The organism is Maribacter sp. Asnod1-A12 (assembly GCF_045063735.1).
Taxonomy (GTDB): Bacteria; Bacteroidota; Bacteroidia; order Flavobacteriales; family Flavobacteriaceae; genus Maribacter.
This window is the reverse complement of sequence record NZ_JBEFNZ010000006.1, coordinates 516645-574315: the sequence shown is the minus strand read 5'-3', so window position 1 is coordinate 574315 and position 57671 is coordinate 516645. Positions and strand designations below refer to the sequence as shown.

Below are 57671 nucleotides of genomic sequence, written 5' to 3'. Positions count from 1 at the left end.
TACCTATAATTATTTTGGAGATATGGAAACTGGTCTAAGTGAATTAGACGAGAAAAGGTTGATGGATGCCTTAGATGCTACTTTGGGCGAAAAAGGATTTATGTTCGCTGAAGAACCAGACATGTTCATTAATATTAAGAGTACTGTCTTTAAAGCTCAAGCAGCGAACAACGTAGGTGTTGGTCTTGGTGGTGGTAACAGAGGTATTGGTGGCGGAGTGTCAATAGGTATTCCCGTTGGTGGACCAAAAATGACAAGAGAGCTTCAAATAGATTTTGTAGATTCTAACAAAGACATGCTTATTTGGCAAGCCATTAGCGAAAGTCCATTTCGAGAGGGCGATACGCCTCAAGAAAAATCAGAAAAGATTCAAGCTGTGGTTGATAAGGTCTTTAGCAAGTATCCACCACAATGATACTATTTTACCTTAATAACGTAAGTAGCAATTAGTTGATTTTTGATTGAAATATGAACGTCGTACAGCCCTTTCTTTTCAAAGTTTTGTACTAAGCTAATCTTACCTTCTTTCTTTATAATATTCGGATTCCCATTTTTTTGACTCCCACCTTTGTTCAGCAATAGCTGTGTATTTCCAGTAAATTCTTTTGGTACTTTTAGTGTAAAGGTTACCGATGCTCCTTTTTGAATATTATTATGCATTGCAACTGGGGCAATAGGAATTATCGGTGCTAAAAAAGCTTCTTTGTAAATGACTGGTCCCGCAATAAAAGCATCTAGATTTTCCTTTTTTATAGGTTGACTTCCTTCTTTTTGTATTGGAAAATGATTTTTTGAAAATAATTCAGCATCCGCAAGAAAATAGCCATCGAAATAGTCTTGCTGAAAAAACGGAGAGCCATTAACAACTATAGTTTCTCCGGCAGACCAAGTAGCATCGCACAGATACCACTTATCATTTATCTGAACCCTATTCCAAGAATGATTGGGTGCGCTATCCTCTTTTAAAAGTAAGTTAGGTGTACGTCCGTAGCCATCGATAATATCACAATTAAATCCTGCCAAATTTGCCATTTCCTTTACCAGATACGCATAACCCGTACAGGCAGTTTTTCGGTCTTCTAATAAACTTTTAAAGACTTTAGGTGTAATGCTTGAGTTCCAATCTAAAAAGGCTTCTCGGTCTTTGGCAAGTCTTTTTCTCTTTGAGCTTATTTTTAGATAGGAAGAATAATCATTGGCAATGTTAGAACTGACCCAAGTGTATATTGCCCTAAATTTTTCAACATCGGTTTTTAATGAGGCGGTTAAATTATGGGTTAGTACAGGTAGGTTTTTAAGGCTCGCATTCTTATAATAATGAGCAATGCTGTCCGCTTTTGTAAAATCAATTTCTTGAAAATCTGCACGTTGAGCAAAGCTCGTTATTGAAAATAAGAGCGTAAATAGTACAACAAGGTTTCTCATTATTTAAAAATATCCCCGATCTTCTGAAAAATATTTCTTTTGCTCGTATAAGCTCCGCCAATTACAACCTCGCCCATCAGCTCAACATCGTAGGTGTCGAATGTAATATTGATATCTATATCAGCACTACCGTTTGCTGCAACTTTGTACATTTTGGTTTCATATCCTATAAAACTAAGTACTAGAATGTCATTCTCTTCTAGTTGTTGAGGAAATTCAAATTTACCATCAAAATCTGTTTGTGTACCTACTGTAGTTCCTTTCAAAACTACGTTGACGCCAGGTAATGGCTCATTGTTTTCATCTACTATAGTGCCGGTTAAGGTGTATTTTTCTTGTACTACTTGTACTTTGCCTACAACACCTTCCAATGATGACACCATTTCAATAGGTGGCTCTAAACTTGCAGTTTCTTGACCTTTAACTTCAGTAGCGCATAGGGCTAGTAGAGAAAAACTCATCATTGCAATTCCTTTATGTAACATAGAATTATTCATAGTCTGTAAAGAGTTGGTTTCATATGTTTTTAATTGCGATGCCTTGAACATTCCGCAGGCTTTCTTATTGCCTTGGCTCAAATAATTTATAAGTTCATTATCAGAAAAATTGGTGAAATCAATAACCTCTTTTTCACAGCTTTGGCAAAAACCTCCCTTTTCGGTTTTACTAAAATTACTGAATTTTTCTTTGCAAGGTTCTTTTACGTCAATTGTTAATGTACTTTTCATATTATTTTGGTTTTATATCTATACCCCTAAAGTAAAATGGAACGGGGTCTTTTAAAATAGATAATGAGTGAAGCGTTACTTTCAATGAGTTAACATGGTATTCTTAAGTTTATTAATCGGTTTTAAAGGAGTAAACAACTCTATTTCAAATGTTAATGTTCTAAATTGATAGTGAAATAAAACTGCTTAAAATAAAATCCTGTTATTTTTGTAACAAAACTCAAAACGAGCGTCATATAGTCTGACACGTTAAAAACTAACTCACACAAAATGAAAAAGATTTATTTTCTAGCTGCCGGACTGGTAGCCTTAGCTTCTTGTAAAGAGGAAGCGAAACCTACTGCGGAAGTAGAAACAATACCTGGTATTGTTCTTACGAACATGGATACTACTCAAAACCCAAAGTCAGATTTTTATAATTATGTGAACGGAAACTGGATGAAGTTTACCGAAATTCCTGATGATAGAACTAGCTGGGGCGGTTTCAGTGTACTTCGTAAATCTACTGATGACGATGTTTTAAAAATATTAGCTACCGCAAAAGAAAGTGGAAATTACGCTGCAGATACGGATCAAGCCAAAGCATTGGCAATTTTTGATACTAAGTTAGATTCTGCTGCTAGAAACAAAGCGGGTATTACTCCCTTAACTTCGGCATTTGAAGCAATTGCTTCGGTAAAGAATTTAAAAGATTTACAAACCGTATTGGCAACCAATGCTGCTGTATCTTCTCCGTTCTTAAATATTGGTGCAGGTGCAGATTTAAATAACAGTAGTATGAATGCTGTTTATTTAGGTGCAAACGGATTAGGTTTGCCTGATCGTGATTTCTATTTAGAAGAAGATGAGAAGTCTATTGAAATACGTGAAGAGTACAAAAAACACGTATCTAAAATGTTGCAGAAATTAGGTGATTCTGAAGCTGATGCAACAAAAGCTGCCGAAAAAATTCTAGCGCTAGAAACGCAATTGGCAGAACCTCGTTTAAATAAAGTAGAGCGTAGAGATGCTAGAAACTACAATAACCCAAGAACAATTGCTGAGGTAGATAAAATGATGTATACTATTGACATGAAAAAACTTATCTCTGATTTAGGGATTACTAAAAAATTTGATACACTTTTGGTTACTCAATTAAGATATACCGAAGCATTGGACAAGTTCTTAAAAACAACACCGATTGAAGATATCAAAACTTTGGTAAGATGGGATACCTTTAATAGTGCTGCCGGAAAATTAACAACTGAAATTGAAACTGCAGATTGGGAATTTTATAGTAAATACCTTAGAGGAGCAAAAGAACAACGTGCTGCAGATGAGCGTGCATTGGCAACAGTAAACGGTACTGTTGGTGAGGCTTTAGGTCAATTGTATGTAGACGCTAAGTTTCCGCCAGAAGCAAAGGCTAAAGCTGAATTAATGATTGCGAATGTAATCGATGCTTTTAAAGAACGTATTTCTGTTTTGGATTGGATGAGCGATTCTACAAAAACCAAAGCAATTGAAAAGTTAGATAAATTCACCGTTAAGATTGCTTACCCGGATAAGTGGGAAGATTATTCTACTATGGAAGTTTCTGCAGACAAGTCTTACTTTGAGAATATGACTGCTGTTAATAAGTGGGGAGAGTTAAAGAACTACTCTGAAATTGGTGAGCCTGTTGATAAAACGGAATGGGGAATGTCTCCACAGACCGTAAATGCATATTTTAATCCGTTGAACAATGAGATTGTTTTTCCTGCTGCAATCTTACAACCTCCTTTCTATAACTATACTGCTGATGAAGCTGTAAATTATGGTGGAATTGGTGCTGTAATAGGTCATGAAATATCTCATGCTTTTGATGATAGCGGTTCTCGTTTCGATGCTGATGGAAACCTTAAAAACTGGTGGACAGATGCGGATTTAGCTGCTTTTACTGAAAGAGCTGATGCTTTAGCTGTACAGTATGATAGCGTAATGGTATTACCAGAAGTTTATGTAAACGGTAAATTCACTTTAGGTGAGAATATAGGTGACTTAGGTGGATTACTAGGTGCTTATGACGGACTTCAGAAATACTACGCTGAAAACGGTCGTCCTGAAGATATTGATGGTTTCACTGCTGAGCAACGTTTCTTTATGTCTTGGGCTACAGTTTGGAGAACGAAGAGTAGAGATGAGGCTTTAAGAACGCAGATCAAAACTGATCCACACTCTCCAGGTATGGTAAGAGCAACACAACCTTTGTTGAACATTCAAGAATTTTACGATGCCTTTGATATTAAAGAAGGTGATGCTATGTATTTAGCTCCTGAAAAGAGAGTTAGTATTTGGTAGATTATTTTTTAGTAAAAGACGAAAAGGGCGCTACATTGTAGCGCCCTTTTTTTGTGTTATTTCGTCCTTGCGAGGAGCTTTTTCGCGACGTGGCAATCTGTTAGTTATTAGTTATGGGTGAGTTTTTAGTCAGCTCATAAACAGATTACGTCACTACGTTCGTAATGACGATCAGCCTATTTTAAAACGTCTTTTCGAGGAGTATTTTCGCGACGTGGCAATCTGTTTGTTATTAATTGTGGGTGAGTTTTTAGTCAGCCCAAAAGCAGATTATTTCACTATGTTCGTAATGACATTAATTCCCCACCGAAACACGAACTCCTTCACTATGACTACTAAATTCTGGTGCATACATGCTTTGTATGGTGGTAATGCCATTACTGAAATCTCCGGCATTATTTACACGTACATCATATTCAAAGACATAAACACCTTTTGGTAAATAGTCAAAGAAGAAATTGGTACTAGCATCTTTAGTGCTTTCATAATAGCCTAAGCCGTCTTGCCATTTGTATCTTGAAATTACGTTTACAGGCTCAAAACCGGCAGCACGCATATCTTTCATGTGTATGAATTCCATATCTCGGTCTGATCTCAATTCAATTCTAACCTTAACCAAGTCGCCCACTTTTAACGTAGTATTATCAGTCACTTCAGAAATCACCTCACCAGAATCCGTATTCTTTTTCAAAAAGATTTTTTTCTTCAAATTCAACGGAGTCTCAGCACTTGTAATTTTATCCAAATCTTCAAAATATTGCCAGTACAATGCTCCCCAAGCAATTCCGTCGCCTTTTTTACTGATTTGTACTTCACCCATTTTTGGTTGAATCTCAGCAGTGTTCCAAGAGGTTTTAAAGTAGCCTGTTCCTGCTTCGACTTTTACATCTTCTAGTTTAGAAGTATCAATTTCTTCTCCGCCAATTAAAACTTCGACTGCGTCTGTAACCGATAACCACTCGCTACCTTGTAATAACAAAGCATAAACAGCTTCGGTAGTTGCCTTTGTAGTGCTCCATTGATTGGTCTGCTTATTTTCTAGTAACCATATTTTTAGATTGTCTACAGTTTCTATGTCGGCAGGGCGGATTTCAGAGAAAGCTTCAATTAGTAAAGCTTGTGTTTCTATAGGTGCTTGATACCAAAACCATGAGCTGGTATTGCTTTTCCAATACATACCCAATTCATCGCTAGTTATGCTATTTTCTTCTAAAGCGCGTAGAATTTTGGCAGATGTTTTCACATCGTCTTTTCGGTGTAAAACCAAGGCTAACATTCCTTGTGTATATAAACCTCTTTTTTTCCAATATTTCTGAGATTGCCTTAAATAATACGCGGTTATCTCATCTACTTTTTTAGAGGTTTTAATTTCTGGAAAAAAACTGCGCATATATAAATAATGCACCTGGTTTGCACTTAAATGATCATCGTTTATATTCGATGTGTATTTCTTCATTTGCTCGTACTCTTTCACAAACTCAGCATCTAAATATGAAATTGCTTCTTCAATCATATCTGATTGAGAGTTGAACGAAGTTGATAAATTTTGGTTGTTGAGCGTGGCTGAAGTGATTAAATGATTCAAATGCCCCATTCCCGAAATAATATGTTGGGTAATGTATCTATTATCTGGACCACCATTGAACCATGACCAAGCTCCACTTGAATTCTGATTTTGAGCCAGCTTGTTCATGGCTGATTGTTGCTCGTTTTTCATCTTATTCAAATTGAATAACAAACCGATTCTTTTCTTTTGCTCGGTTTCAGATTGTGCATCGCGTAACCATGGTGTTTCTTGAATTAACAGCGATTTTAATTCCTCGTTCTTTTCTAGGTTGCTTAATAACGCATCTGAATTTGCCCATTGATCAAACACTTCACGAATTCTTGGGTTACTGTTCGCAATATGACTAGCCAAGGTGTTTGCGTAATATCTTGAGAATGTCTGCTCGTTACAATCGTATGGGTACTCCATTAAGTAGGGTAATGCCTGTACTGCATACCAAGCTGGGTTAGATGTCATTTCTAAAGTCAGCTTATGGTGTTTCAGCGTAGTCGATGAGGTGTTCCTTAACTTGTCTAGGGTAAACGTCTTGGTCTGATTGCTACGAATCCACATAGGTAATGTTTCCGTTACCAAAGTTCTGTTTGATAATACAGGCAGCATGTTTTGTTCGCCATCAGAGAAATCACCTGCTTTTGCAATGATTTTATATTGAACGGATTGTAAATCTTCAGGAATATTCAATTTCCATGATACTTGGGTATTCCCCATAGCATTAACTTCAAAAGATGATGTATCTAGTGCATTGGAAACAGCTAACAATTGTTTTGAAATATCTATGCCAGTTACCGCATCTGTCAATTCTAATTTAGCCTGACCGGAAAGTAGCTTTTCAGTAAGGTTAGAAATTTTAGTGCTAATTATAATCTCATCACCCTCACGTAAAAACCGTGGTGCATTTGGGATTACCATCAATTCTTTTTGGGTTACCGTAGATTGGTTGGTTATCGTGCTTTTCAAATTTTTGGTATGTGCCAAGAGTTGTAAATTCCAACGGGTCAATGCTTCGGGAGTAGTGAAATTGAAACTTACATTTCCTTCTTTATCGGTCTGTAATTTCGGAAAGAAAAAAGCGGTCTCTTGAAGGTTTTTACGAATGCTAACCGAACCAAAATCTTCATTGTCTGTCTCTGGTTCTGTTGCAGTTTCGGTAATTTCAATACCTGCAGCTCTGCCTTCTAATTTACTTTCTATACTTGCATCAGAATCTTCAAGCATTACTGCTTCTTCTAATTCTGCACCATCAGCCATCATAGATTTTCTCAAGGGTGCTGAAGATCTTGTATACATAGAGGGCGATTCATAGAAATTTCCATATGTATGAAAATCTAACCCGAACGAATCGAAAGAATCAAAATTTAAACTTGGATAACTCATGTCTATATAATTCGAAAATGTATAGAAGCTGCTGGTGGAAAAACTGTAATGAGCGTTAGTTCTTCTTCGAGAATAATAATTAGGCTGGCTTATAGGGTTAAAGTTCCAGGAATGAGCTCTAAATTGATCTAGAGAAGCATCATACATGCTAGCCAATAGTTCTGCGCTGACTTTTTCACCTTTAGGACCTTTGATTTTGAAAGACCAAGTTTCATCAACACCAGGCGCTATTTTGTCTCTAAAGCTCATAGTTTCTATTTGCAAATCGCTAGAAGGGTAGGGAACAAGCAGGTTTACGGTATTTTCATCAAAATGATTGGCAAACGCATAGCTGTAGGTGATAGCAAAGCCACCCAAATCATCTTTGGTAACAGGTACTGTTATTGTTTTAGAATTGTCGTTTAGCGTTAGTACCTTTTCTTCAAAAATCTTCTGGTCTTTTTCAACAATTACTGTGACGTTCAGATTTTTTGCGCTAGAAAAAAAGGTGATTTGTGCCTTGTCACCAATTGTATACTGTTCCTTATCCGTTTTTACATAAAGTAATTGGTTATCGGCTAGGGTTTGCTCATCGTCCGTAATGGAAAAAACGGCAATATCCTTTACTGCTTGCCCAAATTTATCTTTTGAGAAGAGTTCCATTCTATATTTTCCAGACTCCCAATTTTTGATTTTCCCAAAACTGATTTCATTAGAATTTTCAGTGTCAAATTTAGATTGCCAAACCATTTTGCCTTTCTGCCAATTGGCAGAATTATCTTCGTCTTCAAAAGCGTCATGCGGATAAAGCTTCAGGAATTCATCTTTTGAAAAACTTTGATAATCTGGGGTAGACCACTGTCTGGGACGTATTACGTTTTCGGGTGCCTGTAATTTATATAATTTCACCTCGCCTGTTGCCGCTACAAATTCTCCGTTTAAATTTTTGCTGTTAATAATAAAGCCTGTATCCTTTAGGGTTTTGTCAATAGATTCTTGAACAACTAAATTCACGTTTAATGTGTGATACCCAACGGCAACATTTGTAACTGTACTTCTTGTTTCTCCATTAATATCGGTTACATCTGCTGTAACTTCATAATTAAAAGTAGGTAGGTTTTCTTTGGCAATACTATTATCAGGTATCGCCTTAAACTTTATCTCGTAATTACCTGCTGCATCGGTAACGGTTTCTCCTTGTTCAATTTCTTGAGAAGAGCCATTAAAATGAGGTCTGAACCAATAATACCATCTTGGTAAATTCACCACTCTTTTTACACGGTACACTACTTTTGCATCTGAGATGGAACTGCCTGCATAGGCTGTTGCTTTACCGGTTACGGTTATACTATCGTTTACTTTAAAGGTATCTGTTACAGGTTCAAAATTAGTTTCGAATTTTGGTCGTTTATATTCTTCAACTGAAATACTTACGTATCCATTTAAGTTGAATTCGTCCGATTTGGCACGAATAGAAAATTGCCCTGTGAGTCCGGAATTTGGTAGTATAAATTCACCCGAAATAGAACCATAATCATTAGTTGTCAATGAAAGTGTTCTAATTTCTTGTCCGTTTACATCGTTTAGTGTAACATCAATATTCGTTTTTTCCAATACTTTAGATATGCCTTTATCTTGGCTAATAGCAATACCTTTAAAATATACCGGCTGACCTGGTCTGTAAATACTTCTGTCCGTAAACAAAAAGCATGAATAGTTAATTCGTTCTTCATTTTGGGCATACCCTCTGTTTATGTAGTACTCACCAAAATATGCAGTTTCGCTATCCTTTTTAGCTGTTATAGAAACGTCGTTCCAACTTTCTTCATTTTTTTCGATAGCGATGCTACCATTTTTATCAGTGGTATAGGTTTTACGTTTTATCGGTTGATTATAATTTTTTCGATACCTTAAAATAACTTCGGCACCTACAATAGGTTTGCCATTATTACGATCGATTACTTGGTAGAACTGATGGGTTAAGTTTTGCGTTTCTATTACTGCCAAATTGGTTACTTGAACAGTAGTAAAGCTAAATGAATTTACTTTTTCATCGCCAGATTCTGCAACAATCACATAATTTCCATTTTCTAAAGCCGGCATGGAGATTTCAGTACTATGCGTTTGATAATCGTTCTCTGTTTTTAAAGATGTGGACCAGGTTTTAGCAAGAGGTAGATTTTTTATATAGTCTTTTTTCTTAGGGTCTTGATATAATTCTTCAAGTTCTTTTAATTGTTTCTGGGTAATTTGGTAAGCCTTTAAAGTCAGGCTCTCCATATTTTTATAACTAACCAGTAATCTACTTACCATATTGGTAGGTATATGCTTTTCTGAAGTCAGTTGAATATTGATATTTTGAATTTCAGATTTTAAGACTATGCATTTTTGCGCCCCTAAACTTTTAGGGAATCTCGCAATTACATCATCGCAAAGTGCAATGGCTTCTTTTAACTTCCATTGGTGTTCTTCATTTGTTTTAGGGGAATAGGTGAGTCCTGATTTTTGGTGCTGAAGTGCAATTTCAAAGGTGTATAAACTAGATAAAGGACTATTCTTTATATTTTTGGCTGAATTCTGCAAAACTTCAAGAAAAAGATTGTCTTTGTTATCGAATGTGGCGTTTTGGTGAATAAAACGTAATCGTTCAATATCAACCAATACTAACGGACTCATATCTGGGTTGCCAAAATGAAATGATACGAGTTGTTGGTATATTTCAAGTGCTCTAGATTGTAAGGATAGGTTTTGTCTATCATCAAAATTTAAGAAACTGGCAGTATATGCCTCGCATAAAATAGCTTCGTTGTCGATCTCAAAATAATCTGCGGGTTTGTTAATGCTATTTTCGCTGGTCGTGTAAAATTGTAAAGCGGTATGTGCAAGAACGTCAAACAACGTAGGTCTGTACTTTCTGTCTTCTTCCTTCTTATCTAAAATTTCATCAAAATCTGAAATAGGAAGTTGTTGTGTTATACTAGTATTTTCTAATGATGCGGTAAAATGAAAGTCTATCTCTTTGAAAAGGGTGTCAAGATCCCAAGTTCTAAAATCTACCGAATCAATCTTAACATCTGTCTTGGTTCTATTATTAAATTTATATCTGTTTTGCTGGTAGTATTGCCAATATAAGTTTGCTAAATGACTATGGAGAATGTTTTTTGTGGTATCATCTGCAGTTGCTATTTCAGATTTGAATTCATTAACGATCTTTAATTTAGAATCTTCTTCAAGCTTGTTGATAAAGCCCGATTTATAAAGAAGAGCTTTTATGATCTGCACCCCATTATTTTCATTTTTCGCCTTTTTAAATATGGCTTCCGTTTGCTTTAATGCAGATTTAGAAAGGTTCCCATCTTCAAAATTCTCAACCTGTTTCCAAAGTTGATCGTAAGAATTGTGCTCTTGGGCATTACCAAATTGTACTGACATAAATAGGATTAGAATTAAATATAGCTTTTTCATCATAGTAAAATTACAATACAAAACTGTGCCAAGGTAATTTTAAATGCAATGAAAAATGAGTGAAACATACTTTTGGGTTAGGCTTATAGTTTTGTTTTACTTTAATCTATCCATTTTTATAATGTATTTCTTTTTAATGTTATGGTGGGTTTATAGTATTGGTATTGAGTTGTTTATAAATTTGTTTCTTTATCTTAACATCTACATAATAATTATTTACAATGCAGTTAACCCCAACTTTACATTGATCTTCTTGTTTTGATACTTAAAACCAAACTGTATTAAAATGAAAAATGTATTACGACCTTTTTGTGTAGCAATTCTTGGAATTTCGATTTTATGTACCTCTTGTGCCGATGATGGTATGGATGGTGTAGACGGAGTCAATGGTGTTGACGGGGTAGACGGAGCTGATGGTACGGACGGGGAAGATGGTGCTGACGGTGCCGATGGTATGGATGCCGAATTTCCAATAACTATTGATCAACTTGGGTTCTCTAAAATAGGAACGTTTACCAATGGTAATGACGAAGCTTTTGCAGAAATATCTGCTTTTGATGCCGTTACCAACAAATTGTTCATAGTAAATCCTGAAGAGGATGAAATTTCGGTACTAGATTTAACAGATGCTACAAACCCTGTAAAAGGTGTTTCTATTGCTTTAACCGGTAGCCCTAATTCTGTTGCCGTTCATAATGGTATTTTAGCCGTTGCCGTTGAAAATAGCGATAAACAATTAAACGGTACTGTTGACACCTATGACACTGACTCGCAAATTTTAATCAAGTCTTATGTAGCAGGTGCGTTACCTGATATGGTTGCTTTCTCTCCTGATGGGGAATATATCGTTGCTGCTAATGAAGGAGAGCCAAATGATGATTATACGGTTGATCCAGAAGGTTCAATAACGGTTATTGAAGTGGCTACGGAAACTGCAACACAAATTTCTTTTGCCGGACAAATGAATCCTGGTAACGGATTTAGAGTGTTTGGTAATGATGGTGCTTCTACTTTTGTGCAAGATGTGGAGCCAGAATATGTTACTGTTTCTGATGATTCTAGCACCGCATATATTGGTTTGCAAGAAAATAATGGTATGGCAATAGTTGACCTTACGTCTAAAACTATCACCGGTCTGGTAGGTTTGGGAACAAAGAATCATAATGTATCTGGTAACGAAATAGATGCATCTAATGAAGACAGAATTGCGGGGAATCTAAAAAACTGGAATGTTTTAGGTTTTTATATGCCAGATGCAATAGATTACTTCACAGCTAACGGAAGCGGTTTTATTGTTTCTGCCAATGAAGGTGATTCAAGAGACTATGATGGGTATTCTGAAGAAGTGCGTGTTAAGGATCTGGATTTGAACCCTACTTTTTATCCTGACTTTGAGGAATTGCAAGAAGATGAAAATCTAGGTCGATTAAAAACAACAACTGCAAATGGAGACGAAGATAACGACGGATTCTATGAGCAAATTTATTCGTATGGTGCGCGCTCTTTTTCTATTTGGGATACTAACGGACAATTGGTGTATGATTCCGGTTCTGAGATAGCACGAAGAACACTGGCTTTGGCATCATCTATATTTAATCAAGATGAAGGCGAAGTAGATGGCAGGTCAGATGATAAAGGTGCTGAGCCAGAATCTGTAAAAACCTTAAAAGTAGGAGAAGAAACTTTATTGTTCGTTGGTCTAGAAAGAACAAGTGGAATTTTAGCTTATAATGTTACCAACCCATATAATCCCGTTTTTGTAACTTGGATTTATGATGCTACTGATATTTCACCTGAAGGTATTATTGTGGTTGATAAGGAAGATAGTCCTACGGGAAATTATTTAATGATCGCAACTCATGAAGTCTCTAGCACTATTGCTATTTATGAGATGAAGTAGATTTTAAATATGATTTCTGCATAAGTTGAAAACTAAAAACGCCAAATAGAATTATTTGGCGTTTTTAGTTTAAGGCAAATTACTTTGGTTTTATGTCGTCATCAGTTCCCAATTAAATTATTAAGAAGTCTCACTGTAATTATTGTATATTGGTTCTAATGTCATTGTCCATGTGGGTATGCGGACAACATTTTCTTAAGTTCTGAAATGGTGTGTTCTTTTTCTAGATGGAATCCTATATGGGGCAATGCCATAAATATGATTAAAATAGCTAAGGGAATCAATGCAATATATAGCGCACTATCTTGGGTGGTTACCATAAAAAATGTAACAAGAAATACACAGAAAATTACTGCAATGAACAGGTATAAAAATATAGTTACAAATGAATCTACCTTTAGATTGATCTTTACTTTGGTCCCTTGGGGTGCTTCTAGAAATATACCCGTTACCTGAGGTAAAAATGAATTTTTCTGGTATGTGAATTTTTTGCATTTAAAATGGTCAGGGAAGACGGTACCTACAAAATACTTGTTAGATTTTTTTATTGATCCAATTCTATAATTTCTGTTTTGTTGAATGTTTTCTCTCAAGTATTCTTCTAATTCTGCTATAGAAAGAGAGGTGGTCATTTCTAATTTTGCTGAGGGAATAAGTTTCATTATGATGGTTATAATTCTATGGTTTGTTTGAATAATGGCATTATAATGTTCGTCTTTTATTTACCCATTAATCGCTTTCCATTAATTGCGATATGTGTTTTCTTTTTGTTTAAAAAACAAAAAGAAGTAGTAACCTCAGTGCCGTCATCATAAATAAATTTGGCCACATAATCTGACAGATAATAGCTGCCCCCATTTTTTTTGTTAGATGATGTAGATCCCCTTACGTCACCGGTTGCATTCGCAAAACCTGTTTTGGAATGTGAAAAGCGACCATTAGGCTTAAAACACCAAGAGCTAGCATTACCAACAGTACTACCACCGCCATAACCACTGTAGCTGGAAGAGGTGATATTTCCATAGCAACCATTAAGTTTTAAGTCTTTAGAAGCGGGTTCGGTGAGCCAATCGCGAGCTTCTTCAAATTGCGTTTCTTCATATTCTTTTAATTCTAACTCATTATTGCGCATTCTCCATTGACCCCAGTTTTTAGGGTTTCTGCTTTTAGAAACGGCAACGCCATCTGAAAAAGTAAGTCCTATGTCATTGGTAAACGTTCCATCTTTAAAAAGTGCTACGACATTACTAGTAGTACCGACCATGCCGGTAGATTGCATTCCTGTTCCCAGTAGACCTCTAAGTTCCAGTAATCCGTGGGGAGCTTTGCCTGGTGATAATTCCTTAGTTGATGTTTTATTGGTCGTAGTTTGAGTAGGTGCAACAGTTATTTGTTTAGAGGCTTTGCTGTTTGTGATGGTTGCAGTAGATTGCTTAGTTACCATGTCGGCTTTTATATCTATTAAAAGGTCATCTAGCCTGGCGCCATATTTAAGCACAGTAATGAGGTCGCTAGACGTTATAAGTCTAAGAAAGAAATTACGACCATCGTCTAACTTGCCACCTTGGTAGGCAACTTGCATGGTAGTACCATTGTTATTAATGTAACTGTTAGTGATGCCATAATCTTCTTTTTCAGGTTTTACAATCCATTTTTTAAGAGGCGCACCTATTTCTTTTTGTTGGTCTTTTGCTGTTTCTAAAACCCAATTTTTTAAATCTTCATTGGGAGCTTCTATGGGACCATATGCGTACACGTTAAATATTTTATTACTCTTTAAATCGCTAGGGGTATATACCTTTATGTCTTCTTGATTACTTATATCCCATTTAGATTGGGCGGAAATTTCACTACAATAGATTAGTGAGATACAGTAGATAAATAGTTTTACAGTTTTCATGGTTAGTGGAAAATTTAAACAAGTTAATAGTGCTTAAAAATAGTTGAAAACTAATTGTTTAGGTTTATTTAAGGTTCAAATTTCATAAAATCATTCTTAGTCTTATATTATTACAGAGCTAACAGTTAAATCATGAACTTGGTTTTTTAGAATATTTGCTTAAAATAATATAGAAATGTAATTGTGATGACTCGTTATGCTATTGTAATCCCCTTTTAAGGCAAAAAAGCTATGGCGATTACCATTGTCGTTATTTCGTTATTTGGTATACAAATAATAGTATACTGGTAATAATCTACAATCGCTGAAGCATTGGTGCCTGTAGAGTCTTTGGTGTTAAATTCTGTTCATAAATTTAAACGATAAAACAGAGAAGTGATAGTAATTTTTTTCTATTTGAAGCACATAAGTTTTAAATATATGTATTAACCATGATGTATGAGATTATGTATAAAATCCTCATTTCAATCATTTTTGAAATGAGGATTTAGATGATTATGTAAGATTTATGACTTAATCTTGAAGTTGAAGATCATTTAGATTGGTACATAATCTAGCCTCTTTCTCTTCTATAATATCTGTTATAAACTCATCTATTTGTAACTTGGTAACATTAGGCATGCAGATAACATGAGTAATGTCATCTGTAGCTAATTGCCATTTCTTTTTAATAGTATCAGCAACTTTAGGAAGCACCACGGTAATCGCCCCAGAATTTGTCCACGCGTCAATACCTATTTTACGTAATTCTTCTTTGCAGTATTCTGCGGTTTCTAAACTATGATGGTATCTTTCTTCTAGACCCTTAACTCCCATTTTTTTGATGGCATACCATAAAAACAGGGGGCTATGACCATTTCTAGACCCTGTAATAGTAGTGTCTAAGGAGCCGATGTAAGAAATGCCCCTGGCTATTCTATCTCGCAATGAACGTTTTGCAATAATAACCCCTGATGGAAAGGGAGATCCAATAAATTTATGACCACTAATAGAAATACTATCTGCACCATCTTGAAAATCGAAAGGAATACGAGGTTCGATAAACGGACCGTATGAACCTGCCAAGGCTGCATCGCAATGAATATAATGGTTTTGAATCGCTAGTTTTTTTAATATGCTCTTTACTTTTGAAACATCATCTTTTGCTTCTGTCATTGTAGTACCAAAGGTTGTAAGAACAATAGCAGGCTTATCTCTGTTCAGTTGTAAGGTGTTCTCGAGATCTTCATAATCTAACTCCCCATTTTCTTGAGCTCTTATGGTAATAGAGGGCAAGTTTAATAAATGGATATTTTTTTTAACGCTATAATGTGTAGATTCCGAGAAATATACCATTGCTTTTGGGTGAGATTCACGTGCTAAATAAAGACCGTAAAGATTGCTCTCTGAACCACCATTTGTTACATATCCCCAAAAATCGTTTGGGTCAGCTCTATAGAGTTTTGCAAAGAAATCTACGACTTCTCTTTCCATTTCGTGTGTTTGAACCTTATACGTATTATCCTCGTACGGATCACCTACATTATTTATAGGGTGTTTTAAAAATTCGTATAATCTAGAATAATCAAAATCTTTTGCTACTGGGTAACCTATAACTCTATCCTTCTCTTGAATTAGTTTGGTTAACAGCTCGTCTATCTGTTGCTCGTTATTCATATGAATTGAAATTTATATCCGTATATTTATACTGTAAAATTACAATTATAAATAAATTATCACTTTATATGTTTGTAGTTTAGAATATTGAACTGTTATTTTTAAAATTTCAGTAAATAGTAACTGTTTAGGTGTGTTTTGAAAAGTATAATAGAAAAATAATCTAGTATGGATAGTATAGATCATAAGATATTGATGCAATTACAAGAAAACGCGAAGCAAAATACCAAAGAGATAGCTGCTAAAGTAGGTTTAAGTGTTACGCCCACTTATGAGAGAATTAGAAAATTAGAGCAACAAGAAATAATAAAATCATATGTAGCTCTTCTTGATAGATCTAAAATTGGAAAAGAGCTTATTGCTTATTGTCAAGTGACCTTAGTAAAGCAACAAAAGAAGCTGGCAGATAGTTTTAAAAAAGAAATATTACTGCTACCTGATATTATGGAGTGTCATCAAGTTTCAGGTAATTTTGATTATCTACTTAAAATTGCAGTAAACGATGTTGCTGGCTTTCATGAGTTTATCAATGATAAATTATCTATTATCGATGGTATTTCAACTATACATAGTTCTTTTGTTTTGAATTCAGTTAAAGATAGTACAGCTTTTAACTTATGAATATTATTCTAATTCATAGTAGTAGCAATTGATTTTAACTGAATGAAATGCGAAATAAAAATAAGAGGAACTACACAGGTTGGTAAAAAACAGAAGGGAAACTCTAACACGGCAATATTTGGTTGGTTAAAAGCAAGTCTTTGAATAGGCAAGGGAGCCGATAAAATAGCAAATATTACTATCGTGATTAAAAATAGAATTCCGACTAAGTTCCAAATAGTGTAAAAATGACGATTGAGTTTTTTCTTTCGAATAATTTGATAAGCTAAAATTATCAATGCAGAGATACCAATTAGAATATCAAAATTCCATCCTTCAAATGTCATAAGTTTTGGAATTTTACCATCTAAAAAAAGTTGATATAAAATAAGTTCTACCGGTATTCTTAAAATGTGAGTAGCTAACAGATATTTTTTTTCGATTTTACGATTGTCAACTTTTCTGTAACCCCAAATAATTATAGTAGTAGTTACTATAATGGGTATAATAAATAGTATAGGTTTATTTTTAAATACTTGTGTAATCGATAAGGCCCCAATTACTATTTGCCAAGTTGAAAAAGTAAAAACTAACCTTTTATTTTTTCCTGTACCATAATAGAATAAAAGCAATGACAAAAGGCTAATTAAAAGAAACAAAGCTTGTAACATAGTAAAAATTTATCTTCCAAATTGTTTTAAGTGATGATCGGTATGTTTGTAAACAAATTGACCGATTTCGTCGTTAGACATTTCACCAAAAAACGGATGTGTAAAGTTTTTATTTGAAAAATTTTGATAAGCATTTAAAAGCTCGATCCATTTTTTTTGTTCATTTTCAAAATCCCCTTTTCCTGTAATTTTAAATTCTGGGTGTGTAGGTTGGTTTTTCTTCATAGGGTTTTTATTTTTCAAAATTCCCTTTAAAGCCATTTTACCAAATAATTTACCCATAATTAGGCGTTTATATTGCTTTTTACCTTGAAAAAGCTCTTCGCTTAGGGTACAATGTTTTAGCATTTGGTACGTATCCATTTTGCCCCATTGTGCTTTATCCGTTTCTTTTAGATTAGAAATACGTTTGGTTAATGTATTTATCGTAATGTTATTGAATATCGTTTCCATAAGTTGTGTGTTTATAATTCTATAGGTATTAACTTTAAATTTCAACAGACCCGTGTATTTCTATTTCAAGACAGTTTTTTGCAATATTTTGTGCTTTGATTACGTACATGCTTTTGAAACCATGTTTCCGCTTAAGATTTCGTTATCCAATATTTGCCTATTGGTGTATATAACTACCTTCAAAACTTAACCGAAACGTACTTATTGATTTTGTTCTTGCGGCAACACTACCAAAATAGTTTTTGTACTAGCTTTACATTAGTGCAATCTGATTTGTAGTTGGCTACGTGTTACTTTCTGCTATTTTAAAAAGCAACGTGAGTTTTTTAGTACTTCCATGATTTTTGGCTTGTTGATTATTAAGACAAAGTTATGGTTGGGTTTGTATTATATAGTTGCCCTATGGCAAAAAGCGAACTTATAATGAGATTTCTTTACGAATACGACTCAATGAATATTTGGTGATACCTAAAAAGGTAGCAATATGTTGTAAAGAAGCATTTTGAACAATGTGTGGTTTCTCTTTCATCAAACGTAAATACCGTTCTTTGGCTTCGTCTGCAATTAGCGATACACTTTGGTTTTTTAGTGCGAAATATGAGCCTACTAACTTTTTACGACCTTGTTCTCTAAATGCTTCAATACTATGAAATAACTGTTGAAAGGTGTCAAAATCTAATTGCCAGCATATACAATCAGATAATGCTTGAATATTTTCTCGTGTCGGATTTCGTAAAAAGAAGGATGACCAATCTATGGCAATATCCCCTTTGCCATAAAAATTTGTTGTAATGTCATTACCGTTGGTATCGTTTACAAATGAACGGGCAAACCCTTCTTCTATAAACCAATATTGATTTTCGGTTTTTCCTTCTTCAAGAAAATATTCGTTCTTTAAAAAGTTGACTTTTTTGAATTTTGATAAGATTAGTTCTTGTTCGTTTTTGTTAAAGTCTTTGTTAGAAAAAACGGTTCTTAAAAAGTGTTCTTTTTTCATGTGAATTACAATGTTAATTCTAACTTGATTGAAGTGTGGTTAGTTATATGACACACTAAATTAACAAATAAAAACGGTAAATATTTTCTAAAATTTTTACAAACTAATAGTGTCGATTGTATGAATTTCTAATTAAATAGTTATAAACATTAAGTTAATGGTCAAGGAAGATCTATATAATATTTTTGTGTTAATGGTAGCTCTTGCCAAAAAGCAAGTTCAAAAGTCCAATATGGGTTGTCTTCATATAATGAATGGTAATCTCCCCAACTATATTGAAATGGATATTCTGTTGCTGTGCCTTTGTCATATATTTTACCAAAAAGGTAAGCGGTCGTTGTACCGCTTACCCTACCGGTATGTAGTTCAACATTGTCAATTGTTACTTCGGCACCTATTGGTATGGAAACAATTTCCTCTAGGTCTGAATCCATACCGAAACTACTGCCATCTTCTAAATGATACTTGTAATTTTCTTTTATAGGAATACCTGGATACATTAAAATGGAAGTTCGCTTTTTGGTACTTAATGTCTTGTTCGAAATCTCAGCGAATGGTTTTTGCTTTGTAACATCTTTAAATTTAGGTTTAGAGAATATATAAAAGAGTAAGAAAACAAAACCAATCCCTATCACTAAGAGTATTCCACAACCTATAATAATTTTTTTCATGGTATTAATTTTTATTTGCCCAAATCGGATGTCTCCAAAAGATTACTTTTAGAAATCATATAGGTTAATGGGTGTTTTAATGAATCTTTAATTTTTTAGATTAAGTACTATGAAATAAACCTACTCTTCGTTATGTATGGTATCTGTTATTTTATCAATATTTAAACTATTGGCCATAGCATTAAAGATTTCAAAATAGGTTTTTTGGTTGTTATATAAGGTTTCATGATCTCCCTGTTCCATCATTTTACCTTTCTCTAATACTATAACATTCTCAGCATCTATAATCTGCGAAATACTATGAGAGATTATAATTACTGTACGCCCTCTTTTGATGGCATCTAGGCTTTTTTTTATTTCTTGTGTTGCAATGGCATCTAAACTTGCTGTTGGTTCGTCTAGAAAGATGATCGGTGGGTTCTTTAAGAATAAACGGGCTATCGAAATACGTTGTTGTTGGCCACCCGATAAAAGATATGCTTTTGATTTGTAGCCATCTGGTAACGCAATGATTTGATCATGCACATACGCTTTCCTAGCCGCTGCAATAACTTCTTCTTTAGTGGCTCTTTCATTGCCGTAAAGAATATTTTCTTCAATACTCCCGTTAAAAATATGATTTTTTTGTAGTACTAGGCCTATATGGTCTCTTAGCCAATTTGTGTCATATTCTTGAATATCTATACCATCTAAGAGTATGGTTCCTGCGCTAGGTTCATAAAACTTATCTAATAAGTTGATAATTGTACTTTTTCCTGCACCACTAAGACCGACAAGTGCAGTAATTGTATTGGGTTTTATTTGCATTGAGATATCGAAAAGTGCTTTTGTACCATTAGGGTAAGCAAAATTTACATGCTGTACGTCAAAATGACCAACTACCTTTTCTGGAATGTAGGTTCCTGATAATTCCCTTTGCTCTTCAGCGTCTAGAATATTGAAAAAAGCTTCTGAATAAATCAAAGCATCATTTACTTCATCATAAATTCTGTGCAATTGTCTTATAGGTGCAGAAACGTTATTGAACAATAAAATATGAAACATAATCGCTCCAATGCTCATGCTACCATTGATTACAAAATAGGCAGTTAATATAATGATTATTACAACCCCTAATTGTTCGGTAAATGTTTTTATGCTATCAAAAAGAAAACTTAATTGTCTTGTTTTAAGTTGATTTTCAGTAATGTCTTTTAAAATTTCTTCATGTTTTCTAGCCTCTAAATCTTCTCGGGTAAAAGATTTAATCACCGTCATAGAATTGATTAAACCAATAACTCCATTATTACGTGTTTCTCTGAACTTTCTCATTTTGCGTCTGAAACCTTTTAGCTTTTTTGCCTGTAGACTACTGATGTAGAAATAAATAGGAATCATCGTTAAACTAACTAGACCTACATAAAAATTGGCTTGAAACATGAGAATCAATGCCAATAACGCATTTGCAAATAGGGGTAAAATGTCTATAAAGAAATTTTTAACTAACTGTGTTAAACTTGAAATACCTAGGTCAATTCTCGTTTGAAGTCTACCACTTTCATTGTCGGTGGCTGTGTAAAATGCCATTTTATAGGTCAAGATTTTTTTTACGACTGTTCTTGAAAAATCTCTAGACACAAAAATCTTTAATTTTTCACCATAGAATTTTTGACCATATTGAATAAGTCCATAAATAAACTCTTTTCCCAATAGTATGGCACTTATGGTTATGAGTAGTGAAAAGCCATCTTGTATTGTTTTATTATTATCTGTCAATACCGTAATTTCATCTACGGTATACCTTAAAACAAGTGCATTTACCTGAGCCATAAATGCACCTATGATAGTTAGAATAAAAGCAATGAATACCATAGTTTTATATGGCAATACATATGCTATTATTTTTTTAATTAATTGTAATATGGTCATTAAGAACGAATATAAATTTTATTTACCTACCAGTAACATGTTATTTAGTTTACTTGGTTGGAGTATGAAGTGTGTGATGTCTTTTCTCCAAATGTGATAAATTACTTTATTAGAAAATAGCCTCTCTCAAAAAATGTGCATCTTCTTTATTATTTATCAGGTTAAAACTTAAATGGTAAAAGGGAAATTTTAAAGATAGCACCTAGATTATATTTAATATTTATTTTTAATAATGTTTGCAAGTAATCGGTTATCAAAATAATAAAGATAAAGTCAAAATTGGTTTTTTTCCAAACGGGTAAATAACATCAATTTTGACTTTGAAAAATTGTTAAAGATTATTGGGTTTTTAAAAGTACGGAAACCTCGAGATAAAGGTGCTTATCTCTTTAATTTAGAGTTGTGTTTTTAACGATAATTTCTCTTTTTTTTCAAATTCGTATAAAGGCTTTAGAATTTGTAAATACCTTAAATTAAATTATAGGTTTTTTAGAGAAGTGTTTATAGCTTTTTTATATTTTCTTCATATTCAGCTATTTTAGCATCAAGTCGTCTATTTAAATAGATGTTTTTATCAGAGAGGGTACGAGAAATCAGTTTAGCTTCTTCACAGTATCTTTTAATTTTATCGACGCTCCAGTAACTAGGCGGGTTTTGTAAATTCGTAATACGGTCGGCTAATTTGACTAGTCCTACTTCTTTTTGTAGATTATTTATTCTGGTTAAGCTATCCATCATTTTCTCTTGTTTTGATGGTAGTTTTTCATCTTTAGTTAGGGCATCTACCGCTTCTGCTATTTTTTCTCCAAATTTATTTTTAATTTCTTCAAAATCAGTACGGGTATCCTCAATGGTATCATGTAGTATTGCTGTTTGAATAGCAAAATCAATATCGAATTTATTTTCAAAATTGTAAGCTATTAGAACTTCCATAGCAACGTTAGAAATATGTAAAAGATAATTGGAATTTGTTCCAGGAACTTTTTGCTTACTATGTTTCTCACCAGCAAATTTCATCGCTTCTTGATATAGTTCTTGTGTCATTTGTTATACATAGGTTTATGCGCTTTAATCTTTATGCTAAGTCCAATTTAACTAAAGAGATTTTAATAGTCCGCCATCAATTGGTATGTTGGTTCCGGTAATGTAAGCGGCGTTATCTGATGCTAAAAATGCAGCCAAATAACCATATTCTTTTGGGTCGCCAATACGTTTAACGGCTACCTTAGACTCCATTTCTTTTCTAACTTCACTTGGTTCGATACCTAATTGTTCTGCTTTTTTAGCGTTAAGTTGTGTAATTCGGTCTGTATCAAAATAACCTGTAAGAACACTATTTACCGTAATGTTATGTTTGCCTACATCTGTAGCTAAAGATTTCGCCCATGTTACTACGGCAGCTCTTATAGAGTTCGATAATGCTAGGTACGATAATGGCTCTTTAACCGATACTGATGCCACATTAATAACTCTTCCCCAGTTGTTCTTCATCATTGATTGTAACGCTAATTCTGTCGTAAAGACTACGGTTTTAAATAAAAGATCAAAAGCGCTTTGGTAATCATCTACTTTTTTTTCTAATGCACTACCGGCTTTAGGTCCTTGGGTATTGTTTATCAATATATCTACAGTATTGTTTTCAAAATAGGTGCTAATAACCTTTTTGTAATCTTTAAAAGTGTTGAAATCTACGGCAAGATATTGGTGCTGTTGACCTTGGTCTGTCGGTAAAGCATTAACGATATGGTGTAGTTTTTCTTCACTATGCGACATTAGTGTTACGCTGGCACCGCTTGCTGCTAGTTGTTGTGCAATTGCTTTTCCAATACCGCCGCTACTACCACCTATCAATGCTTTTTTATTTAATAAGGATATTTTCATTTCTTTAATTATGTTAGATTTGATAACTGATCCCGACCGAAGTTAGTCACCAGGCTACTGTTTATATTCTTCTCTTACCGGACTAAAGACATCTAATAATTTACAAGGAGTCAACGCCACACCACTATGTTTAATGTGTGGTGCAATCACCACAATGTCACCTGGGTAGTATATTTGAGTGTTACTATTTAAAGTAAACTGAAATTCACCTTCCATAACATGCATGATCTGTTCGTTCATATGTGCATGTTCTGGAACTTCGGATCCTTTTTCAACAGTCCAAAATGCCATGGTCATATGCTCGGTGTGAACGAGTTTGCCATGAAGGCCGGGCATGATTTCTTTTGAAGGAATTTTTGTAAGATTCAAGTGCATGGTATCTTTAATTTAAGAACTAAAGATACTAGAATCGTTATCAAATATAAAGTGGCTTTATCAGTAATTTAAGGTGGTATGTTATTTGCTTTCATAATCCCAACCAACCACAACGAATTCGCAGCGGCGGTTCCATTCATGATCTTCTTCTGAACAGTCATTTACTGTAGGGCAAACTACAATAGGTTTAGATTCTCCATAGCCTTTAGAGACAATTCTGCCAGATTCAATTCCGTTTTTAATCAAAAACTCTTTTGCAGAATCTGCACGTTTTTGAGATAGGCTTTTATTATAACCACCGTTACCTCTAATATCGGTATGAGTGCCAATTTCTATAATCATACCTGGGTTCTTTTTCATGATATCAATTACGGTCTGTAAACGCTCGCGAGATTCTCTTCTAAGATACCAAAGACTATAATCGAAATGTATTTCTTCGGTCTGTATTACGGTGCGTTCATTGTCTTGTACAAGTGCACTTTCTGTTTTAATGGCATCATCGATTTTCTTAGCTAAAGCTTTTTCGATTTTGGCTTTTTCAACTAATTTTTCTTTAACCAAACGTGATGCTTTTTCTGAAGATTGTCGGTCAGCAATAAGCTTTGCTTTTTTTTGTTCTTCTAGTTTTTTGATAGCTAAAGCTTCGGCACGTAATTTTTCGTTTTCTTGTTTTTTCTGTAAAGCTAATGCCTCCTTTTTTTGTTTTTCAAGGATGGAATATAAGCTCATGGAAGCATCGTGATCGGCATTTCTTTCTGAAGTACTGCGGATTGATTTAGAATTACCCTCGTAACCTGCTTTTTGGGCTTTTACCGTATACATTTGGGAACAGGTGATATCAAATTTGAATGCTCCGTTTTCTTTGGTTGTTGTTGTGGCAATGATTTCATCTTCCCCATTAATCAAGGTAATTGTAACCTGTGATAATGCTAGGGTAGTAGTACGATCAGTAATAATACCTGTGATAAACTGTGCGCAGTCTTCAATTTGAAGTGGTTTGGTTACCATAAAGCTATAGATGTCATCACTTCCTTTTCCCGTAGGTCGGTTCGATGCAAAGTAGCCAGATTGATTATCTGTATTCAATACATAAGAAAAATCGTCATGACCACTATTTACCGGTAGCCCTAGATTATCGGGTTTTTGAAAAGTACCATTCTCGTTTTTTGAAATGAACACATCTAAAAGTCCGAAACCGGGGTGCCCATTTGATGAGAAGTAGAGTGAATTATCCGTTGAAATAAAAGGAAATTGCTCCTTTTTATCCGTGTTTATGGCACTGCCCAAATTTACAGGTGCGCTAAATAAATTATCGCCTTGCAGATTTACTTCGTAAATATCAAAAGAACCATATCCGCCAGGTCTATCCGAAGAGAAATACATTTTTGTTCCATCGGCATTTAAAGCTGGGTGTTCATTAGAGAAATCATCGCTGTTAAAAGGTAGTTCGGTAATATTCTCCCATTCGCCATCTACCAAGCTAGCACTATAGATCTTTAAGTTCGAGACCTTTTTGTCATCCGTTTTACGCTTACCGTTATTGTAATTGTTACGAGTGAAATATAGAGTGTTTCCATCAGGTGAAATGCTAAAAGATCCCTCATGTAATTTTGTATTGATGTTGTTTGATATGCTCGTACTTAAGCTATCGCCCATTTGTACTTTGTCAATTAAATGAGTGTAGATATCCAAATAACGTTGGTTGTTCCAACGATAGGTTTTTGAAGTCGATTTTTTATGTGAGGCCGTGTACCAAATAGCATTGGCTATCTTCGTTGCCCCAAATTCTGATGTGGTGGTGTTCAGCGGACTATTTTCAATAGTAAAACGATCACCGATAGCTTTTACGTTGTCAAGATATGTTGCCTCTTTTTTTAGCTGCTCTAATTTTTCAACCTTATCTTCTTTGGTATAAAAATCATATAATACTTGATCAGCATCTTCATGCTTGCCAATAGCTTTTAAAGATTGGTTAAGCTTAAAATAATAAGATTCATCTACCGTATCGCCATAATTGGAAATCAAATAACGATACCAGCGTGCCGATGCATTTAGGTCAAAAGTATGGTAGTAGCTATCTGCCAAATTTTTAATGACCTGGCTGCTCTTATTACTTGGTAAAGTTTTTTCATAGAGCGCAATGGCATCTGTATAATATGCTTTTTCAAAAAGGTCGTTGGCACGTTCTAAATTTTGTTGTGACCAAGCCGTTTGGAAGACCCCTAATAATATGATGAGATATATGTGTAACTTTTTCATTTTTAGTAGAATCTAGGAGATTTGTCATAGCCTTTTTTCAGTCCCCAAAGGTCTAGGTTGAACAAGACGAAAATTTCATGCGAACCGGTATTGAAAGCACCGAGGTTAGATAGGGTATAGTCATACGCGTAACCAATACGTAAAGAAGGTATTACGGCAATATTGAACATGGCACTTACAGAGTCTTCTAAACGGTAAGATAGACCACCTTCAAAACGTTTATAAAATAATGCGTTGAATGAGAAATCTGCGGTTATGGGGGCACCCGACACCATTTTTGTTAAGATTGACGGTTTTAATTTTAAATTGGAATTGACATTAAAAACATAGCCCGCCATACCAAAAAGGTGAATAGCTTCTGAACCTATACGGGTTAATCCGTTCCTGTTTTCTAGGTGTTTAGAAGTCAGTATATTAGGGATGGATAGTCCTGCGTAAAATTTATCTCTATTGTAAAATGCACCAATACCGATATTAGGAAAGGTATTGTTCATATTCTCGTTGAAGGCAGGGTCATCTTGTACCTCTGGTAGTCTAAAACCATTAAAGTTGGTTTCGAATGTAGTTATGCCACCTTTTAGACCTAAGCTTATGTTACTCTGTTCATCTAGCTTTAGTATATAGGCGAAATCTACGTATATATTATTTTCCTTTAAAGAACCATCACCAATATCATCTGATATAATTGACGCGCCCATTTCTATTTTTTCCGATAACGGTGTATGTGCGAAAAAGGTCAATGTTTTTGGTGTACCTACGGCATTTTCCCATTGTGTTCTGTACAGCGTACCAAAATTTAACATACCTGGTTCGTTTGTAGTATATGCCGGGTTGACTACATTCATATTGTACATGTATTGTGTATACTGGGGATCTTGTTGGCCATGTAATTTTATAAGGAACAAAAGCATGGTGATGCAGATAGCCCAACGTGTATGTATTAATTTTTTATGCATTGGTTATCTATTTAAGTATAAACGACCTTGAATAGGTTCTGAATTGCCTTTGTTGTAGTTAATGATATAGAAATAGACCCCGTTAGGTGCTGTTGAAGAACCATTTCCACCATTCCACGCGGGTTTGGCTATATCACCTTTAAATAATGTGGTTCCATATCTATTTATAATTTCTAAAGTGAAATTGGGGAATATCATTTCTATATTCGGTATAAAAAATGTGTCATTTTTGCCATCGTCGTTGGGTGAAAACCCATCAGGAATAAAGAAATCATAATTTTTTGGGTCGCATTCGCTCAAATCTATAATAACAGGTACTCGTGTCGCTGATGAACACCTTGTAATAGGATTAACATTTTGTGCATAGTATATGGTGTCTTTTAACAAGGGCATATTACCCATTAAAGGGTTGCCACCAGTTTCGGTAGTAAACCATATTACTTCATTCTCAGATTCGTTTTCTAAACTCCGAAGTTCATTTACGGTAGGGTTATCTAAACCACATACGATTAAAATATCTGTTAATAACGAGGTTGGTGCTACTGTAATTATCGTGGGCGTGATTTCTAATCTTTCAGAGCTATTACAACCACTAGTATTGGTCGCGGCAAAATATGATTGTCCATCTGCCAAAAGTGTGGATGTGTCAAGTATACTGCCTCCACTACTAGAATCATACCAAGTGATAGAGCTGCCAGCGGTATTATCTAATTCGATATCAGATAAAGCCGGACTCGTTTCAGAACAGAATAACGGATTGATATTAATAGTCGTTGGAGCATCGGGATTACTGAAACTTACCGTTACCTGAATACGCGCTGTACCTTCACAATTGGTTAATGGGTCAGAATTACTAATGAAATAATCTTCCCCTTCTACCAACTCCGTTGAAATTGGAAGTATGTTCTCATCGGTCAACGTATCATAAAACAAAATATCGCCTTCTGCGGTAACTTCAATATCCATTAGTGTTGGTCCGCCAATAAAATCGCTTAAACAAAATGTTTGGTTTATTGCTGCCTGTGGTGCTTCTGGCACTCCGCCTCTAGAGAAATTTTCATTCTCTTCAAATTCAAAATCTATTCTACAAGGTGTAGTGTCATTTTGTATACTGCGCACACTTGCCGTATAATTACCCATGGGTAAAGCATCTACATCAATTTGATAGGCTGCAGTACCCCCTGTAAAATTGATAGTATTTGTTGTTAGTACCGTATTAGAGCCTAATTCGGTAACATCATAAGTTATAGTATAGGTTCCATTGGGCAAAATAGGAGCATCGATAAGTACATCTATTTGTATGGCATCACAATTATTGTCTACCAATAAATCTAATTTAATATCATCTGGTAATGGAGTTACCGTAAAAATATCTGCTAGAGGGCAATTGGTTGAAAATGTATTTGAAATGGAAGGTACGACTTGATATTCTCCATCTTCAGAAAAATTACTTCCCGGTATTGTAAATGAAGCATTGCCATTGGTAAATTCTAGTTCAAAAGAGTTTGAGGTATCAGTACTGGTATCTGGTTTAGTTAATATATATTGAGCGGGAAAAGTACCATTTGCCAAATTACCGTTTGTGTCAAGTATTTCTGTGATTTGCACGGTGGCATCGGTCTCTACGCAAATACTGGTCACTTCGGCTTTTGAACTTGCTACTAAAAATGTGGTAGGTGTAACAATAATTCTAGAGCAAACATCTCGAATAGGGGTAACACTGGTAATTCCGGTTATTTCAAGAGTAACCAATTCATTTAAGGGAACTAGCTGTGGGTCAATAATAAAATCTGCGATTCCGTCAGTTAATACGGTGCTAGCAACTCCGGCTGAACCATTGATAGAATAACTTATTAAAAAAGAACCATTATGTAAAAGGGTTTCATCATATATTAAATCTGCGACATATTCCTGACCAACACAAATATTATCAGCCGTAATTTCCCCATCTAAAATGGGTAAAATATCTATGGTTACCGTAACCTCTCTTCTTTCGCAAACGGGATGAGTAGGGAAAACAGTGTATGTAAAGGAAAAGGTATTATAACCAAAGTTGTCATATAGTTCTTGAATGTTAATTACCGAATCGTTTAAATCGCTCAATTGATTAGTGGTACTTTCTGACCATGTGCCATTTGGATCTTCGCCCGATAATTGCTCGTTTAAATCAAGATTTGTGTATAAAGAAAAATCATCGTCGGCACAAAAAGTAAGATTAGTGGCTACACCTGGGTTTGGTGGAGGGTGTACCTCAAGAACTACTGTAGCAGTTCTACTAGAACAACTATTTACATCGGGTACGGTATAAGTGAATGTATATATACCTGTTCCGGCAGCTTGTGCGTTAAAAAGGTTGTCTTCTAAGAAACCCGTAAAAGTACTAGGGTCTTCTTCCCATAGCCCATTGAAGTCTTGTACTTTTCCATCGACATTACTACCCAAAAATCCATGTAGGTTAACACTACTGTCATCTCCGCAAGCATTTGCACTACCATCAATATTATCCTCGCCTGGATAACCACCTAAGTTAATGGTTACCGTAGCTGTTTCATTACATGAAGTATTGGTATAAACGAATGAATGTGTTCCGTAATTATTGATTCGCCATAAATCTACTATTCCAGTACTTTGGTTAAGGGCATAGAAATTTTCAGGATTTGTAGTAGACCATGTTCCGCCTAAAGTGGGTGAACCACCTAATTGAGAAAATAAGTCATAATCTCGATTTGTAGGGTCTGTATCTTTAGCACAAATTTCAATGGTTACGTCATTACCTGCACATTGCGATGTTACAATATTTGAGAAACCGAGTAAAAAGAATACAACGGTTAAAAACCTTTGTTGTAATTTATTCATTAATAATGGGTTGGTTGTTGAATCTACTGTGATAAAAGTATCTGTAAGTATAAGCGTAAGAAATTATATGTTGTAAAAATGTTAAAATGTAGGGTGAATACTACTAAAATTGATGCTGAGTGTTAAAAAAGTAAGTGTTTTATCGATGAAATACTTGTTTTAACCTATAAAGGAGATGAGCTTAGATTGAAGGATTATGAGAATAATAATAGCACAATACGTATCTTTGCCACCTAAAATTTAGGAATGCAAATACATTTTATTGCAATAGGTGGAAGTGCGATGCACAATTTAGCGTTGGCATTAGAACATAAAGAATATGTTATTACAGGTAGTGATGATGTCATTTTTGAACCTTCTAAATCTAGATTAGCAGCAAAAGGACTATTGCCAAATAAATTTGGTTGGTTTCCTGAAAAAATAACAGCTGACTTAGATGCTATTGTACTGGGTATGCATGCAAAGGCAGATAATCCTGAATTGCTAAAAGCTCAAGAACTTGGAATAACGATTTACTCTTACCCTGAGTTTTTATATGAGCAATCAAAGAACAAAACGAGAGTGGTTATTGGTGGTAGTCATGGTAAAACAACCATTACATCAATGATACTACATGTACTTAATTTTCATGATATCGATGTCGATTATATGGTTGGTGCACAATTAGAGGGTTTTGATAGAATGGTTCACTTGACCGAGGATAATGATTTTATTGTTCTTGAGGGAGATGAATACTTATCTTCACCAATAGATCGTAGACCTAAATTTCATTTATATCAACCTAATATCGCTTTGCTAAGTGGTATTGCTTGGGATCACATCAACGTATTTCCGACTTTTGAAAATTATGTAGAGCAGTTTAAGATTTTTGTTGATAGTATCGTTAATGGTGGGTCGATCACTTATAATGAAGAAGACGCAACGGTAAAAGAGGTTGTTGAAGCTTCGGAAAATACAATTAGAAGATTGCCCTACACTACACCTGAATATACTGTTGAAGATGGTGAAACACTATTGGAAACCAATGAAGGACCAATGCCTATTGAAGTATTTGGAAAACATAACTTGAGCAATTTGGCAGGCGCAAAATGGATTTGTCAAAACATGGGGGTTGATGAAGATGATTTCTATGAAGCAATTGCCACCTTTAAAGGCGCTTCTAAACGATTAGAGAAAATAGCTGAGGGTTCAACAAGTATTGCATATAAAGATTTTGCGCATTCACCTAGTAAAGTCGCCGCAACTACAAAAGCGGTAAAAGAACAATATCCGGACAGAAAATTGATTGCCTGTTTAGAATTGCATACTTATAGTAGTTTTAATCCTGAGTTTTTAAAGGAATATAAAGGTGCATTGAATGCTGCCGATGAAGCGTTAATTTTCTTTTTACCAGAATCTGTCGCCATTAAAAAATTAGAAGCGGTAACTCCCGAACAAATTTCAAAAGCATTTCAAAGAGACGATTTAAACATTTTTACCGATGCAAAATCGTTTCATGAATATTTAGAAGCGCAACCTTATAAAAACAGTACTTTATTATTAATGAGCTCAGGAAATTACGGTGGGTTCGATTTGAAGAAATTTCATGAATTGTTAAAGTAAGGTGAGGTTGAAAGTTAGAAAATAGAGTAAAGAGTATTAAGTGTAAAGTATTAAGTACATAGTATTATGTATAGATTTTTACTTTTTTTGAACTTGAACTTGTATTTGTTTTTTCCAACAACCAACAACCAACAACCAACAACCAACAACCAGTTGTCAGACTCCAAATTGTTTTAAATGGTGGTCAAGGTGTTTGTATTGTACCTGCCCCCATTGTTCTTTGGTAAAGGTTCCGAAAGCAGGGTGGGGGTACCATTCTTGTCTATCTCGTACAGCATAAAATTCTTCGACTAAACTTATAAGTACTTCATGTTCGTTAGTGAAATTTTTGGCTTCTTTGGTTTTTAGCTGAGGTGCGGTAGGTAAGTTCTTTCTCCATGGTTTATCATTGTACAAAGATTTTTTAAAGAACGTTTTTACGAACCAATTTCCCTTAGAGGTATTGGGTTCGTTTTTTACTGCGAGTTTTAATGGGTATTGACAATGCCAACACATTTGCCCTACTGTCATTTTTCCCCAACCTCTTTTAGAAGTTTCTGAAAGTTGTTCGATTCTGGATTTGATTTCTTGATAGGCTTCTTCGTTGAGTAGTGATTTCATGGTTGGTTCTTTATTTGGAGCTTAAATTTACCATAAAATAATTTGTTCTGTATCTTTAGCACATGCATGATAAACCAACTTCGTTATCTATTAAAAATTGGTCAGATGACGATAAACCTAGAGAAAAGCTGGTACAAAAAGGTCGTTCTGTATTGTCTGATGCCGAATTGATAGCTATTTTAATAGGGTCTGGCAGTAGATCTGAAAGTGCGGTTGAACTATCGAAACGTATATTGGCATCTGTTGATAATAACCTGAATGAGTTAGGTAGACTTTCTATAAAGCAATTAATGACGTTTAAAGGCATAGGGGAAGCAAAAGCAGTAAGTATTGCTGCGGCTTTAGAGGTAGGTAGAAGAAGAAGGGGGGAAGATGCTGCCAAAGTAGATAAAATAGGTAGTAGTAAAGATGTTTATGAAATTTTACAACCTCTTTTAGGAGATTTGGAGCATGAAGAATTCTGGATTCTGTTTCTTAATAATTCTAACAAAGTATTGCACAAGGCGCAACTAAGCAAAGGTGGTATTACCGGTACTTTGGTAGATGTTCGAATTGTAATGAAACAAGCACTGGAATTAGGTGCTGTTGCTATCATCTTGGCTCATAATCACCCGTCTGGTACATTGAGGCCCAGTACAGCTGACAAACAGATTACCCAAAAAATAAAGATAGCAAGTGAAACTTTAGATATTAAAGTGTTAGACCATTTGATCATTACCCAAAAAAGTTACTATAGCTTTGCAGATGAAAAAATTCTATAAATGTTATTAATTTATACACATAAAATAACACCGCGCCTTACCTATATAATGAGGCATATCTTTGTAAATATATTGGGTATTGAGCTTGATTTTACGACTAAGGTAGAAGAATTTATAAAACACACCGGACCAAAAATTACATATACGAAACAACCGCTACAGAACGAATTTTTTGTTCGTAGTAACGAGTTGTTGTTTGAACAAGGTATCAATGATATACAATTGAATTTAGCTGAGTGGGATGGCGTTCCTTGTTTTTTTCAGACGGGTGAGAAGAGTATTTTGCCATTTGATATTTTTGCTGCTAGTTTTTTTATGCTCTCAAGATATGAAGAGTATTTACCGCATGTGAAGGATATTCATGGTAGATTTTCTCCAAAAGATAGTATTGCCTTTCAAAACGGATTTCTTCAAAAACCTGTCGTAGATATTTGGGCGTTTAAATTGCTGACGGCACTTAAAGAGCGCTTTGAAGATTTAGAGTATAAAAACAAATCTTACGACTTCGTTTCTGTTATAGATGTAGCCACTTCTCATTGTTATGCCAATCGAGGAATTGTACGTGGTATAGTAGGCATGTTGATGGATTTGGGGACTCTCAAGCTAAAGCGTGTATTTGAGCGTATTGCAGTAGGTTTAAATAAGCAGAAAGATCCCTATGATAATTATGCAGAGATAATTGCACTTCATAAAAAGTATGATGTAAAATGTAATTTCTTTTTTCAGTTTGCAGATTATTCCAAATATGATAAGAACGTTTCTACCAACAGTATAAAATTTAAGTCTCTTATAAAATATGTGGCAGATTATGTCCCTGTATCTTTGGCGGCTAGTTATAGTTCGTTTTCAGATCTTGATTTATTAAAAAAAGAGAAATCCAATTTAGAGGTAGTTATCAATAGACCGGTAAATAACTGCAAGATGAGGTATAATAGGGTAGATGTGCCACAAAGCTATCGTAACTTAATTGCAACAGAATTTACTGATGATTATACCATGGGTTATACTTTTGAATTAGGTTTTAGGGCAGGCACCTGTTCTACATTTCAGTTTTATGATATACCACTAGAGGTAAAGCAACCTATAAAAATTCATCCGTTTGCAATTCACGATATATCACTTTCTAAAATTAGACAAAATCAAGATTTGTTGCGTCAAGTACAATTGATAAGCGATGAAGTAAAAAAGGTAAACGGTACTTTAATCGCGATGTTTTCTAATGAAGTTTTAGGTAAAAAAGAAGGTAGAGATTGGATGTCTGTTTACACTCAAATTATAAAAGAACAAAATGCTTAAAGATAAAGTTACAGATGTGTTTTTTGATTTAGATCACACCCTTTGGGATTTTGATAAAAATTCGGCACTTACATTTAATAAAATTTTCAACGAACAAAAAATTGAAATAGAATTAACTGATTTTCTAAAGGTTTATGTACCTACAAATTTGAAATTTTGGAGATTATTTCGTGAAGAGAAAATCACAAAATCAGAATTACGGTATCAGCGCCTTAAATCTGTATTCGATACTATGGGGTACAATGCTTCAGATGATTTAATTCATTTGTTATCAGAAGAATATATTAATCATTTATCCTCGTTTAACACTCTTTTTCCAAATACCATTGAGGTGTTAGATTATTTACTTCCAAAATATAAACTTCACATTATTACCAACGGTTTTCAAGAAGTTCAAGATAAGAAACTTAGAAACTCAGGTATTTATAACTATTTTAATCAGATTATAGATTCTGAAACGGCAGGAGTTAAAAAACCTAACCCTATCATCTTTAATTTGGCATTGCAAAGAGCTGGTGCATTGCCAGAAAAATCAATAATGATCGGTGATAGCTTAGAAGCTGATATTATGGGTGCTAAATCTTTAGGTTTTCATACCATACATTTTAATGCTCATAAAGAAAAGAGTCATAGCCTTTCACCGATAATTTATGATCTGCAAGAAATAAAATCCTTTTTATAGAGTTACTACTACTATAGGTGTATGCCTATTGTTTATTAAACTTTTGAAGTGGTGATGAGAGGGCTTAATGTAATTTTACTGGTTTTAATAGGTTTATTGATGACGGTCTCTTGTTCTGATGAGCAGGATTTTGATCAGATAGATGATTTAACGATTACACCTAGTTATGAAACAAGTGTTTTTTATGTTAAGGCACAAGAAACCTTAATTAATAGAGTTGCAGGAATTAATTTTTTCACCCAAGACTTTAATTTTGATGCTTTTGAGGAGCCTTTTTTTACGAATAGGGTACTTTCGGGTGTATTGACCTATGAATTGGAAAATACAACCAGTAAACCTATAGAAATTAGGCTTGAATTTTTAGATGAGGTAGAAAATGTATTAGATATCGAGGTTTTTAATATGGATGCTGGTCCTACTGCTATTTTACAGCGCGACGTGGCATATGGGGCAACAGGTAAGAGTTTAGATATCATTAAAGCCACTTCTGAAATTAGGCTTACAGCAATAAATCTTGGAAACAATAGTAGTGAATCTACCCTAGAAGACCCCGCAATTGTACTTCGTTCAAGTGCAGAATTTACATTAGAAATTAAATGAGTTTAAATCGTAGCCTTTTTATAGTAGCTATGTTTTTTATTCTGCGTGTAACTGCTCAGAATAAACAAATTCTGTATGATTTTAATGAGATTCCTCAATCCCTTTCTATAAACCCTGGTGTAGATACAGATTTTAAATGGTTTGCTGGTGTTCCATTATTATCCGGTATATCAGGTTATGCAGGTTCTAACGCTATTTCTATTAATGATATTTTTGCCAATGACGGTATCGATATTAATATAAAATTTAGAGAAAAGGCTTTAGAAGTACTTACCCCAAGAGATGAATTTAGTTCTACCATTCAGTTAGAATATTTAGCAGGTGGATTTAGGGGAGAGAACCCGAATTTATTTTTTTCATTTGGAGGATATTTAGAGTTTGATAATATTACCTATTGGCCTCAAGATTATGCATCTTTAATTTTTGATGGTAATGCCAATCAATTAGATAGAAGTTATGATCTTTCTGATTTAAAAACTCGTGGTTCTTTGGTGAATGTTTTACATTTTGGAGTGAATAAAAAAGTATATCGCAACTTAACAATAGGGGCAAGAGGTAAAATTTATTCTGGTATTGCAGATTATAGTTCATCAAGGAATCAAGGTTCTTTTAGAAATTCTGAAGGTCAAAACAATAGTATTGCTACAACTATAAATGCAGATTTACTTTTGCATACTTCTGGACTTCAAGATTTAGATGAGGCTAATGGTTCTGATGCACTTACCAATGAAATTGTTAGTAGGGCATTTTTTGGTGGTGATCTAGGTTTAGGTGTTGACCTAGGGTTTACATATCATCTGTCTGAACGTACAACGGTTACCGGTAGTTTATTGGATGTAGGGTTTATCTATCATTCTGGAGATACTAAAAGTTATAGTCTCAAAGGGAGTACAACTGTCGAAGGTATTGAAATAGATGTATTAGATAATTTCGCGAGTCTTGATAGAGATTTCTGGCAAGATTTGGTAGATGAGGTAGAGGGTGCCGTACCGTTCGAAACAGATACTAAAAGTTATGTTTCTTTTAGACCGACAAAACTGTACGCATCAATTAGAAATGACTTTGGAGAGCCTGTAGGTAAAGGTGGGTCACAAAATTGTGATTGCAAAACCGGATCTTCCGGAGGTGGAGAATTACGTACTAAATATCGAAATTCTCTTGGTGGGCAACTTTATATGATCAATCGACCAAGAGGACCGCAAGTAGCGTTAACTGGTTTTTATACCCGTAGAATTGGTAATATATTGGCTTTAAAAGGAACGTTCACGGTAGATAAATTTAGCTATACCAATGTAGGTCTTGGGATGAATTTACAAGCCGGACCGATTAATTTTTATGTAATGGCAGATAACTTACTGTCTTATAATAACATTGCAGCTAGTAACTACGCGTCGTTTCAATTCGGGTTGAACATTATATCTTGGGGTCGCAAGAATTAGTGTATGTTCTTATCTGCTTTCTATTTTTTTGGCATGCTTTTTTCATATATTACAATGAATTTAAAATTTATATTATTTTGAAAACAGTTATCGCATTATTATTCACTTTTATAGGGCTCTCTTCATTCGCCCAAACTAACTTAAATGATTATAAGTATATTATTGTTCCTAAAAAGTTCGATGCATTTAAGAATATGAACCAACATCAAACAAGTACTTTAATAAAACACCTTTTTACAGGAAAAAGTTTTGTTGCGGTTTATGATGATCAGTTACCAGAAGATTTGAAAGTCAATAGATGTTTAGGGTTAATCGCAGATTTGCAAGATGATAGCAATCTATTTTCTACCAAAACAACAATTAATTTAATTGATTGCAATGATAAAGTGGTATTTAATTCAATGCAGGGTATAAGTAAAGAGAAGGAATATAAAGAAGCTTATAATGAAGCTATAAAAGAATCTATGCGCTCGTTTAATGGTATGAACTATAAGTATACCGCTAAAGATAAAAAAGATCAAACTGTTACCGTTAGTTTCAAAAATGACGTTAAAAAGTTAGATGAGTCTAAAGCTAGTAAAATATTGAAGGATGAAAAGGCAAACGAAAATGCAAAAAAAGTGCCTGCTATAATTTCTGAAGAAACTGAGAAAACTCAATATTATAAAGACAATACGCCTATTGCATCTAACGTCAAGAAAACAGAAAGCGAGAAATCTGCTTTAAAAAGATTAGAGGTTAATAGGTCAGTAGCAAAAAATATTTGGTATGCTCAAGCTACCGATAATGGGTATCAGTTAGTAGATAGTTCTCCTAAGGTAAGAATGAATTTGATGAAGAGTTCTACTGACAATGTATATATGGCTAGAACCGATACTAAAAATGGTATGGTCTATAAAAAAGATGGTAATTGGGTTTTTGAGTACTATGAAAATGATCGATTAGTTCAAGAAGAACTGAATATTAAATTCTAAAGATCATATTTCGTTTTCCATCTATTTTTAAGAAAATCGCTAAGGTTTTTTTCCCTTGCGTTGTTTCCAGGTTTGTAAAAAGTGGTTCCTGTAAGTTCATTGGGTAAAAATTCGGCGTCAACAAAGTTGTTCTGATAGTCATGGGCATATTTATATTCTTGACCGTAACCGAGGTCTTTCATTAATTTAGTTGGAGCATTTCGCAATGGTAATGGTACAGGGAGGTTTCCGGTTTGTTTTACTGCTTGCTGCGCTTTGCCGATCGCCATATAGCTAGCATTACTCTTTGCAGAGGTGGCCAGGTAAATTGCACATTGACTTAGTACAATTCGTGCTTCAGGATAACCAATCGTGGTAACCGCTTGAAAGGTTGTATTTGCCATGACTAAAGCTGTAGGGTTTGCCAGACCTATATCTTCAGAAGCAGAAATAAGCATTCTTCGAGCAATGAATTTTACGTCTTCACCACCTTCTATCATACGGGCTAGCCAATATACGGCTCCATTTGGGTCACTTCCTCTAATAGATTTTATAAAAGCCGATATAATATCATAATGTTGTTCGCCTGTTTTATCATATAACACAGTATTTTTTTGAACTTTAGACAATACCAATTCATTGGTGATAATAATATTATCTCCTTCTTCAGAATTAACTACAAGTTCAAAGATATTTAACAATTTTCTACCATCACCCCCTGAAAGACGTAGAAGGGCTTCAGTTTCCTTTAGTTCAATTTTTTTAGATTTTAACAATGTGTCTTTCTCCATTGCCCTTTTGATCAGGTTTTCAAGATCATCTTTTCCGAAAGCATTTAAAACATAAACTTGACAACGAGACAGTAGTGCGGGTATAACCTCAAAACTTGGATTTTCGGTTGTAGCACCAATTAATGTAACCCACCCTTTTTCGACCGCGGCCAAAAGAGAGTCTTGTTGAGATTTGCTGAACCTGTGGATCTCATCAATGAATAAAATAGGATTTTTAGCAGTGAACAAACCGCCTGCCTGTTTTGCTTTATCAATAACTTCGCGAATATCTTTGACACCACTGTTAATAGCACTTAATACATAAAAAGGTCTTTTGCTATGCTCTGCAATGATATTTGCTAAAGTAGTTTTTCCGGTGCCAGGTGGTCCCCAAAGAATTAATGACGGTATAATACCTTTTTTGATTTGATGCGTAAGCGAGCCCTTTTCACCTACCAAATGGTGCTGACTAATATACTCGTCTAATGTTTTAGGGCGTACGCGTTCTGCTAAAGGTTCATTCATTGCACAAAAGTATAATAAACTTAAATGAGAATAAAAAAGTAAGGTGCCAATTGATTGTTAAGTAGGGATTAGAGTGACAATATGACAAATTTGTAAACGTTGGTAGTATAATTGTAAACCATATAGAAAAAAGCTGATGTCAGAAATGGGACATTTTAAATTCTCAAATAAAGTATTTGCCATTCCACTTTTGGCAATGATTTTGATATGGGGAGTATATTGGGTGGAACTGGCACTTGGTATGAATTTCAATGAAATGGGGGTAATGCCAAGAACGATAATAGGTTTGCGTGGCATCGCATTAAGTCCGTTTATTCATGGTTCTATAGAGCATTTATACAATAACACCATCTCGTTAGCAATATTACTCGCTGCCTTATGGTACTTTTATAGGGATGTCGCATGGAAAGTGGTTTTGTATGGTATTTTTATATCAGGATTTATAACATGGTTAATTGGGCGTACATCATATCATATTGGTGCAAGCGGACTCATATATGTTTTGGCGAGTTTCATTTTTTTTAAAGGAATTTTTAGCTCATACTTCAGGTTAATAGCACTTTCTTTAATAGTTGTTTTTATTTACGGAAGTATGCTTTGGTATATATTTCCCGTAAAGGAAGGTATGTCTTGGGAAGGACATCTTGCCGGTTTTCTCACGGGATTGTTTCTTGCTAAAATGGTGAAAGTAAAAATTCCGCCAACCAAAAAATATGAGTGGGAAAAGTTAGATTTTAAAGAAGAAGATGATTTGTTTTTACAGCACTTTGATGAAAACGGAAACTTTAAGGAACTACCCCTTAAAGAAGAAGATAAAGAGAATGAAAGTTTTAATTTCAACTATATCTTCAAGAAACATTCTAAAAGTGATTCAGATATATAAACGATGATTACAAACGTTGGCGAACCGCTTCGTATAAGAATACTGCACAAGCAACAGAAACATTCAATGATTCAATTTCTCCAAGTAAAGGCAACTTAGCTCTATAATCTGAAGCTTTTAATATAGAAGGTGTAATACCACGATCTTCAGCACCCATAACAATGGCTATAGAATCTGTAAAAGGAACATCATAAACAGAATCATCTGTTTTTTCGGTAGCCGATACTATTTTAATATCAGATGCCTGTAAATAGAAAATAGCATCTTTTAAATGGTCAACCTTAGCAATAGGAACCCTATATGCTGCACCGGCAGAAGTTTTTATAGTATCTGCAGTTACTGGGGCGGCACCTTTCTTTTGAACGATAATGCCATCAACACCTGTGCATTCTGCTGTTCTAATAATAGCACCAAAATTTCGTACATCAGATAGTTGGTCCAGTAATAAAAATAAAGCGGGACCTTCTTTTTCGTTTGCCTTTTCCACTAAATCTTCAAGAGTATGAAATGCGATAGGGGAGATGTTGGCAACGGCACCTTGGTGGTTGCTTTTCGTTAGTCTATTTAACTTTTCAATAGGTACATAGACCATATTGATTTCATTTCGACGCAATAAACCTTCCAATTCTTTCATTAAATCTCCTTTAAGACCCTTTTGTAGAAATACCTTGTCTATCTCTTCATTTGAATTGACAGCTTCTATAATGGCTCTTAAGCCATAAATTTGAGTGGTTTTTTGCATGGGGCAAAGGTAAATAAAAAGCGCCCAACAATTGTTGGGCGCTTTTAAATATTAAGATTAATAATTTCAGCTATTTAAATAGTCGAACACAGTCATTAAATCTTCTTTCGATTTAATGTTTAAGTTTTTTTCTTTTAAAAAAATTTTTAATTCTTCCTTTTTAGATTCATCGACTAATTTTAAAAGCTTATTGTTTTTTTGCGGTATTTGGTCAATTCTATTTATACCCTTTTTTTGAAAGTAATACTCGGTAAATTTTGTAAATCTGCTAGGTACAGCTGCCACAAAAGAATTTTGGGCAGGTTGCCCTTCTGTATACTTTACTAGAGTTCTTTCGAATAGGTCATATTTGTTACCTTTTTGTATCAAAGTTAAATAGCCGTTAAGTGTAGCTTTTTTTTCTGTTACAAACGTTTTAAAGCTTAAAGGGTTTGCATTGATAAGCAAACTAATATCTTTGTCTTTGGTCAATGCTTGATATGCTTCTTCTTCTGAAGAAGTTTTTTTTATTTCAATCTCTTCATTCAGGGCATTGTATCTATAGTAAATGGAACCGACGACTTCATCATTATATTTTAAGATTGTTGGGGCAAAAGTGTTGGAAGTGTATGGTGAGCCTTGAAATTTATCTAAATCTATTTCACGCCTTTTTTGATAAGCCTCGTTAACGGGTCCTAAGAAGTTGGAAATTGCTGCACCTGCAGCTGCATTTTGACTAGCACCTGCTAGGTTTGAAGGCACCTGACCTGCATATTGCGATTGTAAATTGTTACAAGCTAATGCTGCTGCAGCAAGTATTAATAATTTTTTCATGGTGTGGTTATTTTAGTGCTAGAATTTAACTATTTTTTTTAAACCTCTTATATTCAGATAGTTTAATTTTTTGTTAATTCGAAAGTTCTCAGTTTGTCATCGTTAAAACCGGCAACTAGAAGGGTTCTGTCATTATATTTTACCGATTCAGTACTTTTTACATTACCTCTCAAATATAATCCTGTTCTTTCCATTGTTGAAGGTAAATAACCGTTTACTTTATTAGAAATTAACGCTAAACCCGAAATAGCATCAAGTCTCGGTGTTTCCACTTCTGTTTCGTAAATATTTCCGGATATAATACAATCCTCGTAACCATCTTTGTTTAAATCAAATACAGAAATAGCTAAAGTTGGAAATAATTGACATTCATTGGGCAATATTATTTTGTCAAAATGATTATTACCCTTGTTCAAAAGTAGTATAGAGTTAAACTCTGTTGCTTCTGTTGCGTATGATTCTTTTAACTTTTCACCGTAAATGTCTTCCATTGTTGCGTGAGCGAAATCGTTATAAGTGGTAAATTTTTCTTTAATGAATGGCATTTGTTGTGATGAACATTCCCTGCCTCTAACCGGAACATATGTTTCATGATATTTTTTACTTAATACAACGTCGTTAATACCATCGTTATCAAAGTCATTTGCAAAAATTTTAAAAGGCTTCTCAATTGTTGCAGTAAATTTTATGTTCTTACCGACATTCCCAACTATGTAATCTTTATTTCCATCGTTATTTACGTCCGTTTCTTTTATTTTAAACCACCATCCTTTAGAATTCAGCGCAAGTTCATCGGTTGTTATTAGTTCGAATTTTCCATTTTTATTTTGAAACATTCCAATTGGTGTCCATTCGCCGACTGCAATAAAATCTTGCCACCCATCATTATTGAAATCTGTAGTTATGATACTATTGACCAAACCAAAATGTTCTAGGTCTGGTGCTATTTTCTCAGTAACATTTATTAATGTGCCATTATCATTTTCATAAAGTATCGATGCGCTATATTTGGGGTAATTGTGCGGAATTATCCTATTTCCTACTAATATATCGTTATCACCATCTTTATCGAAATCGATTATTGTTACAGATTTACCGCTTTTAGGAAATGAGTTGAGAATAGGAGTCTCCAGTTTTTTAAAATCTCCTTTACCGTTATTTATATATAATCTATCTGCATAATAAGATGAGCTTTCTCCGTATTCATTTCCACCACTAACTACATAAAGATCTAAGTCGTTATCGTTGTCAAAATCAAAGAAAATAGATTCTGCGTCTTCCTTCTCTTTGTCAAGTATTAAGGCTTTTGGAGTGCGATTGACAAAACCATTTTCACTTTGTATATATAACGAACCTGCTTGACCAGATCCACCTCCTATAAATAAATCCTCTTTCCCATCTCCATTTATATCGCCTTTTGACATAAATGGACCGGTGTTAGATTGTTTGTAAGGGAGCAGTATTTCTTGTTCAAAATCGTCGTAGGCAGTTTCTTTATGTCTAAAATTTAAATGTAGTTTGTTATCACTGACATTTTGAAAGTACGAATTGTTTGTAATTGGTACGGAGTTATTTTTTAGTAGCGCATCTTTCTCAGAAAAAGTAAGAAATGAATTAGCTTTAACATTGTACATGTATGCTTTCTTGCCACTGGACCATTCTATTTTTACGGTATCTACTAGGGTTGATTTTCCAAGTCCAAAATGGGCTGCGTTTTCTTGAGACGACATGTATCCTCTTACCCTTTTAACTTCTTCATATTGATTTTTGCTGTCATAAGAGATTGTTACTTTAGCGAATGTCTCAGAAGTAGCTGAATTAGCTGTGACTTTTAAAAAATTACCTGAATTATTTTCTACTGTATTATTTTTATATAAAATTGCTTTTTGATCAATATTATTAATTACTAAATCTAAATCGCCATCATTATCAAAGTCACCTTGAGCAGCACCATTGCTAAATGTTAAATCTTCTAAACCCCATTCATTTGAAGTTTCTCTAAAGCTAAGATCACCTTGGTTTTCATACATTAAATTACGAAGACTTTCTGACGGCATTTGGTCATATAATTTTTGTTTTATGGAATTAGGTATATTTCCCTTGTATTTTATTTTGGTATTATAAACTTTATTTTGAAAATCATTGTCTAAGGCATATTTACGATAGCCGTTTGTTATAAAAACATCTTTAAATCCATCATTATTATAATCGGAGAGTAAGACAGACCAGCTCCAATCAGAACTTGCCATAGAAGATAATTGAGCTATGTTAGAGTAGTGGTCTTTTCCCATGTTAAGCTGTAAAGAGTTGTACATGTATTGGTATTGGAATGCCGCAGTGTTAGTTAAATAATTGAATTTATCTGTACTCATCGATGCCATTAACGTTTTGGCTCTATAATGGTCATTAGATGCCATATCTAAAACAAAAATATCTTGTAATTTATCATTGTTGATATCGGCAATATCTATACCCATACCATAAAATGAAATCTGTTGTGTTAATTCTTTTACTGAATTTGTAAAAGTGCCTTGTTTATCGTTAATGTATATAGCATCTGGTAAGTAGTAGTCACTTGTAATATAGATATCTAAATACCCATCGGTGTTGAGGTCAGAAACACACAAGCCAAGACCAAAAATGGGATTTTCAAGTCCTGCTTTTTTTGTTACATCAACATATTTTCCGTTAGTATTTTGATAGAGATGGCTACTATTGAAATATTTAGATTCTTCAGTATTATTTACAGTTTTAAGTAAGGTGACTGGATCTAAGCCGTACAATTCATTTTCATTCATTACTATACAATCAAGGTCACCATCATTGTCATAATCAAAAAACGCGGTTTGAGTAGAAATACCAGGATCATTTAGTCCATATTCGTTACCTTTTTCAGTAAAACTAAGATCTTGATTATTTATGTAAAGAAGATTATTTCTGTTACTTCTGTTATTAGGACCTCCTTGAGAAACATATATATCTTCCCAACCATCATTATTTATATCTACAAACGTTACTCCATTACTCCATTTTTTTCCAATATTAATACCGGCAGTAAGAGAAATATCTTCAAAAGTAAAATTTCCTTTATTTAAATAAAGTTTATTTTCTACTTGGTTACCCGAAAAGAAAATATCTAATAGTCCGTCATTGTTGATATCTGCAACACCTACGCCTGCTCCGTTATAGAAATAATCAAAATTAAAAACATTATTATAATTCGTTATGTCTTCTTTAAGATTATTACTAAAGTCTATTTTGCTTTGTTTACTTGAAATACTTTCAAAAATTTTTTCGTCAATTTTATTGTTGTTAACTATCTCGTTTATGTTGTCTTTTTTCTGATTATTACATGAAAAGATTACAAACAATAACAGGCTTATATAAATCTTTATTAAGTTCTTTTCTTTAACTATCTGGACCAATTTTAGCATACGGGGGTAAATTTGAGATTAGTTTAAACAAAATAGCTGCCCTATGTTATTAGGGCAGCTATAGAATAATTTAAATACTTAGTGAGATTACCCGTTACAGATATTCAAAGTAATTGCTCCTACTGCTGGGGTTGGACCATCAGAAATTGCCGTTTCTCCGGTTGGAGCAGTAATTTCATAGGTAACTTCACTATCAAATGCTCCAGAAACAAATTCTAAAGTAAATTCAGTTGTTCCCTCTGGTACAATAAAGCTAGCTGTACCTGCACTACCATCTTCTATTGTAAAAGATGAAGCTACGCCATCTATTACAATATCAATAGAAGCACCGTTCCAACCATCACCGTAACTATCTTCTAATTCTATAGTATATTCACCTGCAACTGGGGTTGGAGGTATACATTTAATTACTGGTCCGTAAAAGAACGGAGCATTAAAGAAAGATCCTGTAATTGTTCCTGTACTATCGTCATTGCTAAAAGTTCTACCGTCGGTGAGGGTAAGTACCAATCGATACTGAACAGCATCACCACCGTCAAAATCACCTTCAACCAAACCTAATAATGATAAAGCGTTTGCTAAAGTAGTATTATAACTAGCTCTAGGTAAGCCAAATTCACCGTCGGTAAAATCTGCAGGTAGATATGTTTCAATAAGTATTTCTTCTACAGTTGAATCGCCATTCGCTTCAGTGTTGTCTTCAAAACTAATGTATAGATCAACTTTTTCCAAAAGATCACCATCTTCATAATCTTGCTCTTCAAAAGTAAAGCCAAAAGTGGTAGATGTATCGAAACGATCAAAAACTCCGTCAGATTCAATTGTTCTTAATACAGCACCTCTAGTAGTCTCTGCAAATACTTCATCAATAACTTTACCTCCATCATCATCACATGATGTTGCAAGAAGCGATGAAACACCTATTATAGCGCCTAATATTTTATTGTTTATTTTCATTTTCTTATTTTTTAGTTAGCAGATGGGAATGCAGGTCCAGCAGGATTAGTATCCCAAAATACTTGAGTTGATAAATCAGCTTTCTGAGAAACATTCGAGTTGGTTATAACCTCGGTTTGAGGGTATAGGAATGATCTCGGGAATGAACCAGGATTTAGTTCCCAGTTAGGTGCTAAAGTAGTTGGAAAGCCTGTTCTTCTATAATAGTTGTAAGCTTCGACACCACCACCATAAAGTGCAATCCAATATTGCTCAGATAATATGTTTGTTTGATCATCTCCAGAAGCAGCTAAGTAATCAGCAGCTATGCCATCTATATATGTAGTAACATCTTCATCAGAAGGTGCTACAGATAAATCTGCACTAGAATCTAAAGAACCAAAGCTTTGCACTTTAGCAATAGACTTTGTCATTGCTGATCTTAAGAAAGTCACTTTTTCAGCTGCAGAAGTAGCCATTTCAGCTTGCCAAAAATCAACATATGACGCAAGGATGATTGGCTCAATACCACCACCTCCACCACCAAGGCCAAGACCGACAACATCAAAACTACTATCATCAAAACGACCACCAGCTGGATAAACACCTACTGCAGTTTTTTGGAAACCATCTGGAGGTGTACCTTCATTATTTCCATGAGATCGACCCCAGTATCCGTTTGGTACTGAACAGTAAACATAACCATCGTAGTGTGCAGGTGGAACTGCTAAAGAACAAGCAAGTAATTCTTCGTTTGCAGGTTCCCCGGCAGCACCTGGTGTAGCGCTTTCTTGACGGTAGAAGTAATATCTTATTCTAGGGTCATTTTTTACCAACATGTTATTCATTAACCAGTTGTTCTGATATAAATTTGCACCACTTAGAGTATAGTCATCCTGGTAATCAGGGTGACGCGTATCAGGTTGTAAATCTCTTGTTCCATATTGCCATTGAAAATCGTCTTCTGTACTTGAAATATAATTTCCACCAGCAATAACTGAGCTAAATGAACTTGCGTCTCCAGTGGTAACTGCAGCTTTTAGTCTGATTGTATTAACTAATTTTATCCAATTCTCAGTATCGCCTCCGTAGAAAAAGTCTTCACCACCTTGTGTTCCAGGTTCTGCAGCAAATAAAGTTTCAGCCTCGGTTAATAAGGCTAATGCACCTGTGTAAACATCTTGTCCATCGTCTAATAATGGTGCAGGAAAATCTACAGAGTTACCAGCTTCGCTTAAAGTTGCTTTTCCAAGATAATCAACTAATAATAAAAGCATATGTGCTTTTAAGGTCTGGCCAACTGCAATATGAAAAGAATAATCCGTATCACTTTCAGCATCAATTGTTTTAAGATTATCAACATTTGGAAATATACCTAAGTCAACAGTCGATGTAAACACATCGTCATTGCCATCTGTACTACTATAAAGACGTTCCCAGATATCATCAAAAGTATTACCTGGGTATGTGTTGAAATAATTACGACCAAGCATATAATCAATTCTAGTTAATTCAGAACCGATATCGTTTATGGTATACATATTTGCTACATAAGCAAGTTGAATTGAATTCAACAATAAATTTGGATCTGCTTGATCAGCAGCAAGATCATTAGGGCTAGTCCTAAGATCTAGATCTGTTGTTTCACATGAGTTTAAAAGCACTCCTGCAGTTAAAACAACGGTTATATATTTAATTATTTTTTTCATAATATTTCTATTAATTAAGATTAGCAATTTTTAAAAGGTTGCTTTAACACTAACACCATATCTTCTAGAACTAGGACCGTTAATAAAGTCAAAACCTTGAGAGTTACCAACACCGGCGCCTTGAATATTCGGGTCAAAGTTAGCACCCTTTGGCGTGTTGTAAGCATCATACCACAAGTTAAAACCTTGAGCGGTAATTGTTAATGATCCAAAAGGAGTTCTTTCTAGTGCTTTGGCTGGGAAAGTGTATCCTAAAGAAAGTTCTTGTAAACGAATTACAGAGGCATCATATACCTTTAATTCAGTTGGACCGAATAAAATATTGTTGAAGTAGTACGTAGAGTTATTGATCTGCTTATTATTTACTTCACCAGTACTTTGAGAAACACCAGGTAATATATATGTATTCTCTCTATCTAAAGTTTCAGTTATTAAACCTCTACCTAATAAAGTACCTATAGTGTTAGAAACAATATCACCACCTTTAATATGACTAATTTGAAAACCTAAGTTCCAATTTTTATAAGAAAAAGAGTTGATAACGTTCATGACATAATCAGGGTTTGGATTACCTATTACTGGTACGTTTCCATCTAAATCAACTTCTGTAGTAACATAATCACCACCATCATCAATTAAGAAATTGCCATCAGCATCTCTTGCGATTGCATCACCAACAATTACACCTAGTTGTTCTCCTTTTATTGCGGCATTACCACCTATAGATAAAGTTGAGCTACCAGCATAAATGATGATATCTTGTTCTTGTTCAGTTACAATAAATTTATTTTTAGTAAAGTTTGCTCTAGTATTCCAATTGAAACCGGTTCTGTCATCACTTCTAAACCAATCAACACCTAAGTCAATTTCAATACCATCACCTTCTATTTTACCAACGTTACTTTGAGTAAAGGTAAAACCTGTTGATGGAGAAAGAGGTTCCTCTACAATAAGATCTTTAGTCGTTCTATCAAAATAAGTGAAGTCTAAAGAAACTCTATTGCTAAGGAATTTCGATTCGAAACCTACTTCAAATTCAGAAAGTACCTCAGGCTTTAGATCAGGATTTGCTTTAAAACCTGAAACTTGATTGGTAGTTACGCCAGCATCATCACCGTAAACTTGTGTGTTTTGCTCAACTACACTTACCGTTGGGTACGCTGTAGGGAATGTCGCAGACTGACCTAAACCAGCTCTTATCTTTAAAAAATTAAGTCCTTTTTCAGACTTAATACTAGGCCAAGCAGCAGTCGGTAAGAAAGATCCACTAACACTTGGATAGGTTTGACTGTTGTTTTCTGTAATAAGGTTGGAAACCCAGTCAGTTCTTGTTGATGCCGTTAGAAACAACATGTTGTCATAATCTAAGGTAGCTTGACCTAAGATACCAGCTATGTTTCTTTTTTCTGTATATTGAATAGGTGATTGGTTCAGGTAATTGAAATGTCTTTGAATATCAAAAACAATTTGACCCGTACTAGCAACACCTGATTGATCAAAAGTTGTTGATCTAGAAGTTGCACCAACGTTAAAAGTTAGACCTAATTTTTCTGATAAATCGTAATTACCATTTAAAGCCAAATAGTGATCCCAAATAGTGTTATTGTTATCATATGTATTTAAGAAACCAAAAATAGCGCTTGTAAATTCAACACCACCTTTATTAGAATACTGCTCGTTTCTTTCGTTATAATAATCTAAACCTGCTCTATATGTCATGTTAAGATTATCGTTTATATCATATTGAACAGATGCATTCCAGAAAACACGTGTAGTTAACTGAGAATATTTTGCATTGTTTGCTGTCCAACGAGGGTTGATAATGTCATTTCCATTTCTATAGTACACACTAGAACCGTCAATTGGGTTTTGATAAGGTAAACCTAATAAATCAACACTTCTTGGGGTAAAGTAAATATTACCAAAAATAGAAAGACCAGTAGTACCGTTACCCTCACTAGCCGCAATTGGAGGTGAATTGTAATCAGTTCTAGAGTAGTTCATAGCCCCAGATACTGTAAATCTATTTGATAATTTAGATCGACCACCAATAGAAACGTTAGCTCTTGTTAAACCATTTCCAGGAATAAAAGATTCATCATCTAAATAACCAAAATTGGCATTAAAAGTTGTGTTGCCATCTTCAGAAGCACCGTTAATGTTTACAGAAGTAGAACTTACTGAGCCAGGTTTGAAATACTCTTCTACTGAGTTGTAAGGTTTCCAATCATATCTAGCTCCTTGTAATTCAGGAAAAGCCTCTCTTGTAGAAGCTACTGAAGTTGTACTATAAGGATGTTCTAAAGTACCATTTTCATCGATAGAAGATTGTCTGCCCCAACCAGAAAGACCACTTTCTTCAAAGCTAGGTCCCCAGTTACTGAAGAACCAACCGAATGCTTGATCAAAACCATTTCCGTATTCATCTTGGTAATCTGGTAATGAAGCAAATTCGTTAACGAAGTACGATTGATTAACTGTAATTTCAGTTTTTTTCTTTCCACCAACAGAAGAACCTGCTTTAGTGGTGATAAGGATTACACCGTTTTTACCTTGAGAACCATAAAGTGTTGCAGCAGCAAGACCTTTAAGTACTTCGATTTTTGCGATGTTGTTTGGGTCTAAATCTAAGAATCTTGAAGAACCAGTATTACCAGTCAAGAAGTTAGAACCACCACCATTTGTGTCTTGAGCGTTAGTATCACTACTAAAAGGAACGCCATCAACTACGAATAAAGCTTGATTACTACCACTAAAAGAACTTAATCCCCTTACAACTACATTAGTTGCAGAACCTGACATACCACCTGCAGCAGTAATTTGTACACCTGATGCTTTACCTGATAATACACGTGCTACATCACCTTCAGATCTAGACTCTAAATCTTCTTCGTTCACTGATGATACAGCGAAACCTAAAGCTTTTTTCTCACGCTTAATACCCTGAGCGGTAACAACCACTTCTTCAAGAGCTTGAGCATCTTCTTCCATTTGTACACTTACCGTGCTACCAGCACCAACCGATTTTCTTACGGCTTTTTGACCGATGTAAGTGAATAATAATGTTTCGCCTTGTGCGGCCATAATAGAGTAGTTACCATCGAAGTCAGTTTGGGTACCTGTTGTGGTACCTTCTACTACAATGTTAACTCCGGGCAAAGGAAGCCCTCCCTGATCAGTAACCGTACCGGAAACTGTTTTTTGTTGTGCAAAAGAAATATGCACAACTAACGCTAGAAGTAGCGTTAACAATCCATTTAGTTTTGTTCTCATTTTTAAATTATTTGAATTAGCTAGCGACAAACATCACAATAATGTGTTAATAATGCAAGATAATTTTAATAAAACTTTAAGAACTTGTTATGAAATTGGAAGTTACAGATAAAACACGATCCAGATTTAAAGTTATATAATTCAGCATGGTTTTTTTTATCATATTCGCAATTCTTCAAAAAAAATCAGAAAAACCTGCATTTTATTCAGATCGAAAATTGTATGGGTTTTTAGTATGCTTGTTAAAGATATTTTGAAGGTTTTAACAAAGTGTTTTAGGTGAGAAATATTTTGTTGAAACAAAAGCCTGTAAAGAAATTTACAGGCTTTTTAATGTTTTATGATAACCTGGTTATTAATTGGTGTCCCAATCTACTTTTTCAAATAAAGTAACAGAGGGTGTATTGGTATTAAGGTCCAATTCTGTCTGTGGGTATAAAAACCTAGTCGGTATTGCTGAGCCACTAACAGGTGTTAAACTTGGTAGGCCAGTTCTTCTCCAATCACTATATGTTTCTGGATTTGCATATAGCGCCAACCATTTTTGAGTAATTATATTTTCTAAAGTTATAGAAGCTGGCGAAACGGCTGTTTGTGTAGTGTAGGTTGAGTATTCAGTGTCAAGCCCTAGGCTAGAAAATGAACTTTCAATTCCGGCAAAATAAGCTTCGCTTATATCTGCTTGCGAACCGCCAGTTGCAATAAGACACTCTGCTTTTGCAAACATTAACTCTGTGTAAGTTGCCATATCTACTGCTTGGTCTATAGTAAAGAACTCATGTGTATCGTATTCAATCAAGAATGTTGATTCATTATCACCGTCATAAATATCTTTTCTAGGGTCATTTAGGTTGACCATAACAGCATCCATTGTTGGGCTAAAACCGATATCGCCTCTATCTCGGTTAAATTGGTACCATGGAGAAGCTGTCGCTGCCCCAGTTCCGAAAGCGAAATTAAAATCATCTGCGCTAGAGTCAAAAGCATTTTCAATAGATGTTAAGGCAGCGGCGTAATTGGCGGTGTTTAGCAAACCTTCGTGCAAATATGCTTTCGCATCAATGGCGTGCGCTGCTTTTATCCATGCAGAAGTATCTCCAAAATAAATTAAATCACCAGAAAGAGCTAATCCGCCATCAGATGAAGCAAAATTATTTCTTCCACTGGCTAGTAGAGAATGTATTTCTGAGTAAATGGATGCTTGAGAATCATAAGCGGGCTGTAAATTTTCAACACCTGTAAAAGCTTCTGTATAAGGTATGTCATTCCAGTAATCTGTCATAACCATTAATGAAAAAGCTTTCAAAATTTGTCCTGCTCCTACGTAATGGTTGTATCCAGCTTCTGAAGATTGCTGAATCATTATATCAGAATTCTGTAGAACATCAACGTAGAAGTTAGACCAGTCTGTACTTCTGTCGGATGCAACCGTAGTGTAACTATTGAAACCAGCCCACTGGCGGTCTAGCCCTTCTATTTGTTGAACCCACATACAAGAAACTCTCGAGAAATTCGCATTGTAATTGTATGCAAGTGCTAGTTGTATTGTAGGTAATATAGCCGCCGACGATACCTCGGTTGGGTCATTTGGGTTTTCGTTTGTTTCTTCGAGGAAAGGCTCACATGATATTATGAAGCCTAAAATCAATAGAAATAACCCTTTGTATATTATATTTTTCATGATTACTTTATTTTTTAGAAAGTTAAATTGATGCCTAATCCATATGATTTAGTGCCTGGGTTGTTAAAATAGTCTATACCCTGTGCGTTACTACCGGCACCGGTTAAACTTGTTTCTGGGTCAACACCAGTATAAGGGGTTTCTAGCCATAGATTATTTCCTGTAAAAGTTAGACTAACATTGTCAAAGAAATCACTATTGATGGCGCTTGTTAGGTCATAAGATAAGTTTAAAGACCTTAAGCGTAACCAAGATGTGCTTTGTACAAAAGCCTCGTCTACACTGCCGAAACCACTTAGACCGCTACTTTCGTAATAATACTGGTCTAAGGTTGCAACAATATCATTAGCTGATCCATCAGATTGTTTAACACCTTCGATGATTAAAGTTTCTCCACGGTTTTCGGTAATTTTTGATCGTCCAAAAAAGCTAAGTGCCCAGTCTGTGCCATTCCACATTTCTCCACCTTGTTTCCATTCTAATAAGAAGTTAAGAGTTAAATTTTTATAGGTGAAGGTATTGTTGAAACCTAAAGTGAAATCTGGTGTTGGATCTCCTATTACCTTAAGTTCTGGGTCGGCAATTTGTAACCCGTAATTAGAAGATGTTGGGTCATCATCAATAATTATATTACCAGCATCATCCCTTAAAAAAGAACCGCCATAAAGTTGACCGAAACGCTCACCGGGGATATTGTAAGAAACAAAACCTCCTAGAAATTGACTTTCAACACCTTCAGCTAATGAATTAACTATAGTTTCACTTTTGTCAAAATTTACGCCTAGGTTATATTTGAAATTATCACCATCTATAATTTTTGCATTTAAAGTAACTTCAAGACCTGTGGTCTCTAGCTCGCCTGAATTTAAGAAACTTGAATCATAACCTGTAGATTTGGCAATTGGTACAGCTAAGATCTGATCCTTTGCGAGTCTATGATAATAGGCTGCATCTATTGAAAGTCTATTTTTGAACAATCTTAAATCTAAACCTATTTCCTCTGATGTTACTGTGGATGGTTTTAAGGAGTTATTTCCTAAATCATCATTAATTTGGAAACCAGCAGTTCCATTAAAAGGAAAATTTATACCGGTCGACCATCCATCTGCTATAGCTGCAGTTTCATATGCGGTAGATGTGGCGTATGCCGATGGTGCACCAGCACCTACTTGTGCCCAAGACGCTCTTAATTTACCAAAAGATAAGAAATCACTAGTGCCGGTTAATTCACTGAAAACAAAACCTAAGCTAGCAGACGGATAAAATAAGGCAATGTTTTCTAGGGAGAAGTTGTTAGGGTCTTCTAATGTGGATAGGTAATCTTGTCTTCCGGTAATTGTTAGATATAACATTCTTTTATAACCAAAATCCAATTGACCATAAAAACCAACGTTCTTTTTCTTGGATACATCATAGTCACTTTGTACAGTAGCAGCATTGGTAATATTATTAAAACCTTTTATGCCTAGATCGGAACCTTCAACGTAAGTTACTTTTTGTTCTTCCGAATAGATATTGACACCTAATAAATATCCAAAATTCAAGTCTTCTGAGATGTCGGTGTTACCGTTTAAATTGAAATAATTATCAGTGTGACGATAAGCATAGTTATCTAATATAAGCGCTCCTGCTGTATTCGTTCTTGAACCAATATCAAAAAATTGAACTCTATCATCTGCATAAGTATCAATACCTACATTACCAGCAAAATTTAACCAGTCTGTAATAGTGTAATTAATACCTACACTACCAACAAACCTATTCACTTCATCAGTATATGGTACATTGTTTATAACCCAATAAGGATTGTCATAACCACCCCCGCCACGGTAATTTCTTTGAGATCCATCTTCAAATTCGTAAGCTGCTATTTCATCTTGGGCATTGGCAAACCCATTACTATTGTCGAAAGAAATAGGTGTTCTTAGTAAACCTAACATTAAACCAGAAGTGTTACTACCTTGTTGTATTCTGTAAGAGCTGGAATTTGTGTAGGTACCTGACATGTTTATTGAAAACTTGTTACTTATTTTTGCGGAACCTGAGAAGTTTAAAGTATTTCTGTCAAAATCATTTTTTGGTACTATACCTTCTTCTGATGTTTTTCCATAAGCCAAACGAAATGTTGTTTTATCTCCACCGCCAGATATTGAGAATGAGTTTTCTGTTGTCACTCCTGTTTGGAAAACTTCAAATACGTCATAAGTTGTAAAAGGAGTGAGGTTTCCTGTTGTGTTTCCTTCTACGATTCTGCCATTGTTGTCATACGCGTAATCAGAGCCATCCCAGAATAAGTTAGACTTGTCTGGACCCCAACTTCCTGAAGTTCCTGTTTCAGGACCAGCCCAAACCCCTCCGCTACCTTGAACAAAAGTGTTCTGAAGTTCTGGGTACTTATTGACTTTACTAAATGTAAGGTTAGATCTTACATTTACTTTTAGTTTTCCAGGGGCACCTTTCTTAGTTGTAATCACAATAACTCCGTTACCGCCATCAACACCGTAAAGCGCTGCTGCAGCTCCCCCTTTTAATACGTTTATGGTTTCAATGTCGGCAGGGTTAATGTCCATACCTCTGTTAGATCCTGCTACACCGGCATTTCTACTTTCTGAATTGTTCTGAGAATTATTCATTCTAACGCCATCCACGATCATTAAGGCTTGATTGTCTCCCGATAGAGAAGTTTGTCCTCTTATTACTATTCTTGTTCCTGCTCCTGCAGATCCAGATGCGCTTGTGATTTTTACCCCTGCCGCCTGGCCTGCTAGTGCAGAAAGCGCATCATTCGCATTTGAGTTGTTAATGGTTTCTGAGCTTACAGCTTGTACAGAGTAGCCAACTGCTCTAGTTTCTTTTTTAACCCCAAGTGCTGTTACAACCACTTCATCTAGGGCTTCTGCACTTTCTTCCATTTGAATACTTATGGATGAATTTGTTCCAATTACTTTACTGGCGGTTTTTTGCCCTATGTAGGTGAATAGTAGGGTTTGGCCAGTTGCACCACTAATAGAGTAGTTCCCGTCAAAATCAGTTTGTGTTCCGTTAGTAGTTCCCTGTACAATTATGTTTACCCCGGGTAGTGGTAATCCATTTTGATCTGAAACTGTACCAGTGATTTCTTTTTGTTGTGCAAAGGTAATATGCACGACTAGCACCAGAATTAGTGTTAACCATCGTTTTAGTTTTGCTTTCATTTTTAAATTATTTGAGTTAGTTAGTAGTAAAACTCATAATAATATGTTAACAAGACTAAAAAATTTTAAGAAAATTTTAGTAATACATTAATAATTTTGATATTAAAATTTTCGCAAGGTTTTAATTAATAGATGCATAAATATGCATCTATAGTTTTAATAAATTCATAATTACTTAAAAATGAATACAAAATATTAAATTATGATTGGACTACAAATCATGTAGGTATGCCAAGGTGTTATCTCTTTGTTTGGTTGAAATTTTATACATGTTTATAGGGAAGTAAAAAGGACTGTTTGAAAAAAAATAAAAATAAATACGTAAGGGTTTGAATTATAATGAAATATTACTACATTTGCCGACCCTTAAAGTAGGGGTAATTTTATATATTATAGTATGCCAACAATATCACAATTAGTACGAATAGGAAGAGAGACGATTACTAAGAAGAGTAAATCGGCTGCTTTGGATTCGTGTCCTCAAAGAAGGGGTGTTTGTACACGTGTTTATACTACCACGCCTAAGAAACCAAATTCAGCTATGAGAAAAGTAGCAAGGGTAAGGTTAACTAACGGTAAGGAAGTGAATGCTTACATTCCAGGAGAGGGTCACAATCTTCAAGAGCACTCGATAGTATTAGTAAGAGGCGGAAGAGTTAAAGATTTACCAGGAGTTAGGTATCATATTGTACGTGGTGCATTGGACACAGCAGGTGTGGCCGGTAGAACACAACGTAGATCTAAATATGGTGCAAAACGCCCTAAGAAGTAATTAAACTTGTTTAAAAGGAAGTAATGAGAAAAAGACAGGCAAAGAAAAGACCACTTTTACCAGATCCAAGATTTAATGATCAGTTGGTGACACGTTTCGTCAATATGATGATGTGGGATGGTAAAAAATCAGTTGCTTTTGGTGTTTTTTACGATGCAATTGATATCGTGGATGCAAAGAAGACTGATGAAGAGAAGACAGCTTTAGAGCTTTGGAAAGATGCATTAAGTAATGTAATGCCCCACGTGGAAGTTAGAAGTAGAAGAGTTGGTGGTGCAACATTTCAAATTCCAATGCAGATTAGACCAGACCGTAAAATATCAACAGCTATGAAGTGGTTGATTAGTTATGCAAGAAAGCGTAACGAAAAGGGTATGGCTCAAAAATTGGCTGGAGAGATTTTAGCTGCTGCAAAAGAGGAAGGTGCAGCTGTTAAGAAAAGAGTCGATACGCACAAGATGGCTGAGGCAAACAAAGCATTTTCGCACTTTAGATTCTAAATAGACATGGCAAGAGATTTAAAATTTACAAGAAATATAGGTATTGCTGCGCATATTGATGCTGGTAAGACTACTACGACAGAGCGTATACTTTTTTATACGGGTGTAAGTCATAAGATAGGTGAGGTTCATGATGGTGCTGCTACTATGGACTGGATGGAGCAGGAGCAAGAAAGAGGTATTACAATTACTTCTGCTGCTACTACATGTACATGGAAGTTTCCTTTGGAAAATGCAAAGGAATTGCCTGATACAAAGGATTATCACTTTAATATAATAGATACTCCAGGTCACGTTGATTTTACCGTAGAGGTGAATCGTTCTTTACGTGTTTTGGATGGTTTGGTCTTTTTGTTTAGTGCTGTTGATGGTGTTGAGCCTCAGTCAGAAACTAACTGGAGATTGGCTGACAATTATAAAGTTCCAAGAATAGGTTTTGTGAACAAAATGGACCGTCAGGGTTCTAATTTCCTTATGGTGTGTAAGCAAGTTAAGGAAATGTTAGGTTCTAATGCTGTGCCAATTGTACTTCCTATCGGTGATGAAGCTGATTTTAGGGGTATTGT

General features: G+C 34.8%; 42 protein-coding genes (2 of these 42 cut by a window edge). 15 read left to right on the top strand and 27 right to left on the bottom strand.

Going from position 1 to position 57671, the window contains the following annotated elements; translation table 11 throughout:
- Positions 1-415: the 3' portion of a DUF4136 domain-containing protein gene (locus tag ACJJVP_RS02505; RefSeq protein ID WP_405410490.1), read on the top strand. 104 nt of this gene lie to the left of the window's left edge; the window shows 415 of its 519 coding nt (coding positions 105-519); its start codon lies beyond the left edge, outside the window; the stop codon is at positions 413-415.
- A gap of 2 nt (positions 416-417) precedes the next feature.
- On the opposite strand, the gene ACJJVP_RS02500 is transcribed toward ACJJVP_RS02505, so the two are convergent.
- Together ACJJVP_RS02500 and ACJJVP_RS02495 are read right to left on the bottom strand one after the other, a co-directional pair.
- Positions 418-1425 carry a transglutaminase domain-containing protein gene (locus ACJJVP_RS02500; protein WP_405410489.1) on the bottom strand — a complete coding sequence of 336 codons (1008 nt, stop codon included), beginning with the start codon at positions 1423-1425 and terminating at the stop codon, positions 418-420.
- Positions 1425-2153 (bottom strand): carboxypeptidase-like regulatory domain-containing protein, encoded by a 729-nt coding sequence (locus ACJJVP_RS02495; RefSeq protein ID WP_405410488.1) that lies wholly within the window; start codon positions 2151-2153, stop codon positions 1425-1427. The genes ACJJVP_RS02500 and ACJJVP_RS02495 overlap by 1 nt, the downstream gene beginning before the upstream one ends.
- Positions 2154-2423: 270 nt before the next feature.
- Here ACJJVP_RS02495 and ACJJVP_RS02490 point away from each other — a divergent pair, with 270 nt between their 5' ends.
- Positions 2424-4472 (top strand): M13 family metallopeptidase, encoded by a 2049-nt coding sequence (locus ACJJVP_RS02490; RefSeq protein ID WP_405410487.1) that lies wholly within the window; start codon positions 2424-2426, stop codon positions 4470-4472.
- Between the two features lie 295 nt (positions 4473-4767).
- On the opposite strand, the gene ACJJVP_RS02485 is transcribed toward ACJJVP_RS02490, so the two are convergent.
- Positions 4768-10824 (bottom strand): alpha-2-macroglobulin family protein, encoded by a 6057-nt coding sequence (locus ACJJVP_RS02485; RefSeq protein ID WP_405410486.1) that lies wholly within the window; start codon positions 10822-10824, stop codon positions 4768-4770.
- 319 nt (positions 10825-11143) lie between these two features.
- On the opposite strand from ACJJVP_RS02485, the gene ACJJVP_RS02480 reads away from it, so the two are divergent.
- A complete protein-coding gene (locus tag ACJJVP_RS02480; protein ID WP_405410485.1) occupies positions 11144-12757 on the top strand; it encodes a choice-of-anchor I family protein in 1614 nt (537 codons plus the stop codon).
- A gap of 161 nt (positions 12758-12918) precedes the next feature.
- On the opposite strand, the gene ACJJVP_RS02475 is transcribed toward ACJJVP_RS02480, so the two are convergent.
- The 3 genes from ACJJVP_RS02475 to ACJJVP_RS02465 all read right to left on the bottom strand — a co-directional run bounded on the left by ACJJVP_RS02475 (position 12919) and on the right by ACJJVP_RS02465 (position 16313).
- Positions 12919-13419 (bottom strand): hypothetical protein, encoded by a 501-nt coding sequence (locus tag ACJJVP_RS02475; protein WP_405410483.1) that lies wholly within the window; start codon positions 13417-13419, stop codon positions 12919-12921.
- A 56-nt stretch (positions 13420-13475) separates the two neighbouring features.
- The gene (locus tag ACJJVP_RS02470) at positions 13476-14657 is read right to left on the bottom strand and encodes a hypothetical protein (protein WP_405410481.1); all 1182 of its coding nucleotides are present in this window, start codon (positions 14655-14657) and stop codon (positions 13476-13478) included.
- A gap of 513 nt (positions 14658-15170) precedes the next feature.
- Positions 15171-16313, bottom strand: a complete 1143-nt coding sequence (locus ACJJVP_RS02465; RefSeq protein ID WP_405410479.1) for a histidine decarboxylase — start codon at positions 16311-16313, stop codon at positions 15171-15173.
- Between the two features lie 168 nt (positions 16314-16481).
- Here ACJJVP_RS02465 and ACJJVP_RS02460 point away from each other — a divergent pair, with 168 nt between their 5' ends.
- Positions 16482-16934, top strand: coding sequence for an Lrp/AsnC family transcriptional regulator (locus ACJJVP_RS02460; protein WP_405410478.1), 453 nt, complete (start codon positions 16482-16484; stop codon positions 16932-16934).
- A gap of 8 nt (positions 16935-16942) precedes the next feature.
- On the opposite strand, the gene ACJJVP_RS02455 is transcribed toward ACJJVP_RS02460, so the two are convergent.
- The 11 genes from ACJJVP_RS02455 to ACJJVP_RS02405 all read right to left on the bottom strand — a co-directional run bounded on the left by ACJJVP_RS02455 (position 16943) and on the right by ACJJVP_RS02405 (position 29940).
- Positions 16943-17584 (bottom strand): hypothetical protein, encoded by a 642-nt coding sequence (locus tag ACJJVP_RS02455; RefSeq protein ID WP_405410476.1) that lies wholly within the window; start codon positions 17582-17584, stop codon positions 16943-16945.
- 9 nt (positions 17585-17593) lie between these two features.
- Positions 17594-18037 (bottom strand): DUF1569 domain-containing protein, encoded by a 444-nt coding sequence (locus ACJJVP_RS02450; protein WP_405410474.1) that lies wholly within the window; start codon positions 18035-18037, stop codon positions 17594-17596.
- Between the two features lie 418 nt (positions 18038-18455).
- Positions 18456-19034 (bottom strand): Crp/Fnr family transcriptional regulator, encoded by a 579-nt coding sequence (locus ACJJVP_RS02445; RefSeq protein WP_405410472.1) that lies wholly within the window; start codon positions 19032-19034, stop codon positions 18456-18458.
- Positions 19035-19195: 161 nt separating this feature from the next.
- On the bottom strand, positions 19196-19705 hold the full coding sequence (locus ACJJVP_RS02440) for a hypothetical protein (RefSeq protein WP_405410470.1): 510 nt from the start codon (positions 19703-19705) through the stop codon (positions 19196-19198).
- A 120-nt stretch (positions 19706-19825) separates the two neighbouring features.
- On the bottom strand, positions 19826-21613 hold the full coding sequence (locus ACJJVP_RS02435; RefSeq protein WP_405410468.1) for an ABC transporter ATP-binding protein: 1788 nt from the start codon (positions 21611-21613) through the stop codon (positions 19826-19828).
- Positions 21614-22114: 501 nt separating this feature from the next.
- On the bottom strand, positions 22115-22657 hold the full coding sequence (locus tag ACJJVP_RS02430; protein WP_405410466.1) for an HD domain-containing protein: 543 nt from the start codon (positions 22655-22657) through the stop codon (positions 22115-22117).
- A gap of 51 nt (positions 22658-22708) precedes the next feature.
- The gene (locus ACJJVP_RS02425; RefSeq protein WP_405410464.1) at positions 22709-23494 is read right to left on the bottom strand and encodes an SDR family oxidoreductase; all 786 of its coding nucleotides are present in this window, start codon (positions 23492-23494) and stop codon (positions 22709-22711) included.
- Positions 23495-23548: 54 nt separating this feature from the next.
- Positions 23549-23830 (bottom strand): cupin domain-containing protein, encoded by a 282-nt coding sequence (locus ACJJVP_RS02420; protein WP_405410463.1) that lies wholly within the window; start codon positions 23828-23830, stop codon positions 23549-23551.
- A 120-nt stretch (positions 23831-23950) separates the two neighbouring features.
- A complete protein-coding gene (locus ACJJVP_RS02415) occupies positions 23951-26128 on the bottom strand; it encodes an OmpA family protein (RefSeq protein WP_405410461.1) in 2178 nt (725 codons plus the stop codon).
- Positions 26129-26130: 2 nt separating this feature from the next.
- Positions 26131-27084 carry a type IX secretion system membrane protein PorP/SprF gene (locus tag ACJJVP_RS02410; protein WP_405410460.1) on the bottom strand — a complete coding sequence of 318 codons (954 nt, stop codon included), beginning with the start codon at positions 27082-27084 and terminating at the stop codon, positions 26131-26133.
- Positions 27085-27087: 3 nt separating this feature from the next.
- Complete coding sequence (locus ACJJVP_RS02405) at positions 27088-29940, bottom strand: gliding motility-associated C-terminal domain-containing protein (RefSeq protein ID WP_405410458.1); 2853 nt, start codon at positions 29938-29940, stop codon at positions 27088-27090.
- 246 nt (positions 29941-30186) lie between these two features.
- Between ACJJVP_RS02405 and murC the strand changes: the two genes are divergently transcribed.
- Positions 30187-31542 carry a UDP-N-acetylmuramate--L-alanine ligase gene (gene murC, locus ACJJVP_RS02400; RefSeq protein WP_405410456.1) on the top strand — a complete coding sequence of 452 codons (1356 nt, stop codon included), beginning with the start codon at positions 30187-30189 and terminating at the stop codon, positions 31540-31542.
- Positions 31543-31698: 156 nt separating this feature from the next.
- On the opposite strand, the gene ACJJVP_RS02395 is transcribed toward murC, so the two are convergent.
- Positions 31699-32142: a DUF1569 domain-containing protein gene (locus ACJJVP_RS02395; RefSeq protein WP_405410455.1), complete on the bottom strand. Its 444-nt coding sequence runs from the start codon at positions 32140-32142 to the stop codon at positions 31699-31701.
- A 62-nt stretch (positions 32143-32204) separates the two neighbouring features.
- On the opposite strand from ACJJVP_RS02395, the gene radC reads away from it, so the two are divergent.
- From radC to ACJJVP_RS02365, 6 genes are all read left to right on the top strand, one after another.
- A complete protein-coding gene (gene radC / locus ACJJVP_RS02390; RefSeq protein ID WP_405410453.1) occupies positions 32205-32903 on the top strand; it encodes a DNA repair protein RadC in 699 nt (232 codons plus the stop codon).
- A complete protein-coding gene (locus ACJJVP_RS02385) occupies positions 32904-34199 on the top strand; it encodes a polysaccharide deacetylase family protein (protein ID WP_405410451.1) in 1296 nt (431 codons plus the stop codon). It begins immediately after the preceding gene.
- Positions 34192-34881, top strand: coding sequence for a YjjG family noncanonical pyrimidine nucleotidase (locus tag ACJJVP_RS02380; protein ID WP_405410449.1), 690 nt, complete (start codon positions 34192-34194; stop codon positions 34879-34881). Before ACJJVP_RS02385 ends, ACJJVP_RS02380 begins: the two co-directional genes overlap by 8 nt.
- Positions 34882-34935: 54 nt before the next feature.
- On the top strand, positions 34936-35481 hold the full coding sequence (locus ACJJVP_RS02375; RefSeq protein WP_405410447.1) for a hypothetical protein: 546 nt from the start codon (positions 34936-34938) through the stop codon (positions 35479-35481).
- Positions 35478-36920 (top strand): DUF5723 family protein, encoded by a 1443-nt coding sequence (locus ACJJVP_RS02370; protein WP_405410445.1) that lies wholly within the window; start codon positions 35478-35480, stop codon positions 36918-36920. Before ACJJVP_RS02375 ends, ACJJVP_RS02370 begins: the two co-directional genes overlap by 4 nt.
- A 77-nt stretch (positions 36921-36997) precedes the next feature.
- Positions 36998-37894, top strand: coding sequence for a hypothetical protein (locus ACJJVP_RS02365; protein ID WP_405410444.1), 897 nt, complete (start codon positions 36998-37000; stop codon positions 37892-37894).
- Here the strand turns inward: ACJJVP_RS02365 and ACJJVP_RS02360 are convergent.
- Positions 37891-39168 (bottom strand): replication-associated recombination protein A, encoded by a 1278-nt coding sequence (locus tag ACJJVP_RS02360; RefSeq protein WP_405410442.1) that lies wholly within the window; start codon positions 39166-39168, stop codon positions 37891-37893. The two genes, ACJJVP_RS02365 and ACJJVP_RS02360, sit on opposite strands and share 4 nt — an antisense overlap.
- 145 nt (positions 39169-39313) lie before the next feature.
- Here ACJJVP_RS02360 and ACJJVP_RS02355 point away from each other — a divergent pair, with 145 nt between their 5' ends.
- Positions 39314-40051, top strand: coding sequence for a rhomboid family intramembrane serine protease (locus ACJJVP_RS02355; protein ID WP_405410440.1), 738 nt, complete (start codon positions 39314-39316; stop codon positions 40049-40051).
- A gap of 7 nt (positions 40052-40058) precedes the next feature.
- On the opposite strand, the gene rlmB is transcribed toward ACJJVP_RS02355, so the two are convergent.
- From rlmB to ACJJVP_RS02315, 8 genes are all read right to left on the bottom strand, one after another.
- Positions 40059-40793: a 23S rRNA (guanosine(2251)-2'-O)-methyltransferase RlmB gene (rlmB, locus tag ACJJVP_RS02350; RefSeq protein WP_405410438.1), complete on the bottom strand. Its 735-nt coding sequence runs from the start codon at positions 40791-40793 to the stop codon at positions 40059-40061.
- A gap of 66 nt (positions 40794-40859) precedes the next feature.
- Entirely contained in the window at positions 40860-41606 is a 747-nt protein-coding gene (locus ACJJVP_RS02345; protein ID WP_405410437.1) for a hypothetical protein, read from the bottom strand.
- A 62-nt stretch (positions 41607-41668) separates the two neighbouring features.
- Positions 41669-45040 carry a VCBS repeat-containing protein gene (locus tag ACJJVP_RS02340; RefSeq protein WP_405410435.1) on the bottom strand — a complete coding sequence of 1124 codons (3372 nt, stop codon included), beginning with the start codon at positions 45038-45040 and terminating at the stop codon, positions 41669-41671.
- An 87-nt stretch (positions 45041-45127) separates the two neighbouring features.
- A complete protein-coding gene (locus tag ACJJVP_RS02335; protein ID WP_405410433.1) occupies positions 45128-45997 on the bottom strand; it encodes a hypothetical protein in 870 nt (289 codons plus the stop codon).
- Between the two features lie 11 nt (positions 45998-46008).
- Complete coding sequence (locus tag ACJJVP_RS02330) at positions 46009-47685, bottom strand: SusD/RagB family nutrient-binding outer membrane lipoprotein (protein WP_405410431.1); 1677 nt, start codon at positions 47683-47685, stop codon at positions 46009-46011.
- Positions 47686-47715: 30 nt separating this feature from the next.
- Entirely contained in the window at positions 47716-50958 is a 3243-nt protein-coding gene (locus ACJJVP_RS02325) for a SusC/RagA family TonB-linked outer membrane protein (protein ID WP_405410429.1), read from the bottom strand.
- Between the two features lie 355 nt (positions 50959-51313).
- Positions 51314-52639 (bottom strand): SusD/RagB family nutrient-binding outer membrane lipoprotein, encoded by a 1326-nt coding sequence (locus ACJJVP_RS02320; RefSeq protein ID WP_405410427.1) that lies wholly within the window; start codon positions 52637-52639, stop codon positions 51314-51316.
- A gap of 14 nt (positions 52640-52653) precedes the next feature.
- The gene (locus ACJJVP_RS02315) at positions 52654-55833 is read right to left on the bottom strand and encodes a SusC/RagA family TonB-linked outer membrane protein (RefSeq protein ID WP_405410425.1); all 3180 of its coding nucleotides are present in this window, start codon (positions 55831-55833) and stop codon (positions 52654-52656) included.
- Between the two features lie 397 nt (positions 55834-56230).
- Here ACJJVP_RS02315 and rpsL point away from each other — a divergent pair, with 397 nt between their 5' ends.
- The 3 genes in view from rpsL to fusA are tightly spaced (at most 23 nt apart) and all read left to right on the top strand, a layout consistent with a single transcriptional unit that may run on beyond the window.
- Positions 56231-56605 (top strand): 30S ribosomal protein S12, encoded by a 375-nt coding sequence (gene rpsL / locus ACJJVP_RS02310; protein WP_036152127.1) that lies wholly within the window; start codon positions 56231-56233, stop codon positions 56603-56605.
- Between the two features lie 23 nt (positions 56606-56628).
- Entirely contained in the window at positions 56629-57105 is a 477-nt protein-coding gene (gene rpsG, locus ACJJVP_RS02305; RefSeq protein ID WP_027064831.1) for a 30S ribosomal protein S7, read from the top strand.
- Between the two features lie 6 nt (positions 57106-57111).
- Positions 57112-57671: the start of an elongation factor G gene (gene fusA / locus ACJJVP_RS02300; protein WP_036152129.1), read on the top strand. It continues 1573 nt past the right edge of the window; only the first 560 of its 2133 coding nucleotides appear in the window; the start codon lies at positions 57112-57114; its stop codon lies off the right edge, out of view.

What these genes read in the sequence shown, in the direction of transcription:
- ACJJVP_RS02315 (WP_405410425.1), bottom strand. Translation starts at nt 55,833, where the DNA reads ATGAAAGCAAAACTAAAACGATGGTTAACACTAATTCTGGTGCTAGTC.
- ACJJVP_RS02500 (WP_405410489.1), bottom strand. Translation starts at nt 1,425, where the DNA reads ATGAGAAACCTTGTTGTACTATTTACGCTCTTATTTTCAATAACGAGC.
- ACJJVP_RS02335 (WP_405410433.1), bottom strand. Translation starts at nt 45,997, where the DNA reads ATGAAAATAAACAATAAAATATTAGGCGCTATAATAGGTGTTTCATCG.
- ACJJVP_RS02495 (WP_405410488.1), bottom strand. Translation starts at nt 2,153, where the DNA reads ATGAAAAGTACATTAACAATTGACGTAAAAGAACCTTGCAAAGAAAAA.
- ACJJVP_RS02485 (WP_405410486.1), bottom strand. Translation starts at nt 10,824, where the DNA reads ATGTCAGTACAATTTGGTAATGCCCAAGAGCACAATTCTTACGATCAA.
- ACJJVP_RS02360 (WP_405410442.1), bottom strand. Translation starts at nt 39,168, where the DNA reads ATGAATGAACCTTTAGCAGAACGCGTACGCCCTAAAACATTAGACGAG.
- ACJJVP_RS02375 (WP_405410447.1), top strand. Translation starts at nt 34,936, where the DNA reads ATGAGAGGGCTTAATGTAATTTTACTGGTTTTAATAGGTTTATTGATG.
- ACJJVP_RS02395 (WP_405410455.1), bottom strand. Translation starts at nt 32,142, where the DNA reads ATGAAATCACTACTCAACGAAGAAGCCTATCAAGAAATCAAATCCAGA.
- rpsG (WP_027064831.1), top strand. Translation starts at nt 56,629, where the DNA reads ATGAGAAAAAGACAGGCAAAGAAAAGACCACTTTTACCAGATCCAAGA.
- ACJJVP_RS02325 (WP_405410429.1), bottom strand. Translation starts at nt 50,958, where the DNA reads ATGAGAACAAAACTAAATGGATTGTTAACGCTACTTCTAGCGTTAGTT.
- murC (WP_405410456.1), top strand. Translation starts at nt 30,187, where the DNA reads ATGCAAATACATTTTATTGCAATAGGTGGAAGTGCGATGCACAATTTA.
- ACJJVP_RS02455 (WP_405410476.1), bottom strand. Translation starts at nt 17,584, where the DNA reads ATGTTACAAGCTTTGTTTCTTTTAATTAGCCTTTTGTCATTGCTTTTA.
- ACJJVP_RS02410 (WP_405410460.1), bottom strand. Translation starts at nt 27,084, where the DNA reads ATGCATAAAAAATTAATACATACACGTTGGGCTATCTGCATCACCATG.
- ACJJVP_RS02420 (WP_405410463.1), bottom strand. Translation starts at nt 23,830, where the DNA reads ATGCCCGGCCTTCATGGCAAACTCGTTCACACCGAGCATATGACCATG.
- ACJJVP_RS02385 (WP_405410451.1), top strand. Translation starts at nt 32,904, where the DNA reads ATGTTATTAATTTATACACATAAAATAACACCGCGCCTTACCTATATA.
- ACJJVP_RS02460 (WP_405410478.1), top strand. Translation starts at nt 16,482, where the DNA reads ATGGATAGTATAGATCATAAGATATTGATGCAATTACAAGAAAACGCG.
- rpsL (WP_036152127.1), top strand. Translation starts at nt 56,231, where the DNA reads ATGCCAACAATATCACAATTAGTACGAATAGGAAGAGAGACGATTACT.
- radC (WP_405410453.1), top strand. Translation starts at nt 32,205, where the DNA reads ATGCATGATAAACCAACTTCGTTATCTATTAAAAATTGGTCAGATGAC.
- ACJJVP_RS02440 (WP_405410470.1), bottom strand. Translation starts at nt 19,705, where the DNA reads ATGAAAAAAATTATTATAGGTTGTGGAATACTCTTAGTGATAGGGATT.
- ACJJVP_RS02370 (WP_405410445.1), top strand. Translation starts at nt 35,478, where the DNA reads ATGAGTTTAAATCGTAGCCTTTTTATAGTAGCTATGTTTTTTATTCTG.
- ACJJVP_RS02435 (WP_405410468.1), bottom strand. Translation starts at nt 21,613, where the DNA reads ATGACCATATTACAATTAATTAAAAAAATAATAGCATATGTATTGCCA.
- ACJJVP_RS02430 (WP_405410466.1), bottom strand. Translation starts at nt 22,657, where the DNA reads ATGACACAAGAACTATATCAAGAAGCGATGAAATTTGCTGGTGAGAAA.
- ACJJVP_RS02340 (WP_405410435.1), bottom strand. Translation starts at nt 45,040, where the DNA reads ATGCTAAAATTGGTCCAGATAGTTAAAGAAAAGAACTTAATAAAGATT.
- ACJJVP_RS02415 (WP_405410461.1), bottom strand. Translation starts at nt 26,128, where the DNA reads ATGAAAAAGTTACACATATATCTCATCATATTATTAGGGGTCTTCCAA.
- ACJJVP_RS02320 (WP_405410427.1), bottom strand. Translation starts at nt 52,639, where the DNA reads ATGAAAAATATAATATACAAAGGGTTATTTCTATTGATTTTAGGCTTC.
- ACJJVP_RS02345 (WP_405410437.1), bottom strand. Translation starts at nt 41,606, where the DNA reads ATGAAAAAATTATTAATACTTGCTGCAGCAGCATTAGCTTGTAACAAT.
- ACJJVP_RS02490 (WP_405410487.1), top strand. Translation starts at nt 2,424, where the DNA reads ATGAAAAAGATTTATTTTCTAGCTGCCGGACTGGTAGCCTTAGCTTCT.
- ACJJVP_RS02470 (WP_405410481.1), bottom strand. Translation starts at nt 14,657, where the DNA reads ATGAAAACTGTAAAACTATTTATCTACTGTATCTCACTAATCTATTGT.
- rlmB (WP_405410438.1), bottom strand. Translation starts at nt 40,793, where the DNA reads ATGCAAAAAACCACTCAAATTTATGGCTTAAGAGCCATTATAGAAGCT.
- ACJJVP_RS02380 (WP_405410449.1), top strand. Translation starts at nt 34,192, where the DNA reads ATGCTTAAAGATAAAGTTACAGATGTGTTTTTTGATTTAGATCACACC.
- ACJJVP_RS02450 (WP_405410474.1), bottom strand. Translation starts at nt 18,037, where the DNA reads ATGGAAACGATATTCAATAACATTACGATAAATACATTAACCAAACGT.
- ACJJVP_RS02330 (WP_405410431.1), bottom strand. Translation starts at nt 47,685, where the DNA reads ATGAAAAAAATAATTAAATATATAACCGTTGTTTTAACTGCAGGAGTG.
- ACJJVP_RS02425 (WP_405410464.1), bottom strand. Translation starts at nt 23,494, where the DNA reads ATGAAAATATCCTTATTAAATAAAAAAGCATTGATAGGTGGTAGTAGC.
- ACJJVP_RS02445 (WP_405410472.1), bottom strand. Translation starts at nt 19,034, where the DNA reads ATGAAAAAAGAACACTTTTTAAGAACCGTTTTTTCTAACAAAGACTTT.
- ACJJVP_RS02480 (WP_405410485.1), top strand. Translation starts at nt 11,144, where the DNA reads ATGAAAAATGTATTACGACCTTTTTGTGTAGCAATTCTTGGAATTTCG.
- ACJJVP_RS02355 (WP_405410440.1), top strand. Translation starts at nt 39,314, where the DNA reads ATGGGACATTTTAAATTCTCAAATAAAGTATTTGCCATTCCACTTTTG.
- ACJJVP_RS02405 (WP_405410458.1), bottom strand. Translation starts at nt 29,940, where the DNA reads ATGAATAAATTACAACAAAGGTTTTTAACCGTTGTATTCTTTTTACTC.
- ACJJVP_RS02465 (WP_405410479.1), bottom strand. Translation starts at nt 16,313, where the DNA reads ATGAATAACGAGCAACAGATAGACGAGCTGTTAACCAAACTAATTCAA.
- ACJJVP_RS02475 (WP_405410483.1), bottom strand. Translation starts at nt 13,419, where the DNA reads ATGAAACTTATTCCCTCAGCAAAATTAGAAATGACCACCTCTCTTTCT.